Here is a 57,431-nt window from a genome sequence, read left to right as displayed (position 1 = left end):
TGTCCATCACGGACCCGACCGGTGCGGTCATCTCCTGGGCCTCCGCTGGCCAGGTGGGCTTCAAGGGCTCCCGCAAGTCGACTCCGTTCGCCGCGCAGCTGGCCGCCGAGGCCGCCGCGCGTCGCGCCATGGAGCACGGCATGCGCAAGGTCGACGTGTTCGTCAAGGGCCCCGGTTCCGGCCGGGAGACCGCCATCCGTTCGCTGCAGGCCGTGGGCCTCGAGGTCGGGCAGATCTCCGACGTCACCCCGCAGCCGCACAACGGGTGCCGTCCGCCGAAGCGTCGCCGGGTCTGAGAGGTAGAGAGAGATGGCTCGTTACACCGGTGCTGACTGCCGCCGTTGCCGGCGGGAGAAGATGAAGCTGTTCCTCAAGGGCAGCAAGTGCGATGGTCCGAAGTGCCCGTTTGAGTCCCGGCCGTTCCCGCCCGGGCAGCACGGCCGCGGCCGCACCAAGGAGACGGAGTACCTGCTCCAGCTCCGTGAGAAGCAGAAGGCCCGCCGCGTCTACGGCGTGCTGGAGAAGCAGTTCCGCGGTTACTACGAGGAAGCCGTTGGCAAGCAGGCCAAGACCGGTGAGGTCCTCCTGCAGATCCTCGAGTCGCGGCTGGACAACGTCGTTTACCGGGCCGGCTACGCCCACTCGCGGGACATGGCCCGCCAGCTGGTCAAGCACGGTCACTTCACGGTGAACGGCAAGAAGGTCGACATCCCGTCGTACCGCGTCAAGGAGCACGACATCATCGAGGTTCGGGGCAAGAGCAAGGAGCTCACCCCGTTCATCGTCGCGCAGGCTCAGGCCGGCTCGAGGACGGTTCCGGCGTGGCTTGAGGCCATCCCGAGCCAGATGAAGGTGCTCGTGCACTCCCTCCCGGCCCGGCAGGTCATCGACACGCAGGTCCAGGAGCAGTTGATCGTCGAGCTCTACTCCAAGTAGTCCGAGCTCGTTCGGTGGCCCGCCCTCCGGGGCGGGCCACCGGAACAGTTTGTGTCGTGGGCGTCAAATAGCGGGCGTCCCGGAAGAGAAGAGAAAAGATGCTCATCAGCCAGCGACCCTCCCTCTCCGAGGAGTCGATCAACGAGACCCGGTCGCGGTTCGCCATTGAGCCGCTGGAGCCGGGATTCGGCTACACCCTGGGTAACTCGCTGCGGCGCACGCTGCTGTCGTCGATCCCGGGCGCGGCCGTCACCTCGATCAAGATCGACGGTGTGCTGCACGAGTTCACCACGATCCCCGGTGTCAAGGAGGACGTGGTCGAGCTCGTCATGAACATCAAGGAGCTGTGCGTCAGCTCCGAGCACGACGAGCCGGTCAGCATGTACCTGCGCAAGCAGGGCCCGGGCGACGTGACCGCGGGCGACATCCAGCCGCCGGCCGGCGTCTCGGTGCACAACCCGGACCTCAAGCTCGCCACCCTCAACGGCAAGGGCCGGCTCGACATGGAGCTGACCGTCGAGCGGGGCCGGGGCTACGTGACGGCGGCGCAGAACAAGCAGTCCGGCGCCGAGATCGGCCGCATCCCGGTCGACTCGATCTACTCGCCGGTGCTGAAGGTGACCTACCGCGTCGAGGCGACCCGTGTCGAGCAGCGCACCGACTTCGACCGGCTGATCATCGACGTCGAGACCAAGCCGTCGATGGGCCCGCGTACCGCGCTGGCCTCCGCCGGTTCGACGCTGGTGGAGCTGTTCGGGCTGGCCCGGGAGCTGGACGAGACCGCCGAGGGCATCGACATCGGGCCGTCCCCGCAGGACGCCCAGCTGGCGGCGGACCTCGCTCTGCCGATCGAGGAGCTGGACCTCACCGTCCGCTCCTACAACTGCCTCAAGCGCGAGGGCATCAACTCCGTTGGTGAGCTCATCGGGCGTACCGAGGCCGACCTCCTCGACATTCGCAACTTCGGTCAGAAGTCGATCGACGAGGTCAAGATGAAGCTCGCCGGGATGGGTCTCGGGCTGAAGGACTCGGCTCCGAACTTCGACCCGGCGCACGTCGTGGACACCTTCGGCGAGGCCGACTACGACACCGACGACTACCGCGAGACCGAGCAGCTCTAGTCCGCGCTGCCGCCACAACTGAGGAGCACCAAAAATGCCCACGCCCACCAAGGGCCCCCGCCTCGGCGGCAGCCCCTCGCACGAGCGGCTGATGCTGGCCAACCTGGCCACCGCGCTGTTCCAGCACGGCAAGATCCAGACCACCGAGACGAAGGCTCGGCGGCTGCGTCCGCTGGCCGAGCAGCTCATCACCAAGGCCAAGCGCGGTGACCTCGCCTCGCGGCGGCGGGTGCTGGGTGTCGTCAAGGACAAGGACGTGGTCTACGCCCTGTTCGACCAGATCGCGCCCCGGTACTCCAACCGCCCCGGCGGTTACACCCGGATCGTGAAGACCGGTCCGCGCAAGGGTGACAACGCGCCGATGGCCATCATCGAGCTGGTGGAGGAGCTTCAGGTCGCCGAGCCGAAGGTGAACAAGAAGACCGCCGCCCGCAAGGCCGCGCAGCAGGACAAGGTCGAGGCGCTCGCCCCGGCCGATGAGGCTCCGCAGTCGGCTCAGGCGGACCAGGACGCCGAGGCGCCGGTGTCGGCGTCCGGTGACACCGACGCCGCCCGCGAGGACAGCGACGAGGCCACCGAGAACAAGGCCTGATCTCGGGCATCGTGCGGGCCCGGCACCCCATCGGGGTGTCGGGCCCGACCCGTAACAGGAGGTACGAGGTGGACGAGCGGATCCGGCTGCGGCTGGACGTCTCGTACGACGGCACGGGCTTCTCCGGCTGGGCTGCCCAGCCGTCGCGGCGCACCGTCGCGGGGGTGCTCGTCGAGACCCTGGACCTGGTCCTCGGCGCCGGCACGGCCACCGGGCTGACGGTGGCCGGGCGGACCGACGCGGGGGTGCACGCCACCGGGCAGGTCTGCCACCTGGATCTGCCCGCCGACGTGTGGCAACAGCACGAGGGGCGGCTGGTGCGCCGCCTGGCCCGTCTGCTCCCCACCGACGTGCGCGTACGGGCGATGACCGAGGTGCCGAACGACTTCGACGCCCGGTTCTCGGCCACCTTCCGGCGCTACGAGTACCGGGTCACCGATGCGACCTTCGGTGCCGAGCCGCTGCGCCGGCACGAGGTCCTGGCCTGGCCGAAGCCGCTGGACCTGACCGCGCTGAATGCCGCGGCGGCCGGCCTGGTCGGGGAGCACGACTTCGCCGCGTACTGCCGGCGCAAGGAGAACGCGACCACGCTGCGCGAGGTGACCCGGCTGGACTGGCGTCGCGACCCGGACGGCATCCTGGTCGCCACCGTGCAGGCCGACGCGTTCTGCCAGGCGATGGTGCGCAGCCTGGTGGGGGCGATGCTGGTGGCCGGGGACGGCCGCCGCCCGGTCGAGTGGCCGGGCAGCCTGCTCACCCGACAGGTTCGGTCCAGCGAGGTGACCGTGGCCCCCGCACACGGGCTGACCCTGGTCGCGGTCGGCTACCCGGCGGACCCGGCCGAGTACGCGCGTCGCGCCGACCTCACCCGCCGGTTGCGGGTCCCGATCGAGGGCTGACCGCCGACGGTGTGCGGGGTCAGTCGCCCGGCAGATCTTCGTCGCCGGTGCTGCCGCCCTGGCTCCCGCTGTTGTCCGTCGGCGCCGCCGTCGGTTGCGCGGCTGTGCCACCGTCGGCCCGCTGTTGCAGCACGCCCCGGCTGAGGTGCAGCTCGATCATGTCGAACAGGATCTCCCGAACCTTGGTGTCACCCGCCTTGACCGCCGCCCCGTCCTTGCGGACCACCAGCGCGTACGCCAGGTAGTGACCGCGGACCTGCCAGCCGACCCGGGCCGGCGCGCTGGCCAGCACGTCGGTGCCGTCTCCGTCGCCGCCGGTGAGGCCACGGAAGCGGCCCTGCCGCTCGTCGAGCAGCTGCCGGATCCGATCGCGGGCTCGCTCCGCGCTCACCTTGTCGGTGAGGTTGAACAGGCCGGTGGTGACCAGGTGGTCACCGTCGGGTGTGCGGAGCGTGGCCCGGACGACCTGGTTGCAGCCGAGCCGGACCAGCAGGTCGGCGACCTCGCCGGTGGCGGCGACGGCGCAACTGCCGCTGGAGTGTGTCTTGAGCACCTGGTAGCTCGGCTGGCCGTCGGTGAGCTTCAACGTCTTGCCGGGGAAGAGTTCCTTGGCGGTGAGTGGGGCCTGGTCGGTGTCCCGGGAGTCGAGGGCCAGGCGTTCCGCTGCGGCGGACGTCGGGGCGGCGTTCGGCTGGTACGTCGGGGTGGCCTGTGGCTGCGGGGTGCGGTCGATGAGCAGCGCCGCGGCACCCAGGCCGCAGAGGGCGAGCAGCACCAGGACGGCCGCGCCGCCGATCAGCACCTGCCACAGCCGCCCGCCACCGCGCCGGACAGGTGGCTCCGCCGGCTGCGCCGACGTGTACACCTGGCTGCGGGGCGCGGCGGGCGGAAGTTCGGTACGGGCCGGCGGTGGCTGCGACGACGGCAGCGAGAGCTGATTCGCCCGGGCCAGCGACGGCGTGGGGAAGCGTGACGGAGAGGGCCCGGCCGGCGGCGGCGGACCGGCGCCGAGCACCGACAGGTCGGACCCGGGCTCCGGGTACTCCTCGAAAGCGTCCTCATCGGACTCGTACCGATACACCATGTCGCCCAGAGTAGGAGTCATTGTCCCTTTAGGGGGTAATATCGGGTAAATGTGTGCGTGGGCCGTGTCGTGGCCGGCCCGGGCCGGTGCGAGAATTGCCGGCGTGACCGGCGACCACTACTTCACCGCTCAGCCCGCCAGCGACGCCCCGGCGCGCGAGGTCGAGTTCTCCGTCGCCGACCGCGACTACCGGCTCGTCTCGGCCGGCGGGGTCTTCTCCGCCAGCCGACTCGACCCCGGAACCGGGGTGCTCCTGCGTAAGGCCGAGCTGCCCGCCGCCGACACCAGTGGCGACCTGCTCGACCTCGGTTGTGGGTTCGGGCCGATCAGCTGCGTACTGGCCGATGTCGCGCCGGCCAGCACCGTCTGGGCCGTCGACGTCAACGCTCGCGCCCGCGAGCTGACCGTCGCCAACGCGGTCCGGATCGGTGCCGGTGACCGGGTCCGGGTCAGTGCGCCGGATGACGTGCCGGCAGACATCCGGTTCGCCCAGCTCTGGTCCAACCCACCCATCCGGATCGGCAAGGAGGAGCTGCACGAGCTGCTGCTGCGCTGGCTGCCGCGGCTCGCACCGGACGGCGTCGGCTGGCTGGTCGTCGCCCGGCACCTCGGCGGCGACTCGTTGCAGCGCTGGCTCACCGAGCAGAACTGGCAGGTGGAGCGGTACGCCAGCCAGAAGGGCTTCCGGGTGCTGCGGGTCACCCGGTAATTGGATGTACCCCTGACCCTCGCTGGGGCAGGATCCCGGCGTGGGATACGTGGACGTGGCAGCGGTCGGGCACATCCTGCCCGACGGTCGGGAACTCTTCGCCGACGTGTCGTTCCGGGTCGGGGAGGGCGCCAAGGTCGCCCTGGTCGGGCCGAACGGCGCGGGTAAGACGACGCTGCTGCGGATGGTCGCCGGCGACCTGCCGGTGCGTACCGGCACCGTCGCGCGGGCCGGTGGGCTGGGCGTCATGCGCCAGTTCATCGGCATGATCGGCGACGAGTCGACGCTCGCCGACCTGGCGCTGTCGCTGGCGCCGCCGTCGCTGCGCGAGGCCGGCCGCCGGCTCGGCGAGACCGAGGCGGCCATGCGGGCGGCCGAGGCCCACGGCAAGTTCAGCAACGCCGCGAGCAAGGCCCAGCTGGCGTACGCCGACGCGCTGGGCGCCTGGGGCGAGGCCGGCGGGTACGACGCCGAGGTGCTCTTCGACACCGTCGCCACCATCGTGCTCGACCTGCCCTGGGACGCCGTGCGGGACCGGCCGGTGCGTACCCTCTCCGGCGGCCAGCAGAAGCGCTTCGCGTTGGAGTTGCTGTTGCGCGGCCCGGACGAGGTGCTGCTGCTCGACGAGCCGGACAACTTCCTCGACGTGCCCGGCAAGCGCTGGCTGGAGGCGCGCCTGCGCGAGTCGACCAAGTCGGTGCTCTACGTCTCGCACGACCGCGAGTTGCTGGCCCAGAGCGCCGACCGGGTGGTCGCCGTCGAGGGTGGCAGCGCGTGGGTGCACCCGGGCGGCTTCGCGAGCTGGCACTCCGCACGGGTGGCCCGGCACGCACGCCTGGACGAACTGCGCCGGCGCTGGGACGAGGAGCACCAGAAGCTGCGCGAGTTGATGCTGATGTACAAGCAGAAGGCCGCGTACAACGACGGGCTGGCCTCGCGCTACCAGGCCGCGCAGACCCGGCTGCGCAAGTTCGAGGAGGCCGGGCCGCCGCCCGTACCGCCGAAGGACCAGGACATCCGGATGCGGCTGAGCGGCGGGCGGACCGGCAAGCGCGCGGTCGTCTGCGAGCAGCTGGAGCTGGACGGCCTGACCTTCCCCTTCGACCTGGAGATCTGGTACGGCGACCGGGTTGCGGTGCTCGGTGCCAACGGCACCGGCAAGTCGCACTTCCTGCGGCTGCTGGCCCGGGGCGGCAGCGACCCCGACCCGGCGAACGGGCCGGTCGACGGGGCGGGCGCGCTCGCTCCGGTGGCGCACGACGGCACGGCCCGGCTCGGTGCCCGGGTCCGCCCCGGGCACTTCTCCCAGACCCACGACCGGCCGGAGCTGATGTCGAAGACGTTGGTGGAGATTCTCTGGCGTGGTGATGAGCACCGCACGGGGATGGACCGGCACGCGGCGATGGGGGTGCTGAGCCGGTACGAGCTGGCCGACCAGGGTGACCAGCGCTTCGGCACGCTCTCCGGCGGGCAGCAGGCTCGTTTCCTGGTGCTGCTGCTGGAGCTGTCCGGGGCGACCCTGCTGCTGCTCGACGAGCCCACCGACAACCTCGACCTGGCCAGCGCGGAGGCCCTCGAAGCGGGCCTGAACGCGTTCGAGGGGACGGTGATCGCGGTCACCCACGACCGCTGGTTCACCCGCTCCTTCGACCGGTTCGTGCTGTTCCGTGGCGACAGCGAGGTGGTGGAGACCCCGGAACCCGTCTGGGACGTCGGCTGACCGGTCCCCGGCGACGGTGCACCCGGCCGGCATAGGGTGGATCTCGTGACTGAAATGACCTATCGCCGGCTGGGCGACTCCGGGCTCGTGGTTTCCGTGGTCGGCATCGGCTGCAACAACTTCGGCCGAAAGCTCGACCTCGACGGCACGCGGGCGGTGGTGGACGCCGCCCTGGACGCCGGGATCACCCTCTTCGACACCGCCGACATCTACGGCGAGCCGCAGGGCGGCTCCGAGGAGCTGCTCGGGCAGGCGCTCAAGGGACGCCGGGACGACGTGGTGGTGGCCACCAAGTTCGGCATGGACATGAACGGCCTCAACGGGCCGGACTTCGGCGCACGCGGCGCGCGGCGTTACATCGCCCGCGCGGTCGAGGCGTCGCTGCGCCGGCTCGGCACCGACCACATCGACCTGTACCAGATGCACGAGCCCGACCCGGGCACCCCGATCGACGAGACCCTCGCCGCGCTGGACGACCTGGTCCGCGACGGCAAGGTGCGCTACCTGGGCAACTCCAACTTCGCGGGCTGGCAGATCGCCGACGCGGACTGGGTCGCCTCGTCCAACGGTCGGGCCCGCTTCATCAGCGCGCAGAACCACTACAGCCTGCTGGAGCGCTCGGTGGAAACCGAGGTCATCCCGGCCTGCGAGCGGTTCGGCCTCGGCATGCTGCCGTTCTTCCCGCTCGCCAACGGCCTGCTCACCGGCAAGTACAAGCGTGAGGCTCAGCCGCCGGCCGGCAGCCGGCTCTCCGGCGGTGGGCGGTACGCCGAGCGGCTCGCCGCAGCCGACTGGGACACCATCGAGGCGATCGAGGCGTACGCGGGTGAGCGGGGTCTGACCATGCTCCAGGTGGCGATCGGCGGGCTGGCCGCCCAGCCGGCGGTGACCTCGGTGATCGCCGGTGCCACCACGCCCGAGCAGGTACGCGCCAACGCCGCGGCCGGCACCTGGGAGCCCAGCGACGAGGACCTGGCGGCGCTGCGCGCCATCCTCTGAGCCGCGGTGGCGCGCGTAGCCGCGTCGTGCTCGGGGGCGCGTGCCGCGTCGTGCTCGGGGGCGCGCCGCGCATGATCCACTCGCGTTCCTTGACGTCGGGGTGACCTGTCGGGCGGGACACCCCGACTTCAGGGATGTCGAGTCGATCACGAGCCGATCAGACGACACCGGGCCGGGCCGCTCGTCGCGGCCCGGCCCGGTCGTTGGAGTGGCGCCGGAGCGCCGGTCGGTCAGCTCGTGCGGCGGCGGCCGAACAGCATGGCCACTCCCATCGCCGCGGCGGCGAGCACGAGGCCGGCCGCCGCGAACGGCCACCAGCCGCCCGCCCCGCCTTCGTCCGCGGGCCTGGTCACCGCGACCGGCGCGGGCACCGGCGGCGACTGTGCCGCCTTCGCCTGCACCGTGGCGGTGGCCTTACCCTGCAGTGGAGCGGGGGAGTTGACCGTCACCTTCCAGGTGCCGGTGGAGAGCACCGGGCCGCTGCTGTAGAAGCCCTGCCCCTCGGGCTGTGGTTCCAGCTGCACCGGCCCGACCCGTTGCCCGTCCGGGCCGGTGGCGGTGAGGACCAACCGCACCACCTGCTCCAGCCGGCGGCCATCGGCGTAGGTGGCCTGGATGGTGACGCCCTGAGCCCCGTCGCCGGCCATCGTGAGCTTGAGTTTGTCGGCCTGAGCGGCCGCCGGGGCCGCAGCGAGCAGGGTCAGGGCCAGCCCGACGAACACGGCCGCCAACACCTTGCGGATACCCGTCACGGACATCTCCTCCCTACCGATGAGGGAGGCCCCTCCCCGACGCTGTGGCGTCGGGGAGGGGCCTCGTTGGATCAGAGCTGGCGACCGGGTGCGAGCCGGGTGGCGTCGCCACCGAGCCGCCCGGTGCCCTTGACCGGCTCGCCGTCGTTCGCCGTCACCCCGGCCTTGCTGGCCGTGCCGCCCAGCCGGACGATCATGGCGTCGGCGTCCCGGACGAGGACATCCCGGATCTCCGCCTCGGCCACCAGGGTGGCGTCGGCGGCGAGCGTGCGGAACGCGGTCAACTGCTTGATCGCCTTGTCGTCGTTGCCGGCAGCCTCGGCCTGACGGGCCGCATCGAGCTTCGCCTTCAACTGCTTGTGCGCATTGGCCGAGAGCCTCCCCGTCGCCTTGAACCGGTCCAGCAGGTTCTGCATGTCCCGGAACGAGGTGGTGACGAAGAACCGGACCGTCGAGGTCGTCTTGTTGCCCGCCTTGTCGGTCGCGGTCACGGTCAGCTCGTGCAGGCCGAGCGGAAGCTCGTACATGGCCTGCAGAGTGCCGCTGGCGTACGCCTGGCCGTCCAACTGGCCGACCACGGTCGCGATGCCCGAGGTCGGGTCGACAGCCTGCCAGGACACCCGAACGTCCTGACTGTCGCCGTAGAGCTGGCCGTCGGCGATCCCGGAGACCAGCAGCGTCGGCTTGGTGCCGTCGATGCGCAGCACCGCCGACTTGAGCGTCTCGGCGTTGCCCGCCTTGTCGGTCGAGCGGAACAGCAGCTCATGCTGCCCGTCACCGGTCACCTCGACCGGCGTCGAGTACGGCGTCCACGCGCCACCGTCCAGCGACCACTCCACCGTCTTGACGCCGGAACCGGCGTCGGTCGAGGTCAGCACGACCGGGATGGTCCCGTTGTGCCAGCCGGCGTCGTTCGCGGGAGCGAACGTCGCCGAGGTCACCGGCGCGGTGGTGTCGATCTTGACCGAGACGGTCTTCGTCGACTCCACGTTGCCCGCCTGGTCCGTCGAGCGGAACCGCAGCTCGTGCTCGCCGTCCCCGGTGACCGCCACCGGTGCGGTGTAGTCCGTCCAGGTGGTGGCCCCGTCCAGCTGGTACGCCGTCCCGGCGAGACCGCTACCGCCGGCCTCGTCGGCACCGGTGAGCGTGATCGTCACCGGCCCGGTGTGCCACCCGTCGGTCGGGGTGCCGGAAACCGCCGCCGTGGTGACCGGCGCGGTCTCGTCGGCTACCTCCGTGCTGAGCCGGAAGTAGTCGAACGAGGCGGTCTTCGACGCCGTCTGGTTGGCGCCGAGGGTGAACAGCCCGACCTTCGGGGTCGCCCCGACCGCGCTGTTGGTCAGCGCCGTCAACGCGGTCCAGGTCGTCCCGTCGGCCGAGTACGACGCGGTGAACGTGTCGCCGCTGCGGGCCAGCCGCAGATGCCACACGGCACCGGTCAGGTTGGCCGCCTCGGGCTGCGGGTTCTGGACCGCCCCACCGATCTCGCTGCGGAACTCGATCCGCCGCGTCACCGTCTGGCCGGCCTGGTTGTCCGCGATGAAGTCGAACTTGAGGTAGTTGTCGTCGTCCGCCTGCACGAGCAGACCGGCCTGCTGGTACTGCTCGTTCAGCAGGCTGCCGTCGACCTTCGTCTCCAGGGTCCAGTCGCCGGACGGCGCGGTCTGGAGGATGAAGTTCTTCGGCCCGGTGTTGTCGGTGCCGTAGATGTCACCGTTGGGCACGTCGATCCGCAACGCGCCACCGGTGACCCGGTAACCGGTCGGGTCCTCCCGCAGGATCGCGTCCCACCGGCACTTGTCCAGCGTGCTGCCGGTGAACTCGTCCGACGGGTCGACCGGCCCAGCCGGGGCGTCCGGCGTGACCTGGAACGAGTCGAAGGCGGCGTCGACCACCGGTGCCTCGGTGCCGCCGTTGAGCGCGAAGACCCCGATCCGCGGGTTGGTGATGCCGGCGAGCGCGGCCGAGCGGCCGGCCGGGGTGAAGGTCTGCCCGTCGGACGAGACTGCCGCGGTCAGGTTCGTCCCGTCGCTGGTGATCCGCAGGTACACGGTGTCACCCGCCGGTGCGGCGACGCTGTCGGCGGCCTCGTTGCGAGGCGTGCCGGCCGTCTCTCGGATGAACTCCACCCGCCGGCTGCCGTTGTACAGCAGGTCCAGCTTGGCGTAGTTGTCGTCGTCGCCGTACACCAGCAGGCCAGCCTGCTGGTAGTTGGCCGTCACCGGAAGGGTGACCTTGGTGGTCATCTCCCAGGGGCCGGTCGGAGCCGCCTGGAGCACCAGGTTGGTGGCGTCGTTACGAGCGCCGTAGAGGTCGCCCACGCCGGTGGGCAGCCGTAGCGCGCCGCCGCTGACCGAGTAGAGCTGGTTCTCCCGGACCACGCTGGTCCACCGGCTCTTGTCGAGGCTGGTGCCGTTGAAGTCGTCCGAACGCGCCCCGAAGCAGGACGTGTCCGGCGCGTCGACCCGCACCGGCACGGTGGCGTACGACTTGGCGCCCTTGCTGTCGGTCACCGTGAGGGTGGCCGTGAAGGTGCCCGGGCTGGTGTACGTGTGGCTGGCGTCCAGGGTGGTCGCCGTGCCTCCGTCACCGAAGTCCCAGGCGTACGTCAGCGGGGTGTCGCCCTCGGCGTCGGTGGCCGTGCCGTCGAAGGCGACGGTGACCGGTGCGGTGCCGGTGGCCGGGGTGGCCGTGGCGCTGACCGTCGGCGGCCCGTTCTCGGTGACACCGCGGCCGACGAAGTCCATCCAGTTGACGTTGAACAGCGAGCCCGTCCCGCCGTTCGGGTCGCGGGCCAGGAAGAACAGCGAGCCGCTCGCGGCGCCGGTGACCGGTGCGCTCACGTCCGTGTACGTCTGCCACGCGCCGGTCGACGGTACGACGGCCGTGGCGACCACCGGTCCGTCAACCGCACCCGCCCGGACCTCGATCCGACCGCCAGCGGCGGCGGAGGCGGCCCGGAACCGGATCTCGGTGATGTTGGTCAGGTCCGCCGGGGCGAGCGACCACCAGTCGCCGTCCTCGATGAACCCGATGTTCTGGCCGCCGCCGGCGGTGTCGGCGCCGGTCTCCCGCTGCACGCCGGCGTCTCCGCCGCCGGTGCTCACCGGAGCGCGCCCGGTGGCGGTGAAGAACTCCGCCTGCTTGCGCTTGGGCTGGAGCACCTCGATCGCGCGGCCGGTGAGCGGGCCAGCCCCACCGGTCCCGCCACCGTCGGTGTAGGTGGCCTCGAAGACCGCGAAGACGTTCGCCTCGGCGCCGTGCCCGGAGGCGAGCGACGTCTGCACGGTGCCGGTGCAGCCGGTGTGCTGCTCCAGCGGGTGGGCGTGCTCGTCGTGGCCGAGCAGCACCTGGAGGTTCACCTTGGCGCAGTCGATCTGCCCGTCCTCCGGGTCGGTCACCTTGATCGAGTAGCGGACCTGGTCGCCCCACTCGAAGAACCCACCGTCCGGCGGGAACTCGATGGTCACCGTCGGGGACGTGTTGCCCACCGTGACCGGCACGTTGGCCACCGCGGTACGACCCTTGGGGTTGGTGACGGTGAGCTGGGCGGTGTAGTTGCCCGCCGTGGCGTACGTGTGGGTCGGGTTCGCCTCGGTGGAGGTCTGCCCGTCGCCGAAGGCCCAGGCGTAGGTGAGCGTGCCACCGTCCGGGTCCCGGGAGCCGGCGCTGGAGAACTCGACAGTCAACGGCGCGGCGCCTGACGTCGGGGTCGCGGACGCCGCCGCGATCGGTGCCCGGTCACCGGCGGTGTAGTCGATCCGGTAGACGCCGGAGTTGTCGTTGTTACCGCCGAAGCCGCTGCCCCACTCGATCAGGTACAGCGCGCCGTCCGGGCCGAACTCGAAGTCCATCGGCCGGACCATGCTCATGCCGGTGAGCAACTGGTTGATGTCCACCAACGACTTGCCGTCGGGGGTCACCTGCATGGTGTACATCTTGTTCTGGTTCCACTCGCCGAGCAGAGCCTTGCCGTCGTAGTACGCCGGCCACTTGCGGTTGGAGTTCAGGTCGGCGTCGTACCGGTAGACCGGGCCGCCCATCGGGGCGCCGCCGCCACCGATCTCCGGGTACCGCGCGTCACCGGCGTACCCGTAGTCGACGGTCGCCGGGACCACCGGCGGGAGGTTGGTCAGGCCGGTGTTGTTGGGCGAGTTGTTCACCGGTGCGGCGCAGTCGAACTTCGCGCCGCTCGGCCCGGACGGGAACGTGTAGTCGTTGTACGCCTCGTTCGTGCCCGTGCAGTACGGCCAGCCGTAGTTGCCGGGGGTGACGACGTTCCACTCGACCAGACCGCGGGGGCCCCGGGTGGGGTTGTCCGCGTTGGCGTCCGGCCCGTAGTCCGCGACGTACAGCGTGTTGGTCTTCGGGTCGGTGCCGATCCGGAACGGGTTGCGGAAGCCCATCGCGTAGATCTCGGGACGGGTCTTCTCGGTGCCCGGTGCGAAGAGGTTGCCCGCCGGAACGGTGTACGTCCCGTCGTCCTCCGGGTGGATCCGGATCACCTTGCCGCGCAGGTCGTTGGTGTTGCCGGAGCTGCGCTGCGCGTCGTAGTCCTGGCGGCCCGGCCGCTCGTCGATCGGGGTGTACGAGTTCGACTCGAACGGGTTGGTGTTGTCACCGGTGGCCAGGTAGAGGTTGCCGTCGCCGTCGAAGGTCATGCTGCCGCCGGCGTGGCAGCAGGTGTTGCGCTGGGTGTCGACCCGCAGCACCTGCTTCTCGCTGGCCAGGCTGATGGTGTCGCCGGTCACCGTGAATCGGGACAGCAGGTTGCGGGTGACCCCGTCGTTCGGGGCGTAGTACAGGTACACCCAGTTGTTGGTGGCGAAGTCCGGGTCGAGCCGGATGCCGATGAGGCCGTCCTCGTTACCGGTGAAGACGTCCAGGTCGACGGCGGTGACGGTGTTGCCGGTGTCCGGCTTCACGATCTGCACGCGACCGTCGCGCTCGATGTAGAAGACCCGCCCGTCCGGGGCGATGTCCAACTCCATCGGGTTGCTGGTGTTGCTGTCCAGCGCGACCTTCTCGAAGTTCGACGTCTTCGAGGCACCGCAGTCGGCGTTCTCGACACCGGCCGCGGTGCGGATGCCGCCGAGCAGGTGGGAGAGGAACTCGGGCTCGGCGTACGACTCCCGGGTGTGTCCGCCTCCGGTGTACCAGGATCGGCCACCGTCGAAGTCCTGACACCAGGCGATCGGGTGGTCCGCACCCATCGCGCCGGCACCGGCGGTGTAGCTCTTCTCGTCCAGGCTGGCCAGCACGTGCACGTCCGGCCGGGGGTTGGTCTGGTAGTTGTACCACTCGTCGAACCGGGACCAGCGGTCCGGCAACCCGGCCGTGGACGGGTGGGCGTGGTCCTCCACCTTGACCGTGGCCTGCTGGTTCTGCGGGTGGTTGGCGAAGTACGCGCCGACCAGATCGCCGTACCAGGCCCAGCTGTACTCGGTGTCCGACGCGGCGTGGATGCCGACGTAACCGCCGCCGGCCTTCACGTAGCGCTCGAACGCCGCCTGCTGGTCGGCGTTGAGCACGTCACCGGTGGTGGAGAGCCAGATCACCGCCTTGTACTTGGCCAGGTTGGCGTCGTTGAATGCGGCGCCGTCCTCCGAGTTGTCCACGGTGAATCCGTTGGCGACGCCGAGCTGTTGGATGGCGGCGATGCCGGTGGGGATGGAGTCGTGGCGGAAGCCGGCGGTCTTGGAGAAGACCAGGACGGAGAAGGGATCGTCGGCGGCCTGTGGCGCCACCTGGGTGACCGGGGAAACCTGCGCGGCGGCCGGAGCCGCCTGCGCGGGCGTGCCGAACAGGGTCGTCGAGGCGAGGGCTAGGGAGATCAGGGTCGCTGTGATGGGTACGCGGGCACGACGAGAACGGGACACGCCGCCTCCAATGTCGCAGTGGACAGAGATCGCGGGGGCCGGCTCGCCGAAGACCGTCCCAGATGGAGCCGGTGGTGACACCGTGCCAAGGCGCCCTCACCGGCATTTTGTCGAATCGCTGAACAAATTAATTCGGTTGGCTCAATGTCCGGCAAGATGCCGGCGGGTAACGGTTCTGCAACGGGAGGCGACATTCCGAACAGGACCACATGAAGTGCCCTCCGGATTTCGCCCGTCCGGCCCGGTCCGGCCCGCCGGCCGGCACCGACCCCCCGCCTTGGCAGGCCGGCGGATCTGTCGTACGGTGACACGGAAGTAACCCACGGGAGCCCGGTGTACCGGGCTGAGAGGGGGGCTGACAGCCCCCGACCGTCGAACCTGATCCGGGTAATGCCGGCGCAGGGAGGAGCGTTGCCGTGCCGTCCCTGGGGCGACTGCATCTGATCACCGACACCCGACCCGGGCGGGACCCGCTCACCGTGGTCCGGGCCGCCCTCACGGCGGCCCGCGCCGACCTGGTGGTGCAGGTCCGGGTCGAGGACTCCGCCACCGACCGTGAGGCGTACGACCTGGCCCGGCGGGTGCTGGCGCTCTGCGCGCCGTACGGAGCGACCTGCCTGGTCAACGACCGGTTGCACGTGGCGCTGGCGGTGGGCGCCGCCGGCGGGCACGTCGGAGCCGACGACCTGCCCGTCGCCGCCGCCCGCCGGGTGCTCGGCCCCACCGGCGTGCTGGGAGCCACCGCCCGTGCGGCGGAAACGGCCACCGAGGCCGTCGCGGCGGGAGCCAGCTACCTGGGCGTCGGGCCGTGCCACGCCACCAGCACCAAGTCCGGGCTGCCGGACCCGATCGGCCCGGTGGGGGTACGCGCGGTCACCGACGCCGTCGACGTGCCGGTCATCGCGATCGGTGGGGTGACCGCCGCCCGCGTGCCGGCGCTGCGAGCCGCCGGGGCGTACGGGGTGGCGGTCGTCGGTGCGGTCTCCGCCGCCGCCGACCCGGCCCGGGCCACCGCCGAGCTGCTCGGAGCCCTGACGTGCTGACCGGCCGGTCCCCGTCGACGCCATCCGACGACCGGGCCCGGCCGGACGTGGCGGTGGTGGGGGCGGGGCCGATCGGGTTGGCCATCGCCTGGCGCTGCGCCTCGCGAGGCCTGCGGGTGGTGGTGCACGACCCGGCGTCCGGCTCGGGGGCTTCTGTGGTGGCCGCCGGCATGCTGGCCCCGGTCGCCGAGGCGTACTTCGGTGAGCGGCAGCTGACCGAACTGCTGCTGGCGTCCGCAGCCCGCTGGCCGGAGTTCGCCGCCGAGCTGACCGAGGTGACCGGCGCCGGGATCGGCTACCAGACCGAGGGCACCCTGATGGTCGGGCTCACCGGCGACGACCTGGCCGAGGCGCGCCGGCTCTGGGCGTACCAGCAGGGGTTGGGTCTGCCCGTGACCCCTCTGCGCCCCAGCGAGCTGCGCGACCGCGAGCCGGCGCTCGCCCCGCGGGTGCGCGGCGGCGCGGTCGCCCCCACCGACCACCAGGTCGACCCCCGATCGCTGGTGCCGGCGCTGCGCACGGCCGCGCAGCGGGCCGGCGCGGTGCTCGTACCGCACGCGGTCCGGCATCTGTCCGAGGTGGACGCCCGGATCACCGTGGTCGCCGCCGGTTGCGGGGCCGCCGCACTCACCAGCCTGCCCGTGCGGCCGGTGAAGGGCCAGATCCTCCGGCTACGCGCGCCCGACGGCCTCGCACCGGGCTTCCGGCACGTGATCCGGGGGTACGCCGACGGCGAGCCCGTCTACCTGGTGCCCCGCGCCGGCGGCGAGGTCGTGCTCGGCGCGACGGTCGAGGAGCGATCGGACACCACGGTCACCGCCGGTGCCGTGCAGCGCCTGCTCCGCGCCGGAGTCGACCTGCTGCCCGAGTTGGCCGAGTACGAGCTGGTCGAGGCGGTTGCCGGACTGCGCCCGGGCACCCCGGACAACGCGCCCATCCTCGGGCCGCTGCCCGGCCGGCCGGACGTCCTGGCCGCGACCGGGCATCACCGGCACGGCATCGTGCTCACCCCGATCACCGCCGACCTGATCGCCGACCTGGTGCTCACCGGCATACCCGACCCGCTGCTCGCACCCTTCGGGCCCGACCGCTTCGGTGCCGCTGGTACGGCCGGGTCTGGTTGGGCCGGGGCGAGCGGACCTGAACCGACGATGAAGGGGGACCGGTGGAGTTGACGGTGAACGGGGCCGGACGCAGCGCCCCGGGTGGTGCGTCGGTGGCGGACCTGGTCCGCGACATCGTGCCTGAACAGCGTGGGGTGGCGGTCGCGGTCAACGGCGAGGTGGTGCCCCGCGCCGCCTGGCCCGCCACGGAGCTGCGCGACGGTGACCGGGTCGAGGTGCTCACCGCGGCGCAGGGCGGGTGAGCGGCGTGCCGTTCGAGCTGGGTGGGGCGACGTTCACCTCGCGGTTGATCCTCGGCACCGGCGGTGCCGCGAACCTGCACGTGCTGGAGCAGGCGATCCGGGCGTCCGGCACCGAGCTGGTCACCCTGGCGCTGCGCCGGGTGGGCACGGCACCGGGCTCCGCCGGAGGGCTGCTGGAGCTGCTGGACCGGTGCGGGGTACGGCTGCTGCCGAACACGGCCGGCTGCCACACCGCGACCGAGGCGGTGAAGGTGGCCCGGCTGGCCCGGGACGCGTTCGACACCGACTGGATCAAGCTGGAGGTGATCGGCGATGAGCGGACGCTGCTGCCCGACGGGGTGGAGCTGCTGCGTGCCGCCGAGGAACTGGTCGCCGATGGTTTCACCGTGCTGCCGTACACCAGTGACGATCCGGTGCTCGCCCGCCGGCTCGCCGACGTGGGTTGTGCCGCGGTGATGCCGGCCGGCTCCCCGATCGGTTCGGGGCTCGGCATCGGCAACCCGCACCACATCCGGCTCATCCGTCAGGGCGTCGACGTGCCGGTGATCCTCGACGCCGGCATCGGCACGGCCTCCGACGCGGCCCTGGCGATGGAGTTGGGCTGCGACGCGGTGCTGCTGGCAAGTGCGGTGACCCGGGCCGCGGACCCGGTGGCGATGGCGACGGCGATGCGCTACGCGGTCGAGGCGGGCCGGATGGCCGCCGGAGCCGGCCGGATCGCCCGCCGGTTCCACGCGCTCGCGTCCACATCCGACGACGGAAGACCCGACCTGTGACCGGCGAGCGTGCCCCGGCCGGGTCGGGGCCGTCGGGTGTGGTGGTTCTGACGGATCGTCGGGTGGCGCGGGACGGGCTCGACCGGATCGTGGCGGGGGCTGTGGCCGGGGGAGTGCGCTGGGTGGTGCTGCGGGAGAAGGACCTGCCCCGCGCCGAGCGTGCCGCCCTCGCCGCCGACCTGCGCGCGATCCTCGCCGGTGCCGGGGGAACCCTCATCGTGGCCGGCCCCGACCCGCTCGGCGGCGATGCCGTCCACCTGCCGGCCGCCGGCCCGTACCCGCCGCCGACCCACCGGCTGGTCGGCCGTTCCTGCCATGACCAGGCCGAACTGGACCGGCTGACCACCGAGCACTACGTCACCCTCTCCCCGGTCCACCCCACCAGAACCAAGCCCGGCTACGGCCCACCCCTGGGCGTCGCGGGGCTGGGCAGCCTGGTCCGCTCCAGCCCGGTGCCCGTGCTGGCGCTCGGCGGAGTCGAGACACCAGAACAGGTAACCGCCTGCATCCAAGCGGGAGCCACCGGCGTAGCAGTGCTGGGCGCGATCATGCGAGCCACGGATCCCGCCGAAACAGCCGCCACCCTGACCAGAGCCTTCAAAGAGGCGGTCACCCCTGAGCTGACCCAAACCCGGCACGGAGGTACCAGGTCCCCACGACGGGGGCTGCGGCCGACCGTGCCCACGCAGGGATCAAGCCTGACCGCCCGGAGTGGGCACGGTCGGCCGCAGCCCTCAACCGCAACCAAGGAAAAACCATGACCCCGAGCACAGTGCTGACCATCGCCGGCTCGGACTCCGGCGGCGGTGCGGGCATCCAGGCCGACCTCAAGGTCTTCGCCGCGTTGGGCGCGTACGGCACCAGCGTCCTCACGGCGGTCACCGCGCAGAACACCCGGGGTGTCGACGCGGTGCTGCCGCTGCCCCCGCGCACGGTCACCGAGCAGTTGGACAGCGTGCTCACCGACTTCACCATCTGCGCGGTCAAGACGGGGATGCTCGGCACCCCGGCGATCGCGGACGTGGTGGCCGAGGCGGCCCGGGACGGCCGGCTGCCTCAACTCGTCGTCGACCCGGTGCTGGTCGCCACCAGCGGCCACCAGCTCGGCGTGGTGAGCGCGGTCGAGCGGCTGCTGCCGTACGCCCGGGTGGCGACGCCGAACTGTGCGGAGGCCGCGGCCATCACCGGACGCCCGGTGGACGACGTGGCCGCAATGGTCGCGGCCGCGGAGGCCCTCGCGGCCGGCGGCCCGGAGTACATCGTCGTCACCGGCGGTGACCTGGACGGAGGCGAGGCGGTCGACGTGCTGCACGGCGGCGGCGTCACCACCCTGCTGCGGGCCCCCCGGGTGGCGACCCGGCACACCCACGGCACCGGGTGCTCGTTCTCGGCGGCGATCGCCGTGCGGCTCGCGCTGGGCGATCCGGTGCCGGCCGCGGTGGGGGCCGCCAAGGAGTACGTGCTCCGTGCGCTGACTGGCGCGCGGGGTTGGGAGCTGGGCGCGGGCCGCGGGCCGCTGAACCACTTCGGCTGGTCCGCTTGATCACCAGGGAGGCTGTCATGCAGGCACGAGGCAAGGTGTACGTCGAGGGTTCACGGCCGGATGTCCGGGTGCCGTTCGCGGAGGTGGAGCTGACCGGAGACCTACCGCCGGTGCGGCTCTACGACACGTCCGGACCCGGTTCCGACCCGGAGGTGGGGCTGCCGCCCCTGCGGGGGCCGTGGATCGCCGAGCGGGGTGACGTGGCGCCGGTGCGGGGCGCGGGTACGCCGCTCGCCGGGGCGGACGGTCGCCGGCCCACGCAGCTCGCGTACGCGCGGGCCGGTGTGGTGACGCCCGAGATGGAGTTCGTGGCGATCCGGGAGAACGTCGACCCGGAGCTCGTGCGTGCCGAGATCGCCGCTGGTCGGGCGGTTCTTCCGCTCAACGTGAACCACCCGGAGTGCGAGCCGGCGATCATCGGTAAGGCGTTCCTGGTCAAGGTGAACGCCAACATCGGCACCTCGGCGGTCAGCTCGTCGGTCGCCGAGGAGGTGGAGAAGCTGACCTGGGCCACCCGGTGGGGTGCGGACACCGTGATGGACCTGTCGACCGGCAAGCGGATCCACGAGACCCGCGAGGCGATCGTGCGGAACTCGCCGGTGCCGATCGGGACGGTGCCGATCTACCAGGCCCTCGAAAAGGTCGGCGGCGACCCGGTGAAGTTGAGCTGGGAGGTGTTCCGGGACACCGTCATCGAGCAGGCCGAGCAGGGCGTGGACTACATGACGGTGCACGCCGGTGTGCTCCTGCCCTACGTGCCGCTGGCCGTGGACCGGGTGACCGGGATCGTCTCCCGAGGTGGTTCGATCATGGCGGCGTGGTGCCTGGCGCACCACGAGGAGAACTTCCTCTACACGAACTTCGCCGAGCTGTGTTCGCTGCTCGCCAAGTACGACGTGACCTTCTCCCTCGGCGACGGGTTGCGTCCGGGCTCCATCGCCGACGCCAACGACGAGGCGCAGTTCGCCGAGCTGCGCACCCTGGGCGAGCTGACGAAGGTCGCCTGGGAGTACGACGTGCAGGTGATGATCGAGGGCCCCGGGCATGTGCCCATGCACAAGATCAAGGAGAACGTCGACCTGCAGCAGGAGTGGTGCCACGAGGCGCCCTTCTACACCCTCGGTCCACTGACCACCGACATCGCGCCGGCGTACGACCACATCACGTCGGCGATCGGCGCGGCGATGATCGGAATGTTCGGCACCGCGATGCTCTGCTACGTCACCCCGAAGGAGCACCTCGGCCTGCCGGACCGTGACGACGTGAAGGCGGGCGTGATCGCGTACAAGATCGCGGCACACGCGGCGGATCTGGCCAAGGGACACCCCGGCGCGCAGGCCTGGGACGACGCGCTGTCGAAGGCACGGTTCGAGTTCCGCTGGGAGGACCAGTTCAACCTCTCGCTGGACCCGGAGACGGCCCGCTCGTACCACGACGCGACGCTGCCCGCCGAGCCGGCGAAGACGGCGCACTTCTGCTCGATGTGCGGCCCGAAGTTCTGCTCCATGAAGATCACCCAGGAGCTCAAGGAGTACGCGGCGCGCGGCATGAAGGACAAGTCGGAGGAGTTCGTCTCCGGCGGCGGCCGGGTCTACCTGCCGCTGGCCTGATCGCCCAGTGTCGGAGTGATCAACTCGGGTTCACTGATGTCGCGGTGTCCAGGCCGGTGGGACAGCCCGGCATCAGTGAACCGGAGTGGATAACGCTGGTAGGCCGACCGAACGGCCTTCCGACCGTGCCGTCGAGTGGGTCAGTCGCGGTGGTGCCGACCGGTGGAGCGCAGCGACCGACGTCCGCTCTCCTGCTCCGGCTCGTTGTCCGACACCGGCTTGCTCAGACCGGCCACCCAGTCGACGAACTCCTCGTCCTGCGCCGGCAGCGGCTCCGTCACGTCCGACGATTCCGGGCGCTCCTCGTCGTCCCGGGACCGGTTGCGGCGGAACAGACCGCCGAGCCGACCGCGCCGGGAGGGCTGCTCCGCCACCTTGCTCGGCGTCGGCGCGCCCGGTGTGGCGTCGGCGCTCGCCGGACCGTCGGTGCCGGCGGCGGCATCGGAGGGCGCGCCAGCCTGCTCCGGCACGACCGGAGACGCCGTCGGGCTCGGATGTCCGGCCGGAGGGGCCAGGTCGCTCGGTGCGGCCGGAGCGGTTGACGCCGTCGACTCCGTCGAGCTGTCCGGTGACTCCGCAGGCTGGACGCGGCGGGCGGTGTTGAAGGCGTTCCAGGTGCCCGCCCGGCTCAGGTCCGGCAGCGGCGCCCGGTGCCGGGGCCTCGGTGTCGGCTCGTCCGGCTCGGTCTCCGACGCCGTCGGAGCCGGGTCAGAGGTCTGCGGCGGAGTCGTCCATGCCGGGGTGACCGGCCAGGGTGACGGAGCCGGCGTCCACCGCTCCGCGTCCGGGTCGCTGGCGGCCGTGGCTCCGAACAACCCAACGGTGGAGCTGCCCTCGGTGGCGGGCCGCGGGCTGTCGGTTCCGCCAGCCGTGGCGGCTGCGGATTCACTGGCCGGGTCGGCCGGTGGCACCGTCGATCCGGTGGTGACCAGGTCCGCTTGTCCCACCGTCGGGCTGGTGGTGGTGGTGGCCGGGGTGGTCGGGTCGGCTGCTGCCGCCGTCGGGCTGGTGGTGGTCGGGTCGGTTGCTGCCAGCGGCGTGCCGGTGGTGGTGGCTGGGGTGGTCGGGTCGGCTGCCGCCGTCGGGCCGGAGGTGGTGGCCGGGACGGCCTCGGTGGTCGGGCCCGAGCCGGTGTCCTGGCTCTGCTCGGCGGGCACCGGCTTGTCCGTGGTCTTGCCGGAACTGGTGCTGTCGGTGGACCGGCCGGGCCGGGCGGCCTTTCTGGCGCGGCCGGTGGTCGTCTCGGCGATGGCGTCCGACTCGGATGGCGGCGTGCCGTCGGGTGGGTTCGAGGTAGCAGCACCCGGGACGGCCTTCGGCTTGCGGGTCCGGCGCGGCTTGGGCGTCGGCGGTGCGTCGGCCGTGTCAGTGCTGGCTGTGCCCGTGCTGGCTGTGCCCGTGCTGGCTGTGCCTGTGCTGGTTGTCACCTCGTCGGCGGTGACGGGGTTGGTCGGGGCCGTACTGGTCGGGTTGGTGGTGGCGGTGTCTCCGCTGGCGCTGCGGTCGCCGATCGACGTGCCGTCGCCGGGGCCGCCGGTCGCGGTGGCGGCATCGGCGCGGCCGACCGTGGTGCTGGTCAGCGGGGTGGTGCTGGTCGGCGGGGTGGTGCTGGCTGGGGCTGCGTCGGTCGAGCTGCTGGCGTCGGCGGTGGCCGGGGGCTCGGTGTCCGCCGGGGAGGAGGCGTCGTCCCGGGTCGACGCAGGCGTCCGCGTTCGGGTGGCGAACTCACCGGTCGGGTCGGTCAGCCAGGCCGCGGGCGTCGCCGGGGCGGCGGGGGCCGGACCGTGCTGGCCGCTCGCGGTGGTCGCCGGCCAGTCCCAGTGCGCCGGGACGGTACGTACGCCGTCCGGGCCGCCGGCGGGCCACGGACCTGGGACAGCGCCGGCCCGCTCCACGTCGGCCGGCTTTCCGACAGGAGGATCCGCGTTCGCCAGTTCCGCCCCGGTGGGCTCGGCAGTGTCCCGGTCGTTGGCCGACTCGGTGCCGGGCACGGCCGGGCCGGCGGGCAGCGCGCGCAAAATGTCGGTGGGCTCGATCGCCTGTGGATCCGCCGTGCTGGTGCCCATCGGCCAACGCAGCAGGGCGGCGGCGGCCGCGCCGAGCGCACCGGCGAGGATCGCGATCAACGAGCCGTAGTAGGGGGTGACCTGGTAACGGTCCACCGCGTCGCCGGGGCCGGCGGTCAGGTAGGCGAACGCCACCAGCACCGGACCGGCCACCCCGGTGGCCCCGCTGACCAGCGGAGCCTGGCCCCGCCACCGCGCCAACCCGGCGGTCGCCGCGCCGGCCAGCAGTGCCACGATGGGCAGCACGAGCAGCGCCAGCCGTTGTGCGGCGGCGTCGTTCAGCCAGCTCGGCTCCAGCACGCCGAGCCGGGCGGTCGGCAGCGGACCGGCCGTGCCGAGCGACGGCAGGACGGAGATCAGCGCCAGCAGCCAGACCGCGCCGGCCACAGCCGCCATGTTCCAACCGAGCTCGGGCCGGAGCAGGACGGCGATCGCCGCGCCCGCCCCGATCACCGCGCCGAGTACGGCGCAGATGCCCACTGCCCAGACCGGGTCGACGGAGATCAACTCCGCGGCGCGGGCGGGCTGCATGCAGAGCGGGGCGATGATGGTGGCACCGAGCGCGGCCGCGCCACCGATTGCCAACTGCCGGCCGGTGCTGGCCCGTGGAGCGTCGCGGCGGGCGAGGCGTCCGGTCAGGACGGCGCCGACGACGGCGGCGTTCGCGGCGAACCAGCCCACCCAGACGAGCTGGGCCGGCCACTGGTTGACGGTCGTACCGGTGAAGGCGCCGGTTAGCCGGACGATGCCGAAACCGTACGCGACGCCGAGCTGGCCGGCCCCGGCCAGCACGCTCACCCCGAGCGCCGTGAGCAGCAGTCTGCCCCAGGTCCGAAAGGCCATGTCCGGCACGTTACGCACCTGGTACACCGGATCGCCACCGGCGCGCCGCGCGGCGCGCCGGACCGCGCTCGGCGGGTCTACTTGAGTTCGACCAGCCGGGCCAGGTAAGTCGTGTCTCCGACATTGGTGAGCATGTGCACCGCTCCCGGGTCCCGGTAGACCACTCCGCCGGTGGGCTCGTCGGCGTCGATCCGGGTGCCGTCGACGGTCTGTACGACGTTCTTCGCGCCCTCGATCGCCACCACCAGGTAGGGGTGGTCATGCCGGTGCAGCGGCTGCCGCTCACCCGGCTCGAGGCGGATGTGCCAGACCCGGACCCGGTCGTTCTCGTACACGATCTCCTGGCCCACCGGCCCGAGTTCGGTTCCGTCGATCACGTCGCTCATCGTTCTCCGTCCAGTTGGGGGAGCACCTCGGCGGCGATCAGCTCGAGGTGGTCGAGGTCAGCGAAGTCGATCAGGCGCAGGTGGACCCGGGTGGCGCCGATCGCGGCGAACTCGCCGATTCGCTGCGCGAGTTGCGCGGGTGAGCCGACCACCGGGTCCTCCGGCGGCAGCGCGCTCTTCTCGTGCAGGGGCGCGGCCCGTCGCTGGGCCTCGGCCTCGGTCCGGCCGATGGCCACGACGATCCCGGCGGAGAGCACCAACGGCTCTCGCCCGGACTCCGCCCGACCCACGCGGTCGCACGCCTCCCGCACCCGGTCGTACGCGGCGGCGGTCTCCGCCACCGACTTGAACGGCATGTTGAACTCGGCGGCGTACCGGGCGGCCAGTTCGGGGGTGCGCCTGGGACCGCGTCCGCCCACGATGATCGGCGGGCCGGGCACCTGCACGGGCTTGGGCAGGGCCGGAGCGTCCACCAGCCGGTAGTGGTCGCCGGTGAAGCTGTAGGTCTCGCCGGGCGGGGTCCGCCACAGCCCGGTGATCACCTCGAGCTGCTCGGCCAGCCGGTCGAAGCGCTCGCCGACCGCCGGGAACGGGATGCCGTAGGAGGTGTGTTCGCGTTCGTACCAGCCGGCGCCGATGCCGAGGTCGACCCGGCCGCCGCTCATCTGGTCGACCTGCGCGACCATCACCGCGAGGGGGCCGGGCAGGCGGAAGGTGGCCGACGTCACCAGGGTGCCGAGCCGGATCCGCTCGGTCTCCCGGGCCAGCGCGGCGAGGGTCAGCCAGGCGTCCGTCGGGCCGGGCAGGCCGGGATCGGTGCCCATCGACTGGTAGTGGTCGGCGCGGAGGAAGCCCTCGTAGCCGCAGGCCTCGACCAGCCGGGCGAACCGGAGCTGGTCGTCGTAGCTGGCACCCCGGTGGGGCTCGGTGAAGACCGACACCCGCATGTTCATCGTCCTTCCGCGCCGGCCGCGGCCGGCTGGTCGCGTTCCATCAACAGCTCGTGGAGGTCGGCGCTGACCCGGGCGACATCGGCCAGGTGGGCGTTGCGGCCCAGGGTGCGGGGCCGGGGGATGTCGACGTCGAGCACCTTGCGGATCCGGCCGGGGCGGGGGCTCAGCACGACCACCCGGTCGGCGAGCAGCACCGCCTCGTCGATCGAGTGGGTGACGAAGACGATTGTTGGCTTGTTCTCCATGTGCACTCGCTGAAGTTCGCCGGAGAGCTCTTCGCGGGTGAGCGCGTCCAGCGCGGAGAACGGCTCGTCCATCAGCATCACCCGGGGCTCACCGATCAGCGACCGGCACAGCGACACCCGCTGCTGCATGCCGCCGGAGAGCTCGTGCGGCAGCCGCTTCTCGAAGCCGGACAGGCCGGCCACGTCGAGCAGTTGCCGGGCTCGCTCGCGGTGCTTGGCGCGGCTCCAGCCGAAGATCTCCACCGGCAGCAGGACGTTGTCCAGCACGGTGCGCCAGGGCAGCAGCGCCGGCTTCTGGAACAGCATCGCGATGTCCTGCCGGGGACGGGCGATCGGCGTACCGGCCACGGTGATCTCGCCGGCGGTCAGCGGGAGCAGCCCGGCGATCAGCCGCAGCAGGGTGGACTTGCCGCAGCCGGAGCGGCCGAGCACGGCGACGAACTCGCCCTCGGCGACGTCGAGGTCGATGCCGCGCAGCGCCTCCACCCGGCCAGATCGGCCCTCGAAGGTACGCGACACCCCGGACAGTCGGATCATCTCCGGCGGACCTCCGCTGAGTGGACGGTCAGGAATCCGACAAAGGCTAACCGCCCTGTCGAGGTATGACACCGGCTGGGGTGGTCGTCAGGTTGTTTCCGTTCCGCAACCCGATACGCCTGGCGTCGCAACTGTGGGTTTCTCGTACGCTGTGCCCGCGAAGAATCCCCTCACGACGGCGGAGCCCGGCTTCGACCCCTCCGGCCGGCCCGTCACGACAACCCCCTCCGGTGGCCTGCCGGCCCCGGTCGGAAAGGACATGGTGCACTGATGAGAAGGCTGACCCGTACGGTCGCTACGGCCGCGCTGGCCACCGCCCTCGCCCTTGTGTCCGCCTGCAGCAGCGGGTCGGATTCGGGGGACGACGCCAAGGGCGGCAACGGTGGGGCCCTGGAGAAGGTGACCTACCTGACCTCCTTCGGCAACTTCGGCCGTGACGCCTACGCGTGGGTGGCGAAGGACAAGGGCTTCTTCAAGGACGCCGGTTTCGACGTCGAGATCAAGGCCGGGCAGGGCACCGGCGGTGTGATCCAGACCGTCGTCGGTGGTCAGGCCGACTTCGGCCCGATCGACCTCACCGGTGGTCTGCTGCAGGTCGGCAACGGCCAGGCGAAGGACTTCACCGTCGTGGCCGCGATCCAGCAGCGCACCATGGCCGGCATCGCCTCGGTCGAGGGCAAGAACATCGCCTCCCCGAAGGACCTGGAGGGCAAGAAGCTCGCCGACACCCCCGGGTCCGTGGTCCGCAACCTCTTCCCGACGTACGCCCGGCTCGCCGGTGTGGACGCGAGCAAGGTGACCTGGGTCAACGGTGAGGCGCAGGCCCTGATCGGCACGCTGGCCTCCGGCTCGGTGGACGGCATCGGCCAGTTCGTCGTCGGCCAGCCGACGATCGAGGCGGTGGCCAAGAAGAAGGCCGTCATGCTGCCGTACAGCAACGTGATGCAGGACCTCTACGGCAACGTGCTGATCACCTCCTCGAAGATCGCCAAGGAGAAGCCCGAGATGGTGAAGCGGTTCACCGCGGCGCTGCTCAAGGGCCTGGAGTACAGCCTGGCCAACTCCAAGGAGGCCGGCGAGATCCTGAAGAAGAACGTCGACGCCGCCAACCCGGTCGCCGCCGCCGCCGAGCTGGAGCTGATGGCCGCGTACGTCCGTTCCGGCAACACCGGCACCGCGATCGGCACCCTGGACAGCGGTCGGGTCGCCAAGAGCATCGCCATCCTGCAGGGCGCCGGCTCGCTGAAGCAGAACATCACCCCCGAGCAGATCATCGACTTCAGCCTCGCGCCGAAGGCCTGATCGTCCGGTCGTCACCAGGGGGTACGTCCCGCCGATTCCGGTGGGGCGTACCCCCGTCGCTCGTCGGCCCCCGGGGGCCGTGGGATATCGAGGAGGACAAGATGACCGACGTCCGGTCAGCGGATCCGGCGGTGGCGCCACCCCCACCCCCGGGTGCCGGCCCCGAGGCGGGGCGCGCGGGTCGAGGTGTCGGCCTCCGGGCCGGCGCCGGGGCGGCGCTGCTGCCCGCGGCCGGCCTCCTGGTCGCGCTGGCGGCGTGGTGGCTGATCGCGCGCCTGGCGCTGGTCCACCCCGCCGCGCTGCCACCGCCCGGCGACGTGCTCGCCGCGTTCGTCGACAAGCCCGCCCAGATGCTGGAGCACACCTGGGGCACCCTGCTGGAGATCCTCATCGGCTTCGCCCTCTCGGCGGCCGCCGGCATCCTGATCGGACTCTCCCTGGCCAGCTCCCGTACGGTGGAACGGATGTTCACCCCGCTGCTGGTCGCGGTGAACGCGGTGCCGAAGATCACGCTGGGCCCGCTGCTGGTGGTGGCGCTCGGCTGGGGTCAGAAGCCGATCCTGACCATGGTGTTCCTGCTCTGCTTCTTCCCGATCGTGCTCTCCACCGCGACCGGGCTGACCACCACGCCGGCCGACCTGGCCGAGCTGGTGCGTTCCTGGAACGCCTCTCGCTGGCAGGCGTTCCGCAAGGTGCGCTTCCCGGCAGCGCTGCCGCAGATCTTCGTCGGGCTCAAGGTGGCCATGCCGCTGGCCGCGATCGGCGCGGTGATCGGAGAGTTCCAGGCCGGCGAGAGTGGCCTCGGCTACGTCATCACGCAGTACGCCGGCGTCGGGGACACCGCCACCGCGTGGGCGGCGATCATGCTGGTGGCGTTGGTGAGCATCCTGCTCTACTCGGCGCTCCTGCTGCTGGAGCGGATCGCGCTGCCCTGGGTGCGAGAGACCACCAGCAGCCGCTGACCCGCTGCAAGATCAATTGTCGGAACGCGCAGGGCCGGCCTCCCCATCAGGAGGCCGGCCCTTTTGATCGACTCGGTTTCCTTGAAGTCGGGGTGTCGGACCGCCCCGGTTACCGCGATGACAATGACGTCGAGTTGACCATGCCTGGAAGCGGGCGGCCAAGGCCCGGTCCGGTCACCCCGCCAGACGCCACCGGCCGTTACGGGCGACCAGCGTCGTGAGTGCCTGCGGCATCAATCCGCTGTGGTTGTCCGGCGTCATCCGGATCGGGCCGGAGAGGCCATCCATCTGGGACGTCTCCAGGACGTCCCGGATGCCGTTGCGGTTCACCTTCCCGACCGGGCCGTCGGCGCGCAGTTCGGCGTCGGCGATCAGCTGGATGGCGTCCGCGGCGAAGGACGAGGACCCGTTGTAGCCGCCGAAGCGAGCGGTGTAGTCCTGGAACCACTGTCGCCGCGCCGCCTTCGCCGGCGTCGTCGCGATCACGTCGTCGATCACCATCGTCTGGGTGAAGATCAGCGTGGCCCGCTCGGTCGCCTTGGCCGCCGCGCCGAGGAAGAGATCGCCGGCCGCGCCCGCGTCGAAGAAGAGCGACCCGCGGAAGATGGTCTGCTGGACGGTGGTGGCGGCCAGTGTCGCCTGCTCCGCCGGGGTCCAGAAGACCATCGCGTCGGGCTTGCCCAACGCGAGCTGCTGGATCTGCTGGCTGACGTCGGTGTCGGTGGTCTTGACCCTCTGCTCGCGCAGCGCGATGTTTACCTTGTTCAACTCGCTCCTGAGGGCTGCCGTGCCCTCCCGGCCGTAGTCGTCGTCGCTGACGAGCATCCCCACCTTGCGGACGTTGTTGCGACGCAGTTCGGTGGTCAGCGCGGCGGCGCTGTCCGGGGCGTTAGGGCCCAGCTTGAACACGTAGCGCCGTTCCGCGACCGGGCTGGCGATCGCGCCGGAAGCGGCGAGCGCAATGGTGGGAATCTGCTTCTCGTTGATGGTCCCGACCGCGCCGACCGCGCATTCGTTGCAGCCGCCCATGATGATGGCGCTGACCCGGGAATCGCTGCTGAAGTCGGCGATGTTGCGGAGTGACTCGGCGGCGTCGGAACGGTTGTCCTTCACCTTCAGTTCGATCTTCCGGCCGTTCAGTGCTCCGGAGGAGTTCAACTGGTCCCTCTTGAGTTCCAGGGCCCGCTGATATGTCCGGCCAACCGGAGCCGCGGCGCCGGAGAGTTCGAGGTCGGCGGCGATCACGATCGGACTCGTGTCCTGCTCCGCTCCGCCGAACTGGCAGCCGGTGAGCGTGGTGGCCACTACGGCCGATGCGAGCGCCGCGATGGTCGCGGAGCGGATGGGGCTCAACTCAGTCCTCCAGGTGCGGGCGCGGGCGCTGCCCGGTCACCGCCGCTAATCCGTCCTCAGTGGAGGACGGGGTCTCCTCTGCCGTACGGTGTGCGCGAAGCCTGCAAAACCTTGCCAATGGCCGGCGCTGTGGTCAAGCGCGGACCCCAGCTGCATTTTCGGGACGGCCATCCCACATGCTGGGGTAACGCAATGTTTGCAAAAGCTCACTTTGCATACACGCGTGACCACTCTGGAGTTACATGCCCTGATCAGGGGCTTGCGGAAATGAAGGTATCAGTTGCCCGGATCACGGGATGCGCTCCGTCCGACCGTTTCCTACCTCACTGCGGCTTCCCAAACAGGATCTTCTCTGATGAAATCGCGGCCGTGCCGCGCGTGGTCCCCTCCGCTCACGGCATGGCTCGACGGGTCAGGCGGGGAAGAAACGACGGAGGCGATGTCGTGAGCACCGGACCGACGACCCTGCCCGCGCTCGGCGAGAGCGGTCGGCGTACGCGCCGACGGTTGCCGAGACTGCGGGACGCCCGGATCCGGTCCAAGCTGGCGTTGATCCTGGTCGTCCCGGTGGCGGCGGTGATCGCGCTGGCCACGGTCCGTCTGATCTCCGTTGGCGAGGGTGCCATCGATGCCACCCGGGCCCGGTCGCTGACGGCCCTCTCCATCGACGTCAGTGCCCTCACGCAGGACCTCCAGGCCGAGCGAATGGCCGCAGCCGCCTACCTGGCCGCTCCGCAGCAGCCGGCCGACGCGTACAACCTGCGGGTCCGCCGGACGCAGCAGCAGGTGGACGAGTACCGCGCCGAGCGGGGCCGGATCGGCGAGGTGCCAGCGGCCCTGCGGGACCGGCTGGCCGCGATCGACGATCACCTGGCCACGCTGGACGGCACCCGCCAGGAGGTGCTGGACCGCCGGCAGATGGCCGTCGCCGAGGCGGTGCTCCGCTACGGGGTCATCCTCACCGACCTGGTCTCCTACGGTGACGGCCTGGCCCAGCTGCCCGGCGACGAGGGCCTGTCGGACAGCCGCCGCGCGGTGTCCGCCTTCGCCCGCGCCAAGGCCTCGGTCGCCGAGGAGGAGGCGGTCGCCTTCACCGCGCTGACGGCGGGCCAGCTCGACTCGGAGCAGTTCTCCTCCTTCGTGGCCACGCTGACCAGCCAGCAGGAGGCCCTGGTCGCCTTCTCCCTGGCCGCCGACCCGGGGCAGCGCGCCCTGGTCGACAGCACCGTCTCCGGTGACGCGGTCGGCCTGGCCGACCGGGTGGCCACCGACATCACCCGCTCGGTCGGGCAGCGCCCGCTGGTCACCGCGCAGGACGCCACCGCCGCCATCGGCGCCGTGAACGACCTGATGCGCTGGGCCGAGATCCAACTGCAGAACCGACTGCTCGAACAGGCCGACCAGGCTCGCGCGGACGTCATCCGGCAGGCCGTGGTCGAGTCGGTCCTGGTGCTGCTGACCCTGATCATCGCCGTGTCGCTGGCCGTGGTGCTGGCCCGCTCGCTCAACCACTCGCTGCGCCGGCTGCGTGAGGGCGCCCTGTCGGTGGCCAACCACGACCTGCCCGACGCGGTGCAGCGGCTGCAGAACATGGGCAGCGTGGGCGACGGCGGGGTGGAAGAGATCGTCCGCCAGGTCCGCGACCCGATCCAGCTCAACACCCGCGACGAGGTCGGTCAGGTGGCGCTGGCCTTCAACGTCGTCCACCGCGAGGCGGTGCGGGTCGCGGCCGAGCAGGCCGCGCTACGTACCAGCGTCTCGGCGATGTTCCTCAACCTGGCCCGCCGTAGTCAGACCCTGGTCGACCGGATGATCGGTGAGCTGGACGCGATCGAGCGCGGCGAGGAGGACCCGAAGCGGCTCGCGCAGCTCTTCGAGCTGGACCACCTGGCCACCCGAATGCGCCGCAACGACGAGAACCTGCTGGTCCTGGCCGGCGCCGACTCCGCCGTACCGCGCCGCGACGACGCGCTGGTGGTGGACGTGCTGCGCGCCGCCCAGTCCGAGGTGGAGCTGTACAACCGTATCGAGTTCGGGACGGTGGACACCGACATCTCGGTGGCCGCGCACGCGGTCAACGACGTGGTACGCCTCGTCGCCGAGTTGCTCGACAACGCCACCCGGTTCTCGCCGCCGAACACCACGGTCGTCGCCGACGGTCGCCGGATCCGCGACTACGTGCTGATCCAGATCGAGGACCGCGGGCTCGGCCTCACCGACGAACAGCTCGACTCGCTCAACCGCCGGCTGGCCGCCCCGCCGAGCGTCGACGTCGCCGCGTTCCGGCTGATGGGTCTGGCCGTGGTGAGTCGGCTCGCCTCCCGCTACGGCATCCGGGTGGAGCTGCGCCGCAACGTGGAGGGCGGCACCGTCGCCCAGGTGACGTTGCCCGCCGCCACCGTGGTGCTGCCCACCAACCGGGGTCGCGACCAGGTGCTCACCCGGCCGCGCCAGCCGTTGGCCGTGGAGCAGACGCCGCTCACGCCGGTCGGCCACGCCGAACAGTTCGCCGGTGCCACGACCTCCGCGGCGACGCTGCCCGACCAGTGGCGGACCAGCGCGCCGGCACCCGCCCAGTGGCAGTCCCCGCTGGACTCGCGGGACACCACCCCGGCCGTGCAGTCGGGTGGCTACGGCGGTACGCGTTCGACGCCGCCTCCCGTACCGGCACCGGCCGCCCCGGCACCGCCCGCCCCGCTCCTGCCGGCGCAGCCCGCGTACGGCAACGGCGCGGGTGCCTCGATGGGCAGCCCGACCGTGGCCTACCCGACCATCGACCCGCTGCCCCGACGCGGCTCGGCCGATGTCGCGGACGGGCGCGGCGCCTCCGGCCTGCCGGTCGGGCCGGTCGCCGGGCCCGGCGCGGTGGCACCACCGGCCGCGCCGTCGGTGCCCGCCGCACCGGTCAGCACCCGGCCCGACTTCCCCGCCGAAGCGCCGATCTTCCGGGAGATGGAGGCGGTCTGGTTCCGGTCGCACGGCGACGACGCCACCGCGATCTTCACCCGGCCCAAGTTCGACGAGCCGCCGGCGTCCACCACCGCGGTCTCGGGCGACGCCGGTCGGCGCGCGGGCAACGGCGGTCACCGGAACTCCGCGTCCGTGCCGGCCGCGCCGCCGGCCCGACCGCCACTGCCGACCCGTACCCCGGGTAGCTCCAGCACCGACAGCACCACCACGTCGGGCACCGGGGGCCGCGGCACCGCGGCCGCCAGCGGGCTCGGCGCGTCGCCATCGGCGCCGCCGTCGTACAACCCGCCTCCGGCTGCCCGGACGGCACCGGCTGCGCCCAGCGCACCCTCGGTGGATCCCGAGGCCTGGCGGACGGCGGCGGACGAGGGCTGGTCCCGGGCCAGCCGGGCCGCCGAGCCGGCTCCCGCCGGGACCACCCGCTCCGGGTTGCCCAAGCGGGTGCCGCAGGCACAGCTCGTGCCGGGCGGAATCGAACCGAAGAGCGGCCGGGACCGCAGCCGGCGGACCCCTGATGAAGTACGCGGCCTGTTGTCGGCCTACCACCGCGGTGTGCAGCGCGGTCGAACGGCCGGCACGGACCTGAACAGCACCTCGACCAAGGAGAGCCGATGAACAGGCCAGCTGCCATGCAGGACATGGGTTGGCTGCTCACCAACTTCGCCGACAGCGTGGCGGGCATCGCCCACGTGGTGGCGGTGTCCGCCGACGGGCTTCTGCTCGCGTCCTCCCGGGATCTGCCGGGGGACCGGGCGGACCAGCTCGCCGCGATCACCTCCGGTGTGGTGAGCCTGACCGAGGGCGCGGCCCGGATGTTCAGTGCGGGCGGGGTGTTGCAGACAGTCATCGAGATGGACAGCGGGTATCTCTTCCTGATGTCGATCAGCGACGGCTCGTCGATGGCCGTACTGGCGGCGCGTAGCTGCGACGTGGGCCAGGTGGGCTACGAGATGGCGCTGCTGGTCGAGCGGGTGGGTGCCGCGCTGGTGCCGCTGCCGAGGGACGCGGTGCGCTCGTAGCACCGGAAGACGGCGCTCGGACAGCGCGCCGAGACAGGGACGGAAGGCGGTTCAGGCCGGCTCCGGAGGGGACGAGGAGGTGATCGGGAATGGACCAACGGCGCGTTGACCCGCGTGGTGCGCTGGTGCGTCCGTACGCGGTCACCCGTGGGCGTACCGAGCCTCGGCAGGACATCGCCCTCGAGGCCGTCCTCACCGCGTCTCCCACCCAGGTCGCCGAGTCCCGCTTCGCCGGGCATGACAAGCACCGCATCGCCACGGTCTGCGAGGGCCGAGCACAGTCGCTGGCGGAGATCGCCGCGTACACCCGGATGCCGCTGGGCGTCGCCCGGGTGTTGGTCGCCGACATGGTGGCCGAGAGCCTGCTGACGTTACACACTGCTGCTCCCGCCGAGGGATTCGAGGAGCGGATGGAACTGCTTGGAAGGGTGCTAAGTGGACTTCGCAGGCTATGACCCCGCTGGGGGGCGGCCGGGCCGGGGAATCGTCTCCGCGAAGATCGTCGTCGCGGGCGGCTTCGGCGTCGGTAAGACGACACTGGTCGGGGCGATCTCCGAGATCACACCGCTGACCACCGAGGCGTTGATGACCGCGGCGGGTGTCGGCATCGACGACCCGTCCAAGGTGCCGGGCAAGGAGACCACCACGGTCGCCATGGACTTCGGCCGTATCACCATGGCCGAGGATCTGATCCTGTACCTCTTCGGTACGCCCGGTCAGACCCGGTTCTGGTTCATGTGGGACGAGATCATCCGGGGTGCGGTGGGTGCCGCCGTGCTGGTGGACACGCGTCGCATCACTGACGCGTTCGCCCCGCTGGACTACTTCGAGAACCGCAACCTGCCGTACGTGGTGGCGCTGAACCGGTTCGACGGCGCTCCCCAGTACGAGCTGGACGAGGTCCGCGAGGCGCTGGCCATCTCTCCGCAGGTGCCGCTGGTGATGACCGACGCCCGACACCGGGACTCGGTCAAGCAGGTGCTGGTGACGGTGGTCGAGCACGCCATGCTCCGGCTCCAGTCCGAGCACGGGCGCGGCTTCCCCACGCCGGTTGGCTGAACGGTCGTGTCACGGCCGACACACCGGTCGGCCGTGACACGTCAGTCGACCCGGAGCCGGTAGCCGCGCTTCACCACGGTCTGCACCACGCGGGGCGCGCGTAGGCCCGCCCGGAGGCGGGCGACGGCCATCTCCACCGCGTGCTCGTCCGCGCCCCGGGGCAGCGTCCGCAGCAGCGCCGTGCGGGACAGCACCCGACCGGGGGACTGCGCCAGCGCCCGCAACACCGCCATCGGGGCGGGGGCGAGCGGCCGCAGCTCGCCGTCGATCACCGCGGCGTGTCCGCGCAGCGTGAGCAGGTGCCCGCCGGCCTTGAAGGTCATGGTCCGGCGGGGCAGCTCGTCGACGATGGTGCGTACCAGCGCCCCCAGCCGAGCCCGACCCGGTGCGCTCACCGGCACCCCGTGCCGCAGCAGCGGCTCGGCGGTCACCGCGCCGACGCAGCTGGCCAGTACATCACCGCGCAACGCGGACAGCACCGCGTCGGTACGGTCCCCGGCCGCCCGCAGCAGCGCCTCGGCCGCCGGCGCCGAGGTGAACGTCACCGCGTCCACCAGCCGGCCGGCGATGAGGTCGATCAGGCGGTGCAGCGGCGCCGGGTCGGTCGGTGGCGCCCAGCGGTAGACCGGCACCTCGATCACCGTCGCACCCGCCGCCTCCAGCGCGAGTGTGCACTCCGGCTGCCGCTCACCGTGCAGCTGCATGGCGATCACCTGCCCGGCCACGCCGCGTCGGCGCAGGTGGTCGACCACCTCGTCACAGCTCTCCGACGCTGGCGACCACTGGTCGTGCAGTCCGGCCGCACGGATCGCGCCGCGCGCCTTCGGGCCCCGGGCCACCACGTACGAACTGGCCAGCACCGAGCGCAGCGGCTCGGCCAACCCCCAGCCCTCGGCCGCCTCCAGCCACCCGCGCATGCCGATGCCGGTGTTGGCCATCAGGATGTCCGGCGGTTGGTCGAGGCAGGCGCGGGTCGCCTCGCGCAGCTCGGTGTCGTCGGACAGCGGCACGATCCGCAACGCCGGAGCGAGCACCACCCGGGCGCCGCGCCGTTCGAGCAGTGCGGCCAACTCGTCGCGCCGCCGGTCGGCGGTCACCCCGATGGTGAAACCCGCCAGTTCTTCCCGCATCAACCCTCCTGTCGCAGCCGCACCTCGACCAGCCCGTTGCGGCAACGCGCGTCGTGCCGGGCCACGGCCACCCCGGGCAGGTCGAGGCAGTGCCCGCTGCGCAGGTCGTACACCTGTTTGTGCAGCGGCGACGCGACCGTCGGCACCCCGGCACGGCTGCCGACGATGCCCCGGGACAGCACGTACGCCCCGGAGACCGGATCGCGGTTGTCGATGGCGAACAGCCCGTCCGCCGTCCGGAAGACGGCGACCTGGGCCCCGTCGACCAGGGCGGCGACCCCCCGGTCCGGTTCCAGTTGGTTGAGGGGGCAGACGGCGGTCCAGCCCCGCGTCATGACGTGGTTCATCGGCGTACCTCCGGAAGGCCCAGCGTGACGGGTTGCCGGCGGTGCCCGTCGGCCAGATGTGGTCGGGCCGGCGAAGAGCCACCCGCCGGCACCGGCTGGCCGCGTTCCCGCGCGAAGGTGATCGACGGGTCGGGCACGTCGGGAGCGTTGACGAAGGAGGTGTAGCGGCGCAGCCGATCCGGGTCGTCCAGCACGTCACGCCACTCGTCGGAGTACGACGCCACGTGCTGGGCCATCGCCGAGTCCAGTTCGGCGCAGAGCCCGAGCGAGTCGTCCACGATCACGGAGCGCAGGTGGTCCAGGCCGCCGTCCATCGCCTCGATCCAGCCGGCCGTGCGTTGCAGCCGGTCGGCGGTGCGGATGTAGTAGATCAGGAAGCGGTCGATCAGCGAGATCAGCTCTTCCGTGGACAGGTCGGTGGCGAACAGGTCGGCGTGCCGGGGCCGGAAGCCGCCGTTGCCACCGACGTACAGATTCCAGCCGGTCTCGGTGGCGATGATGCCGAAGTCCTTGCTGCGCGCCTCGGCGCACTCGCGGGCGCAACCGGAGACCGCTGACTTGATCTTGTGTGGGGCGCGTAGTCCTCGATAGCGCAGCTCCAACGCGATGGCCAGCCCCACCGAGTCCTGTACGCCGTACCGGCACCAGGTCTCGCCCACGCAGGACTTCACCGTCCGCAGCGCCTTGCCGTACGCGTGGCCGGACTCGAAGCCGGCGTCCACGAGCCGCCGCCAGATCTGGGGCAGCTGCTCCACCCGCGCCCCGAACAGATCGATCCGTTGCCCACCGGTGATCTTGGTGTAGAGCTGGAAGTCCCGAGCGACCTCGCCGATCACGATCAGCTTCTCCGGGGTGATCTCGCCGCCCGGGATCCGGGGCACCACCGAGTAGCTGCCGTCGCGTTGCAGGTTGGCCAGGAAGTGGTCGTTGGTGTCCTGCAACGACGCCTGCTCACCGTCGAGCACGTGCCCACTGCCCAGCGACGCGAGGATCGACGCCACCACCGGCTTGCAGATGTCGCAGCCACGACCCCGACCGTGCTCGGCGACCAGCCGGGAGAAGGTCCGGATGCCGCGCACCCGGACGATCTCGAACAGCTCCCGCCGACTGACGTCGAAGTGCTCACAGAGCGCCGTGGACTGCGCCACCCCGGCCGCGTCCAGGAGCTGCTTCAGCATCGGCACACAGGAACCGCAACTGGTGCCGGCCCGGGTGCACGCCTTCAACGCCGCCACGTCCGCGCAGCCGTCGGCGATGGCGGCGTCCACGTCGCCGCGGGTCACCGCGTTGCAGGAGCAGACCTGGGCGGTGGCGGGCAGCGCACCGGCGTCAGCGCCGCCGCCGTCCGGGGCGAGCAGCGCCAGCGGCGCGGCCGGCAGGGGACCACCCACACTGGCCCGCAACGTCGGGTACGCGCTGGCGTCGCCCACCAGCACCCCGCCGAGCAGGGTGTGCGCGTCGTCGGAGAGGACCAGCTTCGCGTAGACCCGGGTGGCCGGGTCGGTGAACGTGACGTCCAGGCAACCCGGGGTCGTGCCGTGCGCGTCGCCGAACGAGGCCACGTCGACGCCGAGCAGCTTGAGCTTGGTGGCGGTGTCCGCGCCCGGGAAGGTCGCCGCCCCGCCGACCAGCCGGTCGGCCACCACCTCGGCCGTCGCGTACCCCGGTGCGACCAGGCCGTGGCAGGTGCCGTCGACCGCCGCGCACTCACCGACCGCCCAGATCCGCTCGTCGGCGCTGCGGCAGGTCTCGTCGACCAGCACACCGCCGCGTGGACCCAGTGGCAGACCGGCGGCCCGGGCCAGCTGGTCCCGAGGCCGGATGCCGGCGGCCACCACCACCAGGTCGGCGTCGATGGCAGCACCGTCGGAGAGTTCCAGGGCCGCGACGCCGCCGTCCGGGCCGGGTCGGATCGCGGTGGTCGCCACCCCGAGATGCGTCCGTACGCCCAGGTCGTCGACGTAGCGGCGCAGCATCGCACCGCCGGCCTGGTCCACCTGCACCGGCATCAACCGGGGCGCGAACTCGACCACGTCGGTGCTCAGGCCGAGCAGCCGCAGGGCGTTCGCCGCCTCCAGACCGAGCAGCCCGCCGCCGATCACCGCGCCGGCCCGCCGGCCCCGCGCGTACGCCCGGATCGCCGCCAGGTCGTCCAGGGTCCGGTAGACGAAGACCCCGGGCAGCTCCGCGCCGGGCACCGGCGGCACGAACGGGTACGACCCGGTGGCCAGCACCAACATGTCGTAGCGGTACTCGCCGAGGGCGGTGGTCACCACCTGCCTGTCCCGGTCGATGGCGGTGGCCGGCTCGCCCAGACGCAGCCGCACCCCGTCGTGCGGTGTGTGCAGGTTGAGCTCGCTCTCACTCACCCCGTCGAAGTACGCCGAGAGTCGCACCCGGTCGTACGCCGGGCGCCCCTCCTCGGCCAGCACGGTCACCCGCCAGTGGCCCTGCGGGTCACGGGCGCGCAGCGCGTCAACGAAGCGCTGCCCGACCATGCCGTTGCCGATGACGACCAGATCGCCGCCGCTCATCGCGTCACCTCCACCGATTCCGCCTGGCCAAGCCAGTCGACGATGCCGCCCACCGCGTCCCGGCATCCGCCGCATCCGGTGCCGGCCCGGGTCGCCGCCACCACCGCATCCACCGTCCGCGCGCCGGAGCGCCAACTGCGCACCAGCGCGCCCTTGGTCACCGTGTTGCACTGGCAGACCGTGGCCGAGTCCGGCATCAGCGCCGGTGACGCGGCTGGAGCCGCACCGACCGCGCCGAGTGCCCGGCCCAGCAGCAGCGCCCGCCGGTCGGTCGGCACCGGGTGGCCACGGTCGAAGAGCTGGATCACCGTGCCGACAGCCGGGTTGTCGCCGAGCAGGATCGCGCCGATCAACCGCTCGTCCCGGATCCGCAGCCGGGCGTACGTGCCCCGGGTCGGGTCGGTGAAGGTCAGCTCCTCGCCCGGCCCGGAGCCCACCGCGTCGCCCATCGCGGCCAGGTCGATCCCGGCGGCCTTGAGCCGGGTCACCACCGGCCGGGGTCGGTACCGGGCCAGCGGGTCCGTCCCGGTCAGTACGTCGGCGAGCACCCGGGCCTGGGCCCAGGCGGGTGCGACCAGCCCGGTGAGCACGCCGTCGTGCTCGGCGCAGTCGCCGATCGCGGAGATGGACCGGTCGTTGGTGCGGAGCCGGTCGTCCACCACCACGCCGCGCCGCACGGTCAGCCCGGCGGCCTGCGCGAGGGCGGTGTCCGGGCGTACGCCGCAGGAGAGCACCAGGAGGTCGGCGCGCAGCGATCGGCCGTCGGCCAGGTCGAGGCGAACACCGTCGGCGTCCGCGGCCACACCGGTCGCGGGCACCGCCAGCTGGACGGTGACGCCGAGCCCGGCGAGTGTGCCGGCGAGCACCGCACCGGCCGCCGGGTCGAGTTGCCGTTCCATCAGGTGCCCCGTCGGGTGCACCACGGTGGTGGCCAGACCCCGGGTGGCGAGCCCCCGGGCGGCCTCCAGGCCGAGCAGCCCCCCGCCGAGCACCAGCGCGCTGCGCGCGCCGACCGCGGCTGCGAGGATCCGTCGGCAGTCGTCCAGAGTCCGGAAGGGGACCACCCGCTCCGGCAGGTCGGCCGGGTCGAGGCCGGGCAGGGGCGGCACCACCGCCCGGGCGCCGGTGGCCAGCACCAGGTGGTCGTAGGAGATCCGTTCGCCGTCGCCGGTGCGGACCTCCCGGGTGGACCGGTCGACCGCCGTCACCGGTACGCCGGTGCGCAGGTCGATGCCGTGCCCGGCGGCCTCGGTCAGCTCCACGTCCGGTTCGTCGACCCGACCGGCCAGCAGTGTGGAGAGCAGGATCCGGTTGTACGCGCGGTGCGGCTCCGCCCCGAGCACGGTGACCTTCCGGTCGCCCTCCCGGGCGTGCAGCTCGCCGGCGAGGCGGGCTCCCGCCATCCCGTTGCCGATGATCACCACCCGGGCGGTCATGCCTTCTCCACCCGGACCGCGCAGATCTTGAACTCGGGCATCCCGGAGATCGGGTCCACCGCGTCGTTGGTCACCGAGTTGGCCCGGCCCGGCCCCGCGTAGTGGAACGGGGCGAACACGGTGTCCGGCCGGATCCCGGCGCTGAGCCGGGCCGGAGCGCGGAACTCGCCTCGGCGCGAGGTGACCCGCACCGGATCGCCGTCGTCGATGCCCAGCCGGGCGGCCAGGTCGGGGTGCAGCTCGACGAATGCCTCGGGGGCGGCGCGGCGCAGTGCGGCCACCCGGCGGGTCTGGGTGCCGGACTGGTACTGCGCCAGTACGCGGCCGGTGGTGAAGTGCAGCGGGTACGTGGCGCAGACCTCCTCGGCGGCCGGCCGGTGGTCGACGGGGTGGAACCGCGCCCGGCCGTCCGGGGTGGCGAACCGGTCGGCGAAGAGCCGTGGGGTGTCCGGCCCGTCCTCGGCCGGGCAGGGCCAGTAGACACCGTCGGCAGCGTCGATCCGGGCCCAGCTGATGCCGGCGTAGTCGGCGGCCCCGCCGGCGGAGGCGCGGCGCAGCTCGGCGAAGACGGCGGCCGGGTCGGCCGGGAACCGAGCCGCCGCGGTGCTGTCCGCCGGGCCGGCGGCCGATTCGGTGGCGGGTGCCTCGGTGGCGGCCAGCCGGGCCGCGAGGTCGGAGATGATGGCCAGGTCGGTCCGGACGCCCGGCGGGGGCGGGCGTAGGGCGCGCCGACGCAGCACCCGACCCTCCAGGTTGGTCATCGTGCCGTCCTCCTCGGCCCACTGCGCGGTGGGCAGCACCACGTCCGCCAGCGCGGCCGTCTCGGAGAGCAGCAGATCGGCGACGACCAGCAGGTCGAGGTCGCGCAACCGGCGCTCGATGCGGGCCGCCCGGGGCGCGGAGACCACCGGATTGGAGCCGAACACCAGCAATGCCCGGGGGCCGTCCGGAGTGCCGAGCGAGTCGAGCAACTGGTAGGCCGGAACGCCGGGACCGGGCAGCTCGTCGGCCGGCACCCCCCAGACCCCCGCCACGTGCTCGCGGGCCGCCGGGTCGTCGATCCGCCGGTAGCCGGGGAGTTGGTCGGCCTTCTGCCCGTGCTCCCGCCCGCCCTGGCCGTTGCCCTGGCCGGTCAGGCAGCCGTACCCCGAGCCGGCGCGGCCGGGCAGGCCGAGGGCGAGGGCGAGATTGACGTACGCGGTGACCGTGTCCACCCCCTTGGCGTGCTGCTCCGCGCCGCGCGCGGTCAGGATGACCACTCGACCGCCGGTGCCCAGCGCGCGGGCGGTCGCCTCCAGGTCGGCCACTGGCACCCCGGAGAGTTGTTCCGCGCGGGCCGGCCACCACGCGGCGACGCTGCGGCGGACCGCCTCGAATCCGGCGGTGCGTTCGGCCACGTACGCCCGGTCGACCCAACCCTCGGTGAGTGCGATGTGCAGCAGTCCGTTGGCCACCGCGAGGTCGGTGCCGGGCAGTGGTTGCAGGTGCAGGTCGGCCTGGCGGGCGGTGGCGGTGACCCGGGGGTCGACGACGATCAGGCGCCCGCCGTTGCGGCGCTGCTCGGTGAGCCAGCGCACCAGCGGCGGCATGGTCTCCGCCGGGTTGGCCCCGACCAGCAGCAGGGTGTCGGCCCGGCCCAGGTCGGCGAGCGGGAACGGCAGCCCCCGGTCGATGCCGAAGGCGCGCATCCCGGCGGCTGCCGCCGAGGACATGCAGAACCGTCCGTTGTAGTCGATGTGGCGGGTGCGCAGCCCGATCCGGGCGAACTTCCCCAACGCGTACGCCTTCTCGTTGGTGAGGCCACCGCCGCCGAAGACGGCGACGGCGTCCCGGCCGGCGTCGTCCTGGACGGCGCGGATGCCGGCGACGACCCGATCGAGTGCGTCGTCCCAGCTCGCCGCGTGCAGCTCACCGGTGGCTGGGTCGCGCACCAGCGGGGTGGTCAGCCGCTCCGGGTGGTCGAGCAGTTCCGCGGCGGTCCAACCCTTCTGGCAGAGCCCGCCCCGATTGGTGGGGAACTGGCGGGGGTGGACCGTCACCCCGCTGTCGTCCTCGCGCAGCACCATCCCGCACTGGAGCGCGCAGTACGGGCAGTGCGTCGCCACCTCCCGGGGCGTCAGCCCCGGCCGAGTTGCCGACCATGCACCGTCTGTCATGTCGGGAAAGCGTGCCGTCGGGCAGTTTCCAGTCCGGGTCTCTTCTGTTTCGGTCCTGTCAAGTGGGGCTCACACCGCACCGGGGCAGCGAGCGTGATGGAGGTATGGGTCGGGATGCCTGTGGAGCTGAATCGCTGACGACATCAGCGAATGACTCGTTTGTGACATCAGCTCCACAGTGCGGCGGCCCGCCCACCCGGGCTGGACGAGAGCCGATCAGGGTCTGGTGGCGGCGACGGGACGCCCACCCGCGCATCGCTTATTATGTGGGAAATCTGTCTTGAATAATGGGAGGGTGCGATGAGCGTCGCGGACGTCTTCGACGCGGTGGCCGGCAGCTACGACGAGGCTCGCCGACGGCTGGTGCCCTGCTTCGACGCCTTCTACGGCACGGCCGTCCAGGTTGCCGCGCCACCGCTGCGGGCCGCGCTGGCCGTCGGTCGTACGCCGGAGGTGCTGGACCTGGGCGCGGGCACCGGCCTGCTCTCGCTGCTGCTCTCCGCCGCGGTGCCGGGGGTACGGCTGACCCTGGTCGACGCGGCGCCGGCGATGCTCGCCCGCGCCGCCGACCAGTTGGACGCCCGATCCGTGCCGCACCGGACGGTCCGGGCCGACCTGGCCGACCCGCTGCCCGACGGCCGGTACGACGCGGTGGTCAGCGCGCTGGCGATCCACCACCTGGACGACGCCGGCAAGCGATCGCTCTACCGGAGGGCCGCCGCCGCACTGGCGCCCGGTGGGGTGTTCGTCAACGCCGAGCAGGTCGCCGGGCCGACACCGGCGCTGGACCGGCGCTACGACGAGGTGTGGACGACGCGGATCACCGAGCTCGGCTCGCCCCCGGAGGAGATCGCGGCAGCCCGGGAGCGGATGCGGCACGACCGGCCGGCGACCGTCGGCGACCAGTGCCGCTGGCTCACCGAGGCCGGGCTGACGGACGTCGACTGCTACTTCAAGGAGTGGCGCTTCGCGGTGTTCGGTGGCCGGTCCGCCGCGCGGACCGGGTGAGACGCTGCCGGAATGTGCGTTTCGACACCGGAGGGCGAGCTGGTGGGCGCGTGGATGACTGGCGGTCATACCAGTGGGTAGTCTCACCGGCATGACTGCCAAGGTGACTCTGTCGTTCACCGACGAGACGATCGAGGAGGCCCGGCGGTTCGCCAAGCGCGAGGGGCTGTCGCTCTCCGCGTGGATGGACCAGGCCGCTCGGGAGAAGGCGCTGCGCGAGGTCTTCACCGCGCACGCCGCCGCCGTGGGCCGTGCCGGTCTCGACCTCGAGTCCGCCGCCCTCGCCGACGCCCGGGAGGTGGGCATGGTCAACGACCTGCTCTCCGGCGGACGGCCGCGTGCTGCGTAGGGGAGAGGTCTGGCGCATCGAGGGCGCCCGGGAACGCCTCGGGCTCGTGATCAGCTCAGACGTCTACAACTCCACCGACGTGCCGATCGTGATCGTGGTCGAGGTCGTCGAGGAGTCGCTGCTGCGCGACTCGCCGCTCGCCGTGTCGATGGGCCGGTACGTGGTGATGCCCGATCGCATCTCCTCGCCGATGAAGAAGTGGTTCACCGACTGCGTGGACGTCGCCGACACCGACACCATGCTCCGGGTCGGCCGCGCGCTGCGCATCCTCCAGCAGCTCTGACCAGGGCCCGGGTGGCGTGCTCACCACCGCCGCCGGCCCGTGGTGCGGTCCCCGTTTCCGCGCCGACCCGCGACGGGCACTGCCAGGTAACCCGGTGTTCCTAGCGTTTCCCCTCGTCACATCGACGAGAAGGAGTCGCCGTGAGCACGCTCACCAGCACCGCAGTCACCGCCGGGCCGTCAGCCGCCACCGGGCGTGGGCGCCGGCTCGTCGACTGGCGCCCCGAGGACCCCGACTTCTGGCGGGCGACGGGCGCCCCGATCGCCCGGCGCAACCTCTGGGTCTCGATCTTCGCCGAGCACGTCGGCTTCTCGGTGTGGAGCCTCTGGTCGGTCACCGTGCTCTTCCTCGGCCCCGCGTACGGCATCGATCCGGCCGGGAAGTTCCTGCTCACCGCCGTGCCGGCCGCACTGGGGGCGGTGCTGAGGCTGCCGTACACGCTGGCGGTGGCCCGCTTCGGCGGGCGGCGCTGGACGATCATCAGCGCGCTGCTGCTGCTGGTGCCCACGGTGCCGATGACCGTGCTGCTCGAACCCGGGGTGTCCTACTCGACGCTGATGGTGCTCGCCTGCATCACCGGGGTCGGTGGCGGCAACTTCGCCTCCTCGATGGCGAACATCAACCTGTTCTACCCGCAGCGGCTCAAGGGCCGGGCCCTCGGGCTCAACGCCGGTGGCGGCAACCTGGGCGTACCCGCGGTGCAGTTGGTCGGGCTGGCGGTCCTCGCCACCGCCGGTGCCGCGTACCCCCGGCTGGTGCCGGCGGTCTACCTGCCGCTGATCGTGCTGGCCGCGCTGGCGGCGGCCCGCTGGTTGGACACGGTGCCCGGGGCGCGCAACGAGCCGGGCGCACTGCGCGAGGCGGCCCGCGACCCGCACACCTGGGTCATGTCGCTGCTCTACATCGGCACCTTCGGCTCGTTCATCGGGTTCGGTTTCGCCTTCGGCCAGGTGCTCCAGCTCCAGTTCGCCGAGCGGTTCCCCACCCCGGTCGACGCCGCCTGGCTGACCTTCCTCGGCCCGCTGATCGGCTCGCTGATCCGGCCGCTGGGCGGGCACCTCGCCGACCGGTTGGGCGGGGCCCGGGTGACCTTCTGGAACTTCGTGGCGATGGCGGTCGGCGCGGGCACCGTGCTGTACGCGGCCCGGGAGCACTCGTTCGAGCTCTACCTGGCCGGGTTTCTCGCCCTCTTCGTCTTCTCCGGCATCGGCAACGGCTCCACCTACAAGATGATCCCGGCGATCTTCCGGGCCCGGGCCGCGGACGCGGTGACCGCGGGCCGCCTCGACCCGGAGGCCGCCGCGCGTTGGGCGCGGCGCATGACCGGCGCGTTGATCGGCATCGCGGGTGCGATCGGCGCCTTCGGCGGCGTGCTGGTCAACATCGCGTTCCGTCAGTCGTTCCTCGGCTCCGGCAACGCCGACGCCGCCTACCTGGCCTTCATCGGCTGGTACGCGTTGTGTTTCGCGGTCACCTGGGTCGTCTACCGTCGCCCGGGAACCGATCGGCTGGCCAGCGTGTGAGCTGGGCCACGGTCGGCGCGGCGCCGCGCGGGACCGGACCCCCGTTTTGACCTGCGGACGGGGCGCCGGGTATCGTTGCCTGCTGTTGTACGACATCCAGAGGCGTGCCCTATCAGGTACGCTTGGTCGTTCGTGCGCGCTGGTCCGGCCTGCAAGATCTGGTCACCTCGGCGCGCGACCCCAGACCGACGACGAGACAAGGTAGACCTGTGCGTACGTACAGCCCGAAGCCGGGTGAGATCGAGCGTCAGTGGCACGTTATCGACGCCTCTGATGTCGTGCTGGGCCGCCTGGCCACCCACGCCGCCACGTTGCTGCGTGGTAAGCACAAGCCGACTTTCGCGCCGCACGTCGACACGGGCGACTTTGTCGTCATCGTGAACGCGGGCAAGGTTGCGTTGACCGGCAACAAGCGCCAGACCAAGGTTGCTTACCGCCACTCCGGTTACCCGGGTGGTCTGAAGCAGGTCGGCTACGACGAGCTGCTGACCAAGCGCCCCGAGCGGGCCATCGAGCTGGCTGTGAAGGGGATGCTCCCGCACAACAAGCTCGGCCGTCAGCTGATCAAGAAGCTGAAGGTCTACGCCGGCGCCGAGCACCCGCACCTCGCGCAGCAGCCGGTGCCGTTCGAGATCAAGCAGATCGCGCAGTGAGCGCGGGCGAAGGAAGCAGCATGACCGACATCACCGAGACCGAGGTTGCCCCCGAGGCCACCGAGGCGCCGGCGCCCGTCGCCCGCGCGCCGCGTGGTGACCGCCCGATCCAGACCGTGGGTCGGCGCAAGGAGGCCATCGTCCGGGTCCGTATCGTTCCGGGTACCGGCAAGATCACCTGCAACGGTCGCGACCTCGAGGCCTACTTCCCGAGCAAGGTGCACCAGCAGCTCATCAAGGACCCGCTGGTCACCGCCGAGAAGCCCGAGGCGTTCGACGTCATCGCCAACCTGCGTGGCGGCGGCACCACCGGCCAGGCCGGTGCGCTGCGGCTGGCCATCGCCCGGGCGCTGATCGTCAACGAGCCGGACGACCGTCCGGCCCTCAAGAAGGCCGGCTTCCTCACCCGGGACGCCCGGGTCAAGGAGAGCAAGAAGTACGGCCTCAAGAAGGCCCGTAAGGCTCCCCAGTACTCGAAGCGCTGATCTTCACCAGCGCGTTGTACTTCTGACGGACGGCCGGTTCACCTCCCCTCGATCGGGGGAGGTGGCCGGCCGTTTCGCTTTCTCCTCACCGGCAGTGCGCATCGGAGGTTGGCGGGTATGGGTCGGTTGTTCGGCACGGACGGCGTACGCGGGCGAGCGAACGCGGATCTCACCCCCGAATTGGCGCTGGCGCTCGCGGTGGCCGCCGCGCACACACTCGCCGAGACGGACCGCAGTCACCCGCCGCTCGCCGTCGTCGGTCGGGACACCCGGGCCAGCGGCGAAATGCTGGAGGCCGCCGTGGTCGCCGGGCTGACCAGCGCCGGCGCCAACGTGGTGCGGGTCGGCGTGCTGCCCACTCCCGCGGTGGCGTTCCTGACCGCCGAGGCCAAGGCCGACCTCGGGGTGATGCTCTCCGCGTCGCACAACCCGATGCCGGACAACGGCATCAAGCTCTTCGCCGCCGGCGGGCACAAGTTGCCCGACGAGATCGAGATGCGGATCGAGGCGGCCGTCGAGACGAACGCCACCACCGCCTGGGATCGCCCGATCGGCGCCGGCATCGGCCGCGTACACGACCTGCTCGACGGCGCGGACCACTACGTCCAGCACCTGGTCGGCACCCTGCCGCACCGGCTCGACGGGATCAAGGTCGTGGTCGACTGCGCCAACGGTGCCGCCGCCGAGGTCGCACCGGTCGCCTACCGGGAGGCGGGCGCGGAGGTCATCGCGATCCACGCCGAGCCCGACGGCCTGAACATCAACGACGACTGCGGCTCCAACCACATCGAGGCGTTGCGTGCCGCCGTGGTCGAGCACGGCGCCCACCTGGGCATCGCCCACGACGGCGACGCCGACCGCTGCCTGGCGGTCACCGCCGACGGTGACGAGGTGGACGGCGACCAGGTGATGGCGATCCTCGCGCTGGCCATGCGCGACGCCGGCACGCTCACCCAGGACACCCTGGTGGCGACCGTGATGAGCAACCTCGGCCTGCGGCTCGCGATGTCCGCGCAGGGCATCCGCCTGATCGAGACCAAGGTCGGCGACCGGTACGTCCTGGAGGAGCTGCGCGCCTCCGGGCTGGCGCTCGGTGGCGAGCAGAGCGGCCACATCGTCATGCCCGCGCACGCCACCACCGGCGACGGGGTGCTCACCGGCCTGCACCTGATGGCGCGGATGGCGGCCACCGGCCAGTCCCTCGCCGAGTTGGCCTCGGTGGTCACCAAGCTGCCCCAGGTGCTGATCAACGTGCCGGTCGGCGACCGCACCGTCGGCGCCGCCGCACCGGCCGTCCGCGCCGAGGTCGAGCGTGCCGAGGTGGAGCTGGGTGAGACCGGCCGGGTGCTGCTGCGCCCGTCGGGCACCGAGCCGCTGGTCCGGGTCATGGTCGAGGCGGCCACCGAGCACACCGCCCGGTCCGTGGCCGAGCGGATCGCCGAGCAGGTCCGCGCCGCCAGCCCCGCGAGCTGAGACCGCCACGGCGGCGGTCTCACATCTGCCCGCGGGTGGTGGAGTCGAGGTTGTCGGTCGGTCAGCGGCTCGAGCTCAGAGCGCGCAGCCGGCTGACCGCCTCGGTCAGCACCTCCGGGCGCTTGCAGAAGGCGAAGCGGACCAGCCGCCGGCCCGCGTCGGCGTCGTCGTAGAAGACCTGGGTGGGCACCGCCACCACGCCGCAGCGCTCCGGCAGCGACCGGCAGAACTCCACCCCGTCCCGGCCACCGAGGGCGGTGACGTCGGCCGTGACGAAGTACGTCCCCTCCGGCCTGAGCACCTCGAACCCGGCGTCGGTGAGACCGCCGATGAGCTGGTCGCGCCGCTGCTGGAGCCCGTCGCGGAAGCCGGTGTAGTAGTCGTCCGGCAGGGCAAGCGCCACGGCGACGGCCGGTTGCAGTGGCGCGGCGTTGACGAAGGTGAGGAACTGCTTCACCCGCAGCACCGCCGAGACCAGGGCGGCCGGGCCGCTCGCCCAGCCGACCTTCCAACCCGTGCAGGAGAACGTCTTGCCGGCCGAGGAGATGCGCAGCGTCCGCTCCCGCATCCCGGGCAGCGTGGCCAGCGGCAAGTGCGGGTTCGCCGAGTCGGTGAAGACCAGGTGCTCGTACACCTCGTCGGTGACCGCGTACGCGTCGTGCTCCTGGCACAGCTCGGCGACCAGCGCCAGCTCGGCCGGGGTGAAGACCTTGCCGGTCGGGTTGTGCGGTGAGTTGAGCAGCACCAGCCGGGTGCGGGGGCCGAACGCCGCGCGCAGCGCCGCCGGGTCGAAGGCGTACCGGCCGTCGGCCGCGGGGCGCAGGGTCACCGGCCGCCGGACCGCGCCGGCCAACGCGATCGAGGCGGCGTACGAGTCGTAGTACGGCTCGAAGCAGACCACCTCGTCACCCGGCTCGCAGAGAGCGAGGATGCTCGCCGCGACCGCTTCGGTCGCGCCGGCGGTGATCACGATCTCGCCGTCCGGGTCGTACGCCAGGCCGTGGAACCGTTGCTGATGGGCCGCGACCGCCGCGCGCAGGGCGGGAATCCCCGGCCCGGGCGGGTACTGGTTCTGCCCACCGCGCAGCGCCTCGGCGGCGGCGGCCAGCATCTCCGGTGGGCCGTCGGTGTCGGGGAAGCCCTGGCCGAGGTTGACCGCACCGGTCCGTACGGCGAGGGCGGACATCTCGGCGAAGATCGTCGTGCCGAACGGCCGCATCCGGGCCACCAGCGGGTCGACATCGGTGCTCGTCGTCACCTGCGCCAGCCTACGGGTGCCCCCGGCTGAACCCCAGGCCCGCCGCGCTCGCTTGATCGACTCGAGATCGCTGATATCGGGGTATCAACGGCATCCCGATACCGCGACATCGCTGATCGCGTGTCGATCAAGCGAGACTGGCCGCGCTCAGCCTCACTCGGGCGCGCAACTGGTCGCCCAGGACCCCCGAGTCTTGTTGACGACCGGTTTGCCGGCACCGGTGACCGTGACGGTGCAGTCGAGTGGTCTCTCACCATTGTCGGACCATCTCGCCTCCACCAGAACCCGGCTCTGGCCGTTCGTCCGGATCGTGGTGCGCCAGGGCAACTTCGCGCCGTCGACGTGGATCAGGTCGCTCTCGGCGTCGAAGTACGCGATGTCGGCCCGGCCCTCTCCGGTGACCTCGTAGACCACGGTCACCGGTGCCGGCCCTGACGTCGGTCGAGTGATCGGCTGCCTGCTGGGGGTGGGCGGCACGGTGGGCGGCTGGGCGGTGGGTCGCTCCGGAACGGGCGCCCGTGTGGTGGGAGCGGTCCAGCCGTCGTCGGGAACGACCCACGGCTCCTCGGCGATCGGCTCCGATCCGGCGCCGTCGAGCAGGAAACCGCCCGCGCAGAGGCAGCCGCAGACGATCACGACCAGCGCCACGAAGACCGCGACGACGATCCCGACGACCCGGCCGCTGTTCGTGGTCGCGCTACCGCTGGCCTGCGGGTAGCCGGGGTAGGCGTACGGCGGCGGATAGCCGTACGGCGGCGGGTGGCCGTACGGCGGCCATCCTGCTGACGGCGGCCATCCTGCCGGCGGTGACTCCCCGGTGGGCGTGGGCCAGCCGGCGGGCGTCGGCCACCCCGGGGGCGGCGGCGATCCGGCGGGCGGCGGGCCCGAGGCGTCGGGCGGGGACGGCGACCACGGGGACGCCGGCGCTTCCGGCGTCCACTGGGTCGCGGGCGGGGACGGCGCCCACGGCGCGGCCGGCGGAGGAGGCGCCCACGGGGCTGGTGCCCACGGGGTCGGCGGTGCCCACGGCTGGCCCGGTGCCAGCGGGTCGGGTGCCGGGATCGGGGCCGAGGAGGCCGGCGCCGTCGGGTCCGGCGGTGGTGGGGGAGATGCCGGGTCCGATGGTGAGGAGGGGGACGGTTCGGGCGGGGGCGCGTCGGACATGGCTGCTCCGGGCGGGAGTGGGTATGGAACGAACGGGCCGAGGGCGGGCGCGCCGAACCCGCCGCGAGACTGTCGTACCCGAAGGCGCGCCGCAACCCCATCGTCCCCGGGCGGCTACGACGGGGCTGTGACGCTCGTCCCGTTGCGACCCGCCAGCCACCGATCGCTCAGATTCCGTGATTGATAACCGCCCTTTCGAGCACCCATCGTGAGCGAAACTGGGTTAGGCTGCGGGCCATGTGTGGAATCGTGGGATACGCGGGCGCGCGCCCCGCACTCGGCATCGTGCTCGACGGGCTGCGGCGGCTGGAATACCGCGGCTATGACTCGGCGGGCGTCGCGATCGTCTGCGACGACCAGCTCCTGACCGAGAAGAAGGCCGGCAAGCTGGCCAACCTCGAGAAGGTGCTGTCCGAGCGGGCCGCCGACGACCCGACCTCCTGCGCGGCCAGCCCGATCGGCATCGGTGACGGCACCACCGGCATCGGGCACACCCGGTGGGCCACCCACGGCGGCCCCACCGACCGCAACGCCCACCCGCACGTCGCCCCCGACGGACGGGTCGCGGTGATCCACAACGGCATCATCGAGAACTTCGCCAAGCTCCGCGCCGAGCTGGAGGCCGACGGCGTCCAGTTCACCAGCGACACCGACACCGAGTGCGCCGCGCACCTGCTCGCCGCCGCGCTGGCCGACCTGCGCGCCGCCGGCCAGCCGGACAGCCCGCAGCTGCTCGCCGCCGGCATGCGGGTGGTCTGCCAGCGGCTGGAGGGTGCGTTCACCCTGCTCGCGGTGGACGCCGCCGTGCCCGGTGCGGTCGTCGGTGCCCGGCGCAACTCGCCACTGGTGGTCGGCCGGGGCGACGGTGAGAACTACCTGGCCAGCGACGTGGCCGCCTTCATCGAGCACACCCGGGAAGCGGTCGAGCTGGGCCAGGACCAGATCGTCCTGATCACCGGTGACAGCATCGAGATCACCGACTTCGAGGGCCAGCCCGCCGCCGGCAAGGACTTCCACATCGACTGGGACTCCTCGGCGGCCGAGAAGGGCGGCTACGACTGGTTCATGCTCAAGGAGATCGAGGAGCAGCCGCAGGCCATCGCCGACACGCTGCTCGGCCGGCTCACCGAGACCGGTGAGATCGCCCTCGACGAGGTCCGCCTCAGCGACCAGGATCTGCGCGACGTCGACAAGATCTTCATCGTGGCCTGTGGCACGGCGTACCACGCCGGCATGGTCGCCAAGTACGCCATCGAACACTGGACCCGGATCCCCTGCGAGGTGGAGCTGGCCAGCGAGTTCCGCTACCGCGACCCGGTGCTCGACCGGTCCACGCTCATCGTGGTGATCTCGCAGTCCGGCGAGACGATGGACACCCTGATGGCGCTGCGCCACGCCAAGGAGCAGAAGGCCCGGGTGTTGGCCATCTGCAACACCAACGGCTCGACCATCCCCCGTGAGTCCGACGCGGTCCTCTACACCCACGGCGGGCCGGAGATCGCCGTCGCGTCCACCAAGGCGTTCCTCACCCAGGTCGTCGCCTGCTACCTGATCGGTCTGCACCTCGCCCAGGTGCGCGGCATCAAGTTCGCCGACGAGGTGGGCGCGGTGGTCGCGCAGTTGCAGGAGATTCCGGCCAAGCTGCGGGAGTTGCTCGAGCGGATCGAGCCCGTGCGCGAGCTGGCCCGGGAGCTGAAGTCCGAGCCCACCGTGCTGTTCATCGGCCGGCACGTCGGCTACCCGGTGGCCCTGGAGGGTGCGCTGAAGCTCAAGGAGCTGGCGTACATGCACGCTGAGGGCTTCGCGGCCGGTGAGCTGAAGCACGGCCCGATCGCCCTGATCGACAAGGGCACTCCGGTGATCTGCGTGGTGCCCTCGCCAGTCGGCCGCGGCATGCTGCACGACAAGGTCGTCTCCAACATCCAGGAGGTCCGGGCGCGTGGCGCGCGGACCATCGTGATCGCGGAGGAGGGCGACCAGGCCGTCGTCCGGTACGCCGACCACCTGATCTACGTGCCGCGTACGCCGACCCTGCTGGCCCCACTGGTCACCACCGTGCCGCTGCAGGTGCTCGCCGCCGAGATCGCCGCCGCCCGGGGGCACGACGTGGACCAGCCCCGCAACCTGGCCAAGTCGGTCACCGTCGAGTAGGGCACGCCCTAAGCCTCAGCGGCCGAGCACGACCCGGGCCATCCCGTCCAGCGCGGGGTTGCCCGGGTCCCAGTAACCGGCGTGCCCGCCCAACCCACTGCCGAAGACCCGGCCGCCGAAGCCGGGATCGGACGGGTCGTGGCCGAACCACAGCTCGTGCCCCGTCCGGTCGGGCCAGCCCAGCACCGCGGCCAGCGGAGCAGCACCCAGCAGGGCACGTCGGCCCAGCTCGTCGGCGGGGCGGGCCGCCCGGATCACGTCGTCGGGGGCGCTGCTCGCCCAGACCTGCCCGGGTGGCACGCCCAACTCGGCGGCGTGCGCCGCGCCGACCCCGGGCGAGCCGACGAAGACCAGGGCGTCGGCGGCCAGCCCGTGCTCCCGGGCGGCCACACCCACCACCAGCGACCCGTAGCTGTGCCCGAGCACGGTCTGCCGCGCCGGTGGCCCCTCGTGGCTGGCCCGCAGCCCCTCCTGAAAGCGGTGCAGGGCCGGGCCGGCGTCCCGGGCCTGGCCAGCCGAGGCGGCCTCGGTCAGGAAATCCGGGGCGTCGTAGTCCAACCAGAGCACCGCCGCGGTGCGCTCACCCGGCGCGAGCGCGGCGCACCGGTCCAGCACTCGGGCCGCCCTGCCCAGCTCGCCCGGGGCGTCGTCCAGGCCGGCGGTCATCCCCGGCACGTAGGTCAGCACCCGCTCGGCCTGGTCCGGGTCGCCGAGCGCCACCACCACCCGGCCCTCCCCGGCCGGATCCAGCCCGAGCAGGTACGCCCGCGGCTCCCCGCCGGCTGCCAGCCTGCCGGTCAGCGCGTCCAGGCCGGCCAACCGCCCGGCCACCCCGTGCAGTCGGACCGACGCGAGCGGCCCCGGCGGCACCCGGGCGAGCAACCGTCGCCGCTCAGCCAGCAACTCCTCGCGCCAGATGCCGAGTCGCAGCCGATTGGCCTGGTCACGGGCGGCCACCGGCACCCCGTCCAATCGGCCGACCAGCGCCGCCTCGCGCCCGATCAGCCACCGTCGCTGCGCCGGTGTCAACCCGGACCACCATGCGCGGACCAGCGTCGGCGCCGCGCCGGGGGCCGGCCGGCCCGGCGGTGGCGGGGACGCCCAACCGGAGCTGGCGGCGCGGGCCAGCTCATCCAGCCGGTCCGCGGCGACCCGATCCGCGAGCCCTGCCCCGTCGAGCGCGTCCCGGAGGGCCGCCGCCACCCGGGCGGCCGCCACGCCGGCCCGCTCGGTGGGCCGGACCTGGGCAGGATCGACGTGCACCCTGCCCGCGCGGTCCACCACCAGGCCGGCCGCGTCCGCCTGAGCGACCGCCTCGGCGAGCCGCGCCTTCGCCACCGTCAGCCGACCGGCCAACTCGGTCAGCACCTGGTCGACCTCGATCAGCGCGGGCGCGACCGAGGTCAGCTCGTCACACAGACCGGCGAGCCGGGCGTCCGCCGCCGTGGCGGCAGCACCGGACCAACCGCCCCGCAACCGCCCGGCGGCCCCGCGCAGCTCGCCGACGCGTCGATCGAGCGACCCGGTCAACCCGGCCCAGGCCGCCCCGGCGGCCCGCCAGCCGCCCGGATCGGCTGCCCACAGCTGCCGGTAGCCGACGCCGCTCACCGGGGCAGGGCGGCGAACCGGTCGGCGGCCCGGTCGTCCACCGTCTCGTACGCCTCGGCCGCCGCCCGGACCCCGCCGGAGGTCGCCGCGACCCGGGCACCCAGCCGGCAGAACCAGGCGTGGCCGGCTGCCTCCAGCCCGGCCAGGGCTGCGCCAGCTCGCCACTCGGGCGCCGCCACCAGCAGCCCGGGCACTCCCGCCAGGCCCAGCGCCAGCCGGTGCGCCGCGTCGTCGAGCGTGACGGCCACCGCCCGCAGCTCCTCCGGCTGGACGGCAAACGGCTCATCGGTCATGACCACACCCCCGTGCGCGATCGGCATCGACGCGCTGACGGTAGGCGGGGCACCCCGGGGTTCGCCGTACCCTGTGGACAGCCGGCGGCGGTTCGTACCCCGGCCTGTCCACAGGCGTTGCCCACCGCGTGGCCGACGGCTAATCTGCGGCCTCCACCGCCGGTAGGGTGGTCTGGTGATCGTCGCTGTCGGCATCGACGTCGTGCTGGTGGACCGGTTCGCCCGGGCCCTGGCACGGACGCCGTCGCTCGCCGGCCGGCTCTTCACCGAGGCCGAGCGGCACACCCGCTCCGGCAGTCCGCGCTCGCCGGAATCGCTCGCCGCCCGCTTCGCCGCGAAGGAAGCCGTGGCCAAGGCGCTCGGTGCCCCGGCGGGGCTGAACTGGCACGACTGCGAGATCGTGCCCGATCCGGACGGCCGACCCTGGCTGGCCGTCTCCGGCACGGTCGCGGCGGCGGCCGACGCGTGTGGGGTCAACCACTGGCATCTCTCGTTGTCGCACGACGGGGGGATCGCGTCGGCGATGGTGGTCGCGGAACGATGACGTCGGCGGCGGGCCGATCGGGCCCACCCGCGAGCGGAATGGGACACGGTGGCATGAGAGCGGTGTGGCGGGTGGCCGACGTACGGGCGGCCGAGGCCGGGCTGATGGACACCCTGCCGGAGGGGACGCTGATGCAGCGGGCCGCCGCCGGGCTGGCCCGCCGGGCCGCGCTGCTGCTCGCCGAGCGGGGCGGGGTCTACGGCGGCCGGGTGCTGCTGCTGGTCGGCTCCGGTGACAACGGCGGTGACGCGCTGTACGCGGGGGAGCGGCTGGCCCGTCGGGGCGTCCGTGTGTCCGCCCTGCTCCTCACGCCCGGGCGTGCGCACGCCGCCGGGCTGGCCGCGCTGCGAGCCGCCGGCGGCCGGCGGGTCGACAGTCCGGCCGGCGCGGTCGACCTGGTCCTCGACGGCATTGTCGGCATCGGCGGCACCGGCGGGCTCCGGGCGAACGCGGACGAGGTGGTCCGGCGCCTCGGCGAGCTACGCGGGCGCGACGGGGAGCGCGCCACCGTACTGGCGGTGGACGTACCGAGCGGGGTCGCGGTGGACACCGGTCACGTGCCGCTGTCCTCGTCCGGCCGGCCCACCGCGGTCCGCGCCGACGTGACGGTGACGTTCGGCGCGCTGAAGCCCGCACTGGTGGTCGGGCCGGCCGCCGCCCTGGCCGGGCAGGTGGAGCTGGTCGACATCGGGCTGCGGCCGTGGCTGCGGGGCACCCCGGCGATACGGGTCACCGAGTGGTCCGACGTTGTCGACTGGTGGCCGGAGCTGGGCCCGGCGTCAGAGAAGTACACCCGGGGAGTGGTGGGCGTGGCGACCGGCTCAGCCACCTACCCGGGCGCGGCGGTGCTCTCCGTGGGCGGTGCTCTGGTGGGGCCGACCGGTATGGTCCGATACGCCGGCGGGGCCCGTGCCGAGGTGCTGCACCAGCACCCCTCGGTGATCGCCACCGGGCGGGTCGCCGACGCGGGCCGCGTGCAGGCCTGGGTCTGCGGCTCCGGGTTGGGCACCGGTGAGGACGCCGCCGCCGAGCTGCGCGCCGTGCTGGCCGCCCCGGTGCCGGTGGTGCTCGACGCCGATGCGCTGACCCTGCTGGTGGACGGCTCGCTCGCCGACCGGCTGCGCGGTCGGGACGCGCCGATCGTGGTCACCCCGCACGACCGGGAGTTCACCCGGCTCTGCGGGGAGGAGCCCGGGGCGGACCGCGTCGCCGCCGCGCTGCGGCTGGCCGCCTGGATGAACGCGGTGGTGCTGCTCAAGGGGGACCGCACGGTGATCGGCACGCCGGACGGTCGGGCGTTCGTCAACCCGACCGGCACCCCGGCGCTGGCCACCGGTGGCACCGGCGACGTGCTGGCCGGGCTGCTCGGCTCGCTGCTGGCGGCCGGAGTGCCTGCCGATCGGGCCGCGGCCGCGGCCGCGTACCTGCACGGGCTCGCCGGTCGGGAGGCGGACCGGGGCGGGCCGGTGACCGCGCCCGACGTGGTGACCGGGCTTCGCCCGGTAATCGCCCGGCTGGGCTGATCATGCGGTCCCGAGTCCGACGACCGGATCGCCCGCCGGGACGTGCGTCGGCGCCCGCGGTGATCACAGCGGAAAGTAGGCTGGGCGCATGTGGCAGGCCGAGGTACGCGTCGATCTTGACGCGATCCGCGAGAACGTGAGCAGACTCCGCTCCGGCACCAACGCCGAGTTGATGGCGGTGGTGAAGGCCGACGGGTACGGCCACGGCATGCTCCCGGCCGCCCGCGCGGCGCTCGACGCCGGGGCGGACTGGCTCGGGGTCTGCACCCTCGACGAAGCGCTCACCCTGCGTCGCGCCGGGGTGACCGCGCCGGTGCTGGCCTGGCTGCTCGCGCCCGGGTTGCCGCTGCACGAGGGGGTCAGCGCCGGGGTGGACCTGGGCGCGGCCAGCCTTCCGCAGCTGGACGAGATGATCGAGGCGAGCCGGCTCGCCGGGCGTCCCGCTCGTCTGCACCTGAAGATCGACACTGGGCTGTCCCGGGGTGGGGCGACCGTCGCCGACTGGCCCGCGCTGCTGGACGCCGCCGCGAAGGCGCAGGCCGACGGCCTGGTCGAGGTGGTCGGCGTGTGGAGCCACTTCGTGTACGCGGACTCGCCGGGTCATCCCACCACGGATCGTCAGCTTGCCGTCTTCCACGAGGGGCTGGCCATGGTCGAGCGGGCCGGGCTACGACCGCGCTGGCGGCACCTCGCCAACTCGGCGGCCACCCTGACCCGCCCGGACACCCACTTCGACCTGGTCCGCCCCGGTCTGGCCATCTACGGGCTCTCCCCGGTCGTCGGTGAGAC

At 72.4% G+C, this 57,431-nt stretch carries 50 protein-coding genes and 1 riboswitch (2 of these 51 running past the window's edge); of the genes, 32 read left to right on the top strand and 18 right to left on the bottom strand.

All coding sequences use genetic code 11. The features are described 5' to 3' along the window. The 5 genes from rpsK to truA all read left to right on the top strand — a co-directional run. Positions 1-296 carry the 3' portion of a 30S ribosomal protein S11 gene (gene rpsK / locus ACQEUX_RS23795; RefSeq protein WP_007073011.1) on the top strand. Its footprint begins 112 nt before the window's first position, so the window shows 296 of its 408 coding nt (coding positions 113-408); the start codon falls outside the window, past its left edge; the stop codon is at positions 294-296. Positions 297-309: 13 nt separating this feature from the next. Beyond that, positions 310-936 (top strand): 30S ribosomal protein S4, encoded by a 627-nt coding sequence (gene rpsD, locus ACQEUX_RS23790; protein ID WP_238679500.1) that lies wholly within the window; start codon positions 310-312, stop codon positions 934-936. Positions 937-1,034: 98 nt separating this feature from the next. Then, positions 1,035-2,057, top strand: a complete 1,023-nt coding sequence (locus ACQEUX_RS23785) for a DNA-directed RNA polymerase subunit alpha (protein WP_007465227.1) — start codon at positions 1,035-1,037, stop codon at positions 2,055-2,057. 34 nt (positions 2,058-2,091) lie between these two features. After that, positions 2,092-2,649 (top strand): 50S ribosomal protein L17, encoded by a 558-nt coding sequence (gene rplQ, locus ACQEUX_RS23780; protein WP_433052381.1) that lies wholly within the window; start codon positions 2,092-2,094, stop codon positions 2,647-2,649. Between the two features lie 68 nt (positions 2,650-2,717). After that, a complete protein-coding gene (gene truA, locus ACQEUX_RS23775; protein WP_433052378.1) occupies positions 2,718-3,548 on the top strand; it encodes a tRNA pseudouridine(38-40) synthase TruA in 831 nt (276 codons plus the stop codon). Between the two features lie 19 nt (positions 3,549-3,567). Here the strand turns inward: truA and ACQEUX_RS23770 are convergent, their stop codons facing one another. Continuing rightward, positions 3,568-4,632: a hypothetical protein gene (locus tag ACQEUX_RS23770; protein ID WP_433052375.1), complete on the bottom strand. Its 1,065-nt coding sequence runs from the start codon at positions 4,630-4,632 to the stop codon at positions 3,568-3,570. A gap of 103 nt (positions 4,633-4,735) precedes the next feature. On the opposite strand from ACQEUX_RS23770, the gene ACQEUX_RS23765 reads away from it, so the two are divergent. The 3 genes from ACQEUX_RS23765 to ACQEUX_RS23755 are packed head-to-tail and all read left to right on the top strand — an operon-like array spanning position 4,736 to position 8,060. After that, positions 4,736-5,341: a class I SAM-dependent methyltransferase gene (locus tag ACQEUX_RS23765; protein ID WP_433052371.1), complete on the top strand. Its 606-nt coding sequence runs from the start codon at positions 4,736-4,738 to the stop codon at positions 5,339-5,341. Between the two features lie 40 nt (positions 5,342-5,381). Beyond that, positions 5,382-7,061 (top strand): ABC-F family ATP-binding cassette domain-containing protein, encoded by a 1,680-nt coding sequence (locus ACQEUX_RS23760; RefSeq protein ID WP_433052368.1) that lies wholly within the window; start codon positions 5,382-5,384, stop codon positions 7,059-7,061. A gap of 36 nt (positions 7,062-7,097) precedes the next feature. After that, positions 7,098-8,060: an aldo/keto reductase gene (locus ACQEUX_RS23755; RefSeq protein ID WP_433052365.1), complete on the top strand. Its 963-nt coding sequence runs from the start codon at positions 7,098-7,100 to the stop codon at positions 8,058-8,060. Positions 8,061-8,290: 230 nt separating this feature from the next. Here ACQEUX_RS23755 and ACQEUX_RS23750 read toward each other — a convergent pair whose 3' ends face one another. Together ACQEUX_RS23750 and ACQEUX_RS23745 are read right to left on the bottom strand one after the other, a co-directional pair. After that, positions 8,291-8,812 carry a hypothetical protein gene (locus tag ACQEUX_RS23750; RefSeq protein ID WP_433052363.1) on the bottom strand — a complete coding sequence of 174 codons (522 nt, stop codon included), beginning with the start codon at positions 8,810-8,812 and terminating at the stop codon, positions 8,291-8,293. Positions 8,813-8,883: 71 nt separating this feature from the next. Then, complete coding sequence (locus ACQEUX_RS23745; RefSeq protein WP_433052360.1) at positions 8,884-14,691, bottom strand: ThuA domain-containing protein; 5,808 nt, start codon at positions 14,689-14,691, stop codon at positions 8,884-8,886. Between the two features lie 312 nt (positions 14,692-15,003). After that, positions 15,004-15,113, top strand: a riboswitch (TPP riboswitch). Between ACQEUX_RS23745 and thiE the strand changes: the two genes are divergently transcribed. The 7 genes from thiE (at position 15,108) to thiC (ending at position 21,029) form a co-directional block, all read left to right on the top strand. Then, complete coding sequence (thiE, locus tag ACQEUX_RS23740; RefSeq protein WP_433052357.1) at positions 15,108-15,734, top strand: thiamine phosphate synthase; 627 nt, start codon at positions 15,108-15,110, stop codon at positions 15,732-15,734. (Overlaps the previous riboswitch by 6 nt.) Then, positions 15,728-16,909: a glycine oxidase ThiO gene (gene thiO, locus ACQEUX_RS23735; RefSeq protein WP_433052354.1), complete on the top strand. Its 1,182-nt coding sequence runs from the start codon at positions 15,728-15,730 to the stop codon at positions 16,907-16,909. The genes thiE and thiO overlap by 7 nt, the downstream gene beginning before the upstream one ends. Further along, positions 16,900-17,100, top strand: a complete 201-nt coding sequence (gene thiS / locus ACQEUX_RS23730) for a sulfur carrier protein ThiS (protein WP_433052351.1) — start codon at positions 16,900-16,902, stop codon at positions 17,098-17,100. Before thiO ends, thiS begins: the two co-directional genes overlap by 10 nt. Next, on the top strand, positions 17,097-17,876 hold the full coding sequence (locus ACQEUX_RS23725; protein ID WP_433052348.1) for a thiazole synthase: 780 nt from the start codon (positions 17,097-17,099) through the stop codon (positions 17,874-17,876). Before thiS ends, ACQEUX_RS23725 begins: the two co-directional genes overlap by 4 nt. Then, positions 17,873-18,637 carry a thiamine phosphate synthase gene (locus tag ACQEUX_RS23720; RefSeq protein WP_433052345.1) on the top strand — a complete coding sequence of 255 codons (765 nt, stop codon included), beginning with the start codon at positions 17,873-17,875 and terminating at the stop codon, positions 18,635-18,637. Before ACQEUX_RS23725 ends, ACQEUX_RS23720 begins: the two co-directional genes overlap by 4 nt. Next, entirely contained in the window at positions 18,634-19,419 is a 786-nt protein-coding gene (gene thiD, locus ACQEUX_RS23715) for a bifunctional hydroxymethylpyrimidine kinase/phosphomethylpyrimidine kinase (protein ID WP_433052342.1), read from the top strand. Before ACQEUX_RS23720 ends, thiD begins: the two co-directional genes overlap by 4 nt. A 17-nt stretch (positions 19,420-19,436) precedes the next feature. Further along, the gene (gene thiC, locus ACQEUX_RS23710) at positions 19,437-21,029 is read left to right on the top strand and encodes a phosphomethylpyrimidine synthase ThiC (protein WP_433052339.1); all 1,593 of its coding nucleotides are present in this window, start codon (positions 19,437-19,439) and stop codon (positions 21,027-21,029) included. A 140-nt stretch (positions 21,030-21,169) separates the two neighbouring features. Here the strand turns inward: thiC and ACQEUX_RS23705 are convergent, their stop codons facing one another. The 4 genes from ACQEUX_RS23705 to ACQEUX_RS23690 all read right to left on the bottom strand — a co-directional run bounded on the left by ACQEUX_RS23705 (position 21,170) and on the right by ACQEUX_RS23690 (position 26,059). Then, a complete protein-coding gene (locus ACQEUX_RS23705; RefSeq protein WP_433052336.1) occupies positions 21,170-23,938 on the bottom strand; it encodes a hypothetical protein in 2,769 nt (922 codons plus the stop codon). Between the two features lie 77 nt (positions 23,939-24,015). Next, complete coding sequence (locus ACQEUX_RS23700) at positions 24,016-24,324, bottom strand: cupin (protein WP_151488108.1); 309 nt, start codon at positions 24,322-24,324, stop codon at positions 24,016-24,018. After that, complete coding sequence (locus ACQEUX_RS23695) at positions 24,321-25,271, bottom strand: LLM class F420-dependent oxidoreductase (protein WP_433057091.1); 951 nt, start codon at positions 25,269-25,271, stop codon at positions 24,321-24,323. Before ACQEUX_RS23695 ends, ACQEUX_RS23700 begins: the two co-directional genes overlap by 4 nt. A gap of 2 nt (positions 25,272-25,273) precedes the next feature. Continuing rightward, on the bottom strand, positions 25,274-26,059 hold the full coding sequence (locus ACQEUX_RS23690) for an ABC transporter ATP-binding protein (RefSeq protein WP_433052333.1): 786 nt from the start codon (positions 26,057-26,059) through the stop codon (positions 25,274-25,276). Positions 26,060-26,329: 270 nt separating this feature from the next. On the opposite strand from ACQEUX_RS23690, the gene ACQEUX_RS23685 reads away from it, so the two are divergent. Together ACQEUX_RS23685 and ACQEUX_RS23680 are read left to right on the top strand one after the other, a co-directional pair. Further along, positions 26,330-27,361: an ABC transporter substrate-binding protein gene (locus ACQEUX_RS23685; RefSeq protein WP_433052330.1), complete on the top strand. Its 1,032-nt coding sequence runs from the start codon at positions 26,330-26,332 to the stop codon at positions 27,359-27,361. A gap of 101 nt (positions 27,362-27,462) precedes the next feature. Further along, positions 27,463-28,323 carry an ABC transporter permease gene (locus ACQEUX_RS23680; RefSeq protein WP_433052327.1) on the top strand — a complete coding sequence of 287 codons (861 nt, stop codon included), beginning with the start codon at positions 27,463-27,465 and terminating at the stop codon, positions 28,321-28,323. A gap of 174 nt (positions 28,324-28,497) precedes the next feature. Here ACQEUX_RS23680 and ACQEUX_RS23675 read toward each other — a convergent pair whose 3' ends face one another. After that, positions 28,498-29,676: an ABC transporter substrate-binding protein gene (locus tag ACQEUX_RS23675; protein WP_433052325.1), complete on the bottom strand. Its 1,179-nt coding sequence runs from the start codon at positions 29,674-29,676 to the stop codon at positions 28,498-28,500. Positions 29,677-30,120: 444 nt separating this feature from the next. Between ACQEUX_RS23675 and ACQEUX_RS23670 the strand changes: the two genes are divergently transcribed. From ACQEUX_RS23670 to ACQEUX_RS23655, 4 genes are all read left to right on the top strand, one after another. Next, on the top strand, positions 30,121-33,261 hold the full coding sequence (locus ACQEUX_RS23670) for a sensor histidine kinase (protein WP_433052322.1): 3,141 nt from the start codon (positions 30,121-30,123) through the stop codon (positions 33,259-33,261). After that, entirely contained in the window at positions 33,258-33,665 is a 408-nt protein-coding gene (locus ACQEUX_RS23665) for a roadblock/LC7 domain-containing protein (RefSeq protein WP_007465177.1), read from the top strand. The genes ACQEUX_RS23670 and ACQEUX_RS23665 overlap by 4 nt, the downstream gene beginning before the upstream one ends. Positions 33,666-33,754: 89 nt before the next feature. Continuing rightward, positions 33,755-34,120, top strand: a complete 366-nt coding sequence (locus tag ACQEUX_RS23660) for a DUF742 domain-containing protein (RefSeq protein ID WP_151488101.1) — start codon at positions 33,755-33,757, stop codon at positions 34,118-34,120. Beyond that, positions 34,101-34,724, top strand: coding sequence for a GTP-binding protein (locus ACQEUX_RS23655; RefSeq protein WP_433052319.1), 624 nt, complete (start codon positions 34,101-34,103; stop codon positions 34,722-34,724). The genes ACQEUX_RS23660 and ACQEUX_RS23655 overlap by 20 nt, the downstream gene beginning before the upstream one ends. 41 nt (positions 34,725-34,765) lie before the next feature. On the opposite strand, the gene ACQEUX_RS23650 is transcribed toward ACQEUX_RS23655, so the two are convergent. From ACQEUX_RS23650 to ACQEUX_RS23630, 5 genes are read right to left on the bottom strand one after another with little or no spacing between them, the layout of a single operon-like run. Beyond that, positions 34,766-35,854, bottom strand: a complete 1,089-nt coding sequence (locus ACQEUX_RS23650; RefSeq protein WP_433052316.1) for a uroporphyrinogen-III synthase — start codon at positions 35,852-35,854, stop codon at positions 34,766-34,768. Further along, positions 35,854-36,201, bottom strand: a complete 348-nt coding sequence (gene nirD, locus ACQEUX_RS23645) for a nitrite reductase small subunit NirD (protein ID WP_433052313.1) — start codon at positions 36,199-36,201, stop codon at positions 35,854-35,856. Before nirD ends, ACQEUX_RS23650 begins: the two co-directional genes overlap by 1 nt. After that, entirely contained in the window at positions 36,198-38,735 is a 2,538-nt protein-coding gene (gene nirB, locus ACQEUX_RS23640; protein ID WP_433052310.1) for a nitrite reductase large subunit NirB, read from the bottom strand. The genes nirD and nirB overlap by 4 nt, the downstream gene beginning before the upstream one ends. Then, on the bottom strand, positions 38,732-40,171 hold the full coding sequence (locus ACQEUX_RS23635; protein ID WP_433052307.1) for an FAD-dependent oxidoreductase: 1,440 nt from the start codon (positions 40,169-40,171) through the stop codon (positions 38,732-38,734). Before ACQEUX_RS23635 ends, nirB begins: the two co-directional genes overlap by 4 nt. Continuing rightward, positions 40,168-42,237, bottom strand: a complete 2,070-nt coding sequence (locus tag ACQEUX_RS23630; RefSeq protein ID WP_433057089.1) for a molybdopterin oxidoreductase family protein — start codon at positions 42,235-42,237, stop codon at positions 40,168-40,170. The genes ACQEUX_RS23635 and ACQEUX_RS23630 overlap by 4 nt, the downstream gene beginning before the upstream one ends. Positions 42,238-42,627: 390 nt before the next feature. Here ACQEUX_RS23630 and ACQEUX_RS23625 point away from each other — a divergent pair, with 390 nt between their 5' ends. From ACQEUX_RS23625 to glmM, 7 genes are all read left to right on the top strand, one after another. Further along, positions 42,628-43,335 (top strand): class I SAM-dependent methyltransferase, encoded by a 708-nt coding sequence (locus ACQEUX_RS23625; protein WP_433052304.1) that lies wholly within the window; start codon positions 42,628-42,630, stop codon positions 43,333-43,335. A 91-nt stretch (positions 43,336-43,426) separates the two neighbouring features. Further along, positions 43,427-43,684, top strand: a complete 258-nt coding sequence (locus ACQEUX_RS23620; protein ID WP_088950199.1) for a DUF6364 family protein — start codon at positions 43,427-43,429, stop codon at positions 43,682-43,684. Further along, positions 43,674-43,967 (top strand): hypothetical protein, encoded by a 294-nt coding sequence (locus ACQEUX_RS23615; RefSeq protein ID WP_151488090.1) that lies wholly within the window; start codon positions 43,674-43,676, stop codon positions 43,965-43,967. Before ACQEUX_RS23620 ends, ACQEUX_RS23615 begins: the two co-directional genes overlap by 11 nt. Before the next feature lie 140 nt (positions 43,968-44,107). Further along, the gene (locus tag ACQEUX_RS23610) at positions 44,108-45,490 is read left to right on the top strand and encodes an MFS transporter (RefSeq protein ID WP_433052300.1); all 1,383 of its coding nucleotides are present in this window, start codon (positions 44,108-44,110) and stop codon (positions 45,488-45,490) included. Between the two features lie 209 nt (positions 45,491-45,699). After that, positions 45,700-46,143, top strand: a complete 444-nt coding sequence (gene rplM, locus ACQEUX_RS23605) for a 50S ribosomal protein L13 (RefSeq protein WP_007465158.1) — start codon at positions 45,700-45,702, stop codon at positions 46,141-46,143. A 20-nt stretch (positions 46,144-46,163) separates the two neighbouring features. Further along, positions 46,164-46,628 carry a 30S ribosomal protein S9 gene (rpsI, locus tag ACQEUX_RS23600; protein WP_355050719.1) on the top strand — a complete coding sequence of 155 codons (465 nt, stop codon included), beginning with the start codon at positions 46,164-46,166 and terminating at the stop codon, positions 46,626-46,628. A 117-nt stretch (positions 46,629-46,745) separates the two neighbouring features. Next, entirely contained in the window at positions 46,746-48,101 is a 1,356-nt protein-coding gene (glmM, locus tag ACQEUX_RS23595) for a phosphoglucosamine mutase (protein ID WP_433052295.1), read from the top strand. Between the two features lie 61 nt (positions 48,102-48,162). On the opposite strand, the gene ACQEUX_RS23590 is transcribed toward glmM, so the two are convergent. The 3 genes from ACQEUX_RS23590 to ACQEUX_RS23580 all read right to left on the bottom strand — a co-directional run bounded on the left by ACQEUX_RS23590 (position 48,163) and on the right by ACQEUX_RS23580 (position 50,368). Then, entirely contained in the window at positions 48,163-49,359 is a 1,197-nt protein-coding gene (locus ACQEUX_RS23590; RefSeq protein WP_433052292.1) for a pyridoxal phosphate-dependent aminotransferase, read from the bottom strand. 153 nt (positions 49,360-49,512) lie between these two features. Further along, positions 49,513-50,007, bottom strand: coding sequence for an MmpS family transport accessory protein (locus tag ACQEUX_RS23585; RefSeq protein WP_433052289.1), 495 nt, complete (start codon positions 50,005-50,007; stop codon positions 49,513-49,515). Positions 50,008-50,056: 49 nt separating this feature from the next. Then, the gene (locus ACQEUX_RS23580; RefSeq protein WP_433052286.1) at positions 50,057-50,368 is read right to left on the bottom strand and encodes a hypothetical protein; all 312 of its coding nucleotides are present in this window, start codon (positions 50,366-50,368) and stop codon (positions 50,057-50,059) included. A gap of 392 nt (positions 50,369-50,760) precedes the next feature. On the opposite strand from ACQEUX_RS23580, the gene glmS reads away from it, so the two are divergent. Beyond that, positions 50,761-52,674 carry a glutamine--fructose-6-phosphate transaminase (isomerizing) gene (glmS, locus tag ACQEUX_RS23575; RefSeq protein ID WP_433052283.1) on the top strand — a complete coding sequence of 638 codons (1,914 nt, stop codon included), beginning with the start codon at positions 50,761-50,763 and terminating at the stop codon, positions 52,672-52,674. 15 nt (positions 52,675-52,689) lie between these two features. On the opposite strand, the gene ACQEUX_RS23570 is transcribed toward glmS, so the two are convergent. Both ACQEUX_RS23570 and ACQEUX_RS23565 read right to left on the bottom strand, forming a co-directional pair. Continuing rightward, on the bottom strand, positions 52,690-54,282 hold the full coding sequence (locus ACQEUX_RS23570) for an alpha/beta hydrolase (protein WP_433052280.1): 1,593 nt from the start codon (positions 54,280-54,282) through the stop codon (positions 52,690-52,692). Next, positions 54,279-54,575, bottom strand: coding sequence for a hypothetical protein (locus ACQEUX_RS23565; protein WP_433052277.1), 297 nt, complete (start codon positions 54,573-54,575; stop codon positions 54,279-54,281). Before ACQEUX_RS23565 ends, ACQEUX_RS23570 begins: the two co-directional genes overlap by 4 nt. 175 nt (positions 54,576-54,750) lie before the next feature. Between ACQEUX_RS23565 and ACQEUX_RS23560 the strand changes: the two genes are divergently transcribed. From ACQEUX_RS23560 to alr, 3 genes are all read left to right on the top strand, one after another. Next, positions 54,751-55,119: a holo-ACP synthase gene (locus ACQEUX_RS23560; RefSeq protein ID WP_433052274.1), complete on the top strand. Its 369-nt coding sequence runs from the start codon at positions 54,751-54,753 to the stop codon at positions 55,117-55,119. Between the two features lie 53 nt (positions 55,120-55,172). Continuing rightward, on the top strand, positions 55,173-56,642 hold the full coding sequence (locus tag ACQEUX_RS23555) for an NAD(P)H-hydrate dehydratase (protein WP_433052271.1): 1,470 nt from the start codon (positions 55,173-55,175) through the stop codon (positions 56,640-56,642). A gap of 88 nt (positions 56,643-56,730) precedes the next feature. Then, positions 56,731-57,431: the 5' portion of an alanine racemase gene (gene alr / locus ACQEUX_RS23550; RefSeq protein WP_433052268.1), read on the top strand. Its footprint extends 418 nt past the window's final position; the window shows 701 of its 1,119 coding nt (coding positions 1-701); its start codon is at positions 56,731-56,733; the stop codon falls past the right edge of the window.

It is taken from the genome of Micromonospora sp. CA-259024, from assembly GCF_050936255.1.
GTDB lineage: Bacteria > Actinomycetota > Actinomycetes > Mycobacteriales > Micromonosporaceae > Micromonospora.
Note: the sequence above shows the minus strand (reverse complement) of the source record. Positions and strands in the feature narration are given on the sequence as shown.

Excerpts from the sequence above, each read along its gene's own strand:
- rpsD (WP_238679500.1), top strand. The coding sequence starts at position 310 with ATGGCTCGTTACACCGGTGCTGACTGCCGCCGTTGCCGGCGGGAGAAG.
- ACQEUX_RS23785 (WP_007465227.1), top strand. The coding sequence starts at position 1,035 with ATGCTCATCAGCCAGCGACCCTCCCTCTCCGAGGAGTCGATCAACGAG.
- rplQ (WP_433052381.1), top strand. The coding sequence starts at position 2,092 with ATGCCCACGCCCACCAAGGGCCCCCGCCTCGGCGGCAGCCCCTCGCAC.
- ACQEUX_RS23770 (WP_433052375.1), bottom strand. The coding sequence starts at position 4,632 with ATGGTGTATCGGTACGAGTCCGATGAGGACGCTTTCGAGGAGTACCCG.
- thiD (WP_433052342.1), top strand. The coding sequence starts at position 18,634 with ATGACCCCGAGCACAGTGCTGACCATCGCCGGCTCGGACTCCGGCGGC.
- thiC (WP_433052339.1), top strand. The coding sequence starts at position 19,437 with ATGCAGGCACGAGGCAAGGTGTACGTCGAGGGTTCACGGCCGGATGTC.
- ACQEUX_RS23705 (WP_433052336.1), bottom strand. The coding sequence starts at position 23,938 with ATGGCCTTTCGGACCTGGGGCAGACTGCTGCTCACGGCGCTCGGGGTG.
- ACQEUX_RS23700 (WP_151488108.1), bottom strand. The coding sequence starts at position 24,324 with ATGAGCGACGTGATCGACGGAACCGAACTCGGGCCGGTGGGCCAGGAG.
- ACQEUX_RS23695 (WP_433057091.1), bottom strand. The coding sequence starts at position 25,271 with ATGCGGGTGTCGGTCTTCACCGAGCCCCACCGGGGTGCCAGCTACGAC.
- ACQEUX_RS23690 (WP_433052333.1), bottom strand. The coding sequence starts at position 26,059 with ATGATCCGACTGTCCGGGGTGTCGCGTACCTTCGAGGGCCGATCTGGC.
- ACQEUX_RS23685 (WP_433052330.1), top strand. The coding sequence starts at position 26,330 with ATGAGAAGGCTGACCCGTACGGTCGCTACGGCCGCGCTGGCCACCGCC.
- ACQEUX_RS23680 (WP_433052327.1), top strand. The coding sequence starts at position 27,463 with ATGACCGACGTCCGGTCAGCGGATCCGGCGGTGGCGCCACCCCCACCC.
- ACQEUX_RS23665 (WP_007465177.1), top strand. The coding sequence starts at position 33,258 with ATGAACAGGCCAGCTGCCATGCAGGACATGGGTTGGCTGCTCACCAAC.
- ACQEUX_RS23660 (WP_151488101.1), top strand. The coding sequence starts at position 33,755 with ATGGACCAACGGCGCGTTGACCCGCGTGGTGCGCTGGTGCGTCCGTAC.
- ACQEUX_RS23650 (WP_433052316.1), bottom strand. The coding sequence starts at position 35,854 with ATGCGGGAAGAACTGGCGGGTTTCACCATCGGGGTGACCGCCGACCGG.
- nirD (WP_433052313.1), bottom strand. The coding sequence starts at position 36,201 with ATGAACCACGTCATGACGCGGGGCTGGACCGCCGTCTGCCCCCTCAAC.
- nirB (WP_433052310.1), bottom strand. The coding sequence starts at position 38,735 with ATGAGCGGCGGCGATCTGGTCGTCATCGGCAACGGCATGGTCGGGCAG.
- ACQEUX_RS23635 (WP_433052307.1), bottom strand. The coding sequence starts at position 40,171 with ATGACCGCCCGGGTGGTGATCATCGGCAACGGGATGGCGGGAGCCCGC.
- ACQEUX_RS23630 (WP_433057089.1), bottom strand. The coding sequence starts at position 42,237 with ATGGTGCTGCGCGAGGACGACAGCGGGGTGACGGTCCACCCCCGCCAG.
- ACQEUX_RS23625 (WP_433052304.1), top strand. The coding sequence starts at position 42,628 with ATGAGCGTCGCGGACGTCTTCGACGCGGTGGCCGGCAGCTACGACGAG.
- ACQEUX_RS23620 (WP_088950199.1), top strand. The coding sequence starts at position 43,427 with ATGACTGCCAAGGTGACTCTGTCGTTCACCGACGAGACGATCGAGGAG.
- rpsI (WP_355050719.1), top strand. The coding sequence starts at position 46,164 with ATGACCGACATCACCGAGACCGAGGTTGCCCCCGAGGCCACCGAGGCG.
- glmM (WP_433052295.1), top strand. The coding sequence starts at position 46,746 with ATGGGTCGGTTGTTCGGCACGGACGGCGTACGCGGGCGAGCGAACGCG.
- glmS (WP_433052283.1), top strand. The coding sequence starts at position 50,761 with ATGTGTGGAATCGTGGGATACGCGGGCGCGCGCCCCGCACTCGGCATC.
- ACQEUX_RS23565 (WP_433052277.1), bottom strand. The coding sequence starts at position 54,575 with ATGACCGATGAGCCGTTTGCCGTCCAGCCGGAGGAGCTGCGGGCGGTG.
- ACQEUX_RS23555 (WP_433052271.1), top strand. The coding sequence starts at position 55,173 with ATGAGAGCGGTGTGGCGGGTGGCCGACGTACGGGCGGCCGAGGCCGGG.